This window comes from Halomonas sp. BC1 (assembly GCF_002078135.1).
GTDB lineage: Bacteria > Pseudomonadota > Gammaproteobacteria > Pseudomonadales > Halomonadaceae > Vreelandella > Vreelandella stevensii.
Genome location: NZ_LFGS01000019.1, coordinates 759,775 through 817,445 on the forward strand (window position 1 = coordinate 759,775; position 57,671 = coordinate 817,445).

48 protein-coding genes, 4 tRNA genes and 2 pseudogenes are annotated in these 57,671 nt (G+C 60.9%); 34 read left to right on the top strand and 20 right to left on the bottom strand.

The window, feature by feature from the left end:
* Positions 1–95: 95 nt before the first annotated feature.
* Entirely contained in the window at positions 96–3,191 is a 3,096-nt protein-coding gene (gene ydiJ, locus B7L72_RS17620) for a D-2-hydroxyglutarate dehydrogenase YdiJ (protein WP_081195681.1), read from the bottom strand.
* A gap of 314 nt (positions 3,192–3,505) precedes the next feature.
* Between ydiJ and serS the strand changes: the two genes are divergently transcribed.
* Positions 3,506–4,783 carry a serine--tRNA ligase gene (gene serS / locus B7L72_RS17625; protein ID WP_081195682.1) on the top strand — a complete coding sequence of 426 codons (1,278 nt, stop codon included), beginning with the start codon at positions 3,506–3,508 and terminating at the stop codon, positions 4,781–4,783.
* Here serS and B7L72_RS17630 read toward each other — a convergent pair.
* Positions 4,725–5,573 (bottom strand): SIMPL domain-containing protein, encoded by an 849-nt coding sequence (locus B7L72_RS17630; RefSeq protein WP_081195683.1) that lies wholly within the window; start codon positions 5,571–5,573, stop codon positions 4,725–4,727. The two genes, serS and B7L72_RS17630, sit on opposite strands and share 59 nt — an antisense overlap.
* Before the next feature lie 195 nt (positions 5,574–5,768).
* On the opposite strand from B7L72_RS17630, the gene B7L72_RS17635 reads away from it, so the two are divergent.
* Positions 5,769–6,881: an AI-2E family transporter gene (locus B7L72_RS17635; RefSeq protein ID WP_081195684.1), complete on the top strand. Its 1,113-nt coding sequence runs from the start codon at positions 5,769–5,771 to the stop codon at positions 6,879–6,881.
* Between the two features lie 57 nt (positions 6,882–6,938).
* On the opposite strand, the gene trxA is transcribed toward B7L72_RS17635, so the two are convergent.
* Positions 6,939–7,262 (bottom strand): thioredoxin, encoded by a 324-nt coding sequence (gene trxA, locus B7L72_RS17640; RefSeq protein WP_081138331.1) that lies wholly within the window; start codon positions 7,260–7,262, stop codon positions 6,939–6,941.
* A gap of 335 nt (positions 7,263–7,597) precedes the next feature.
* Here trxA and cysB point away from each other — a divergent pair, with 335 nt between their 5' ends.
* Positions 7,598–8,572, top strand: a complete 975-nt coding sequence (cysB, locus tag B7L72_RS17645) for an HTH-type transcriptional regulator CysB (protein ID WP_081195685.1) — start codon at positions 7,598–7,600, stop codon at positions 8,570–8,572.
* Positions 8,573–8,687: 115 nt separating this feature from the next.
* Here cysB and B7L72_RS17650 read toward each other — a convergent pair whose 3' ends face one another.
* Positions 8,688–9,308: a phosphoadenosine phosphosulfate reductase domain-containing protein gene (locus B7L72_RS17650; RefSeq protein ID WP_081195686.1), complete on the bottom strand. Its 621-nt coding sequence runs from the start codon at positions 9,306–9,308 to the stop codon at positions 8,688–8,690.
* Positions 9,309–9,441: 133 nt separating this feature from the next.
* Complete coding sequence (pabB, locus tag B7L72_RS17655; protein ID WP_081138335.1) at positions 9,442–10,800, bottom strand: aminodeoxychorismate synthase component I; 1,359 nt, start codon at positions 10,798–10,800, stop codon at positions 9,442–9,444.
* Positions 10,801–11,051: 251 nt separating this feature from the next.
* On the opposite strand from pabB, the gene B7L72_RS17660 reads away from it, so the two are divergent.
* From B7L72_RS17660 to prpF, 5 genes are all read left to right on the top strand, one after another.
* Positions 11,052–11,798, top strand: a complete 747-nt coding sequence (locus tag B7L72_RS17660; RefSeq protein ID WP_081195687.1) for a GntR family transcriptional regulator — start codon at positions 11,052–11,054, stop codon at positions 11,796–11,798.
* A 4-nt stretch (positions 11,799–11,802) separates the two neighbouring features.
* On the top strand, positions 11,803–12,705 hold the full coding sequence (prpB, locus tag B7L72_RS17665; RefSeq protein ID WP_081195688.1) for a methylisocitrate lyase: 903 nt from the start codon (positions 11,803–11,805) through the stop codon (positions 12,703–12,705).
* A gap of 57 nt (positions 12,706–12,762) precedes the next feature.
* Complete coding sequence (gene prpC, locus B7L72_RS17670; protein ID WP_081195689.1) at positions 12,763–13,890, top strand: bifunctional 2-methylcitrate synthase/citrate synthase; 1,128 nt, start codon at positions 12,763–12,765, stop codon at positions 13,888–13,890.
* Positions 13,891–13,922: 32 nt separating this feature from the next.
* Positions 13,923–16,565, top strand: coding sequence for a Fe/S-dependent 2-methylisocitrate dehydratase AcnD (acnD, locus tag B7L72_RS17675; protein WP_081195690.1), 2,643 nt, complete (start codon positions 13,923–13,925; stop codon positions 16,563–16,565).
* A gap of 92 nt (positions 16,566–16,657) precedes the next feature.
* Positions 16,658–17,836 carry a 2-methylaconitate cis-trans isomerase PrpF gene (prpF, locus tag B7L72_RS17680; RefSeq protein WP_081195691.1) on the top strand — a complete coding sequence of 393 codons (1,179 nt, stop codon included), beginning with the start codon at positions 16,658–16,660 and terminating at the stop codon, positions 17,834–17,836.
* Between the two features lie 118 nt (positions 17,837–17,954).
* Here the strand turns inward: prpF and B7L72_RS17685 are convergent, their stop codons facing one another.
* A complete protein-coding gene (locus tag B7L72_RS17685; RefSeq protein ID WP_016914360.1) occupies positions 17,955–18,239 on the bottom strand; it encodes a ComEA family DNA-binding protein in 285 nt (94 codons plus the stop codon).
* A 301-nt stretch (positions 18,240–18,540) separates the two neighbouring features.
* Here B7L72_RS17685 and pyrF point away from each other — a divergent pair, with 301 nt between their 5' ends.
* A complete protein-coding gene (gene pyrF, locus B7L72_RS17690) occupies positions 18,541–19,242 on the top strand; it encodes an orotidine-5'-phosphate decarboxylase (protein WP_081195692.1) in 702 nt (233 codons plus the stop codon).
* A 16-nt stretch (positions 19,243–19,258) separates the two neighbouring features.
* Here the strand turns inward: pyrF and lapB are convergent, their stop codons facing one another.
* The 3 genes from lapB to B7L72_RS17705 form a co-directional block, all read right to left on the bottom strand.
* Positions 19,259–20,458 (bottom strand): lipopolysaccharide assembly protein LapB, encoded by a 1,200-nt coding sequence (lapB, locus tag B7L72_RS17695; protein ID WP_081195693.1) that lies wholly within the window; start codon positions 20,456–20,458, stop codon positions 19,259–19,261.
* On the bottom strand, positions 20,459–20,764 hold the full coding sequence (locus B7L72_RS17700) for a lipopolysaccharide assembly protein LapA domain-containing protein (RefSeq protein ID WP_081138351.1): 306 nt from the start codon (positions 20,762–20,764) through the stop codon (positions 20,459–20,461).
* 99 nt (positions 20,765–20,863) lie between these two features.
* A complete protein-coding gene (locus B7L72_RS17705) occupies positions 20,864–21,217 on the bottom strand; it encodes an integration host factor subunit beta (RefSeq protein ID WP_254893852.1) in 354 nt (117 codons plus the stop codon).
* Between the two features lie 165 nt (positions 21,218–21,382).
* Between B7L72_RS17705 and B7L72_RS17710 the strand changes: the two genes are divergently transcribed.
* Both B7L72_RS17710 and B7L72_RS17715 read left to right on the top strand, forming a co-directional pair.
* Positions 21,383–21,676: an FAD assembly factor SdhE gene (locus B7L72_RS17710; protein WP_081138353.1), complete on the top strand. Its 294-nt coding sequence runs from the start codon at positions 21,383–21,385 to the stop codon at positions 21,674–21,676.
* Positions 21,636–22,034, top strand: a complete 399-nt coding sequence (locus B7L72_RS17715) for a hypothetical protein (RefSeq protein WP_232710797.1) — start codon at positions 21,636–21,638, stop codon at positions 22,032–22,034. The genes B7L72_RS17710 and B7L72_RS17715 overlap by 41 nt, the downstream gene beginning before the upstream one ends.
* On the opposite strand, the gene nadB is transcribed toward B7L72_RS17715, so the two are convergent.
* From nadB to uvrY, 7 genes are all read right to left on the bottom strand, one after another.
* Entirely contained in the window at positions 22,031–23,626 is a 1,596-nt protein-coding gene (gene nadB, locus B7L72_RS17720) for an L-aspartate oxidase (RefSeq protein WP_081195694.1), read from the bottom strand. The two genes, B7L72_RS17715 and nadB, sit on opposite strands and share 4 nt — an antisense overlap.
* Before the next feature lie 132 nt (positions 23,627–23,758).
* A tRNA-Leu gene (locus tag B7L72_RS17725) sits at positions 23,759–23,845 on the bottom strand.
* Positions 23,846–23,877: 32 nt separating this feature from the next.
* Positions 23,878–23,951, bottom strand: a tRNA-Cys gene (locus tag B7L72_RS17730).
* Positions 23,952–23,977: 26 nt separating this feature from the next.
* Positions 23,978–24,052, bottom strand: a tRNA-Gly gene (locus B7L72_RS17735).
* A gap of 82 nt (positions 24,053–24,134) precedes the next feature.
* Positions 24,135–24,683 (bottom strand): CDP-diacylglycerol--glycerol-3-phosphate 3-phosphatidyltransferase, encoded by a 549-nt coding sequence (gene pgsA / locus B7L72_RS17740; protein ID WP_081195695.1) that lies wholly within the window; start codon positions 24,681–24,683, stop codon positions 24,135–24,137.
* A 100-nt stretch (positions 24,684–24,783) separates the two neighbouring features.
* Positions 24,784–26,598, bottom strand: a complete 1,815-nt coding sequence (gene uvrC / locus B7L72_RS17745) for an excinuclease ABC subunit UvrC (RefSeq protein WP_016914351.1) — start codon at positions 26,596–26,598, stop codon at positions 24,784–24,786.
* Positions 26,599–26,644: 46 nt separating this feature from the next.
* Positions 26,645–27,295, bottom strand: a complete 651-nt coding sequence (gene uvrY, locus B7L72_RS17750; protein ID WP_016914350.1) for a UvrY/SirA/GacA family response regulator transcription factor — start codon at positions 27,293–27,295, stop codon at positions 26,645–26,647.
* Between the two features lie 173 nt (positions 27,296–27,468).
* On the opposite strand from uvrY, the gene B7L72_RS17755 reads away from it, so the two are divergent.
* Positions 27,469–27,544, top strand: a tRNA-Ala gene (locus tag B7L72_RS17755).
* Positions 27,545–27,673: 129 nt separating this feature from the next.
* Here B7L72_RS17755 and argF read toward each other — a convergent pair.
* Positions 27,674–28,593: pseudogene (gene argF, locus B7L72_RS17760) on the bottom strand (ornithine carbamoyltransferase).
* Between the two features lie 220 nt (positions 28,594–28,813).
* On the opposite strand from argF, the gene grxD reads away from it, so the two are divergent.
* The 8 genes from grxD to B7L72_RS17800 are packed head-to-tail and all read left to right on the top strand — an operon-like array spanning position 28,814 to position 34,646.
* The gene (grxD, locus tag B7L72_RS17765) at positions 28,814–29,164 is read left to right on the top strand and encodes a Grx4 family monothiol glutaredoxin (RefSeq protein WP_016914348.1); all 351 of its coding nucleotides are present in this window, start codon (positions 28,814–28,816) and stop codon (positions 29,162–29,164) included.
* A 32-nt stretch (positions 29,165–29,196) separates the two neighbouring features.
* Positions 29,197–31,104: a DNA polymerase III subunit gamma/tau gene (gene dnaX, locus B7L72_RS17770; protein ID WP_081195696.1), complete on the top strand. Its 1,908-nt coding sequence runs from the start codon at positions 29,197–29,199 to the stop codon at positions 31,102–31,104.
* Positions 31,105–31,142: 38 nt separating this feature from the next.
* Positions 31,143–31,469, top strand: a complete 327-nt coding sequence (locus tag B7L72_RS17775; RefSeq protein WP_016914346.1) for a YbaB/EbfC family nucleoid-associated protein — start codon at positions 31,143–31,145, stop codon at positions 31,467–31,469.
* A 3-nt stretch (positions 31,470–31,472) separates the two neighbouring features.
* On the top strand, positions 31,473–32,078 hold the full coding sequence (recR, locus tag B7L72_RS17780) for a recombination mediator RecR (protein WP_081138363.1): 606 nt from the start codon (positions 31,473–31,475) through the stop codon (positions 32,076–32,078).
* 51 nt (positions 32,079–32,129) lie between these two features.
* The gene (rnd, locus tag B7L72_RS17785; RefSeq protein ID WP_176212912.1) at positions 32,130–33,263 is read left to right on the top strand and encodes a ribonuclease D; all 1,134 of its coding nucleotides are present in this window, start codon (positions 32,130–32,132) and stop codon (positions 33,261–33,263) included.
* Positions 33,260–33,553 (top strand): YcgL domain-containing protein, encoded by a 294-nt coding sequence (locus B7L72_RS17790; protein WP_081195698.1) that lies wholly within the window; start codon positions 33,260–33,262, stop codon positions 33,551–33,553. Before rnd ends, B7L72_RS17790 begins: the two co-directional genes overlap by 4 nt.
* Positions 33,554–33,563: 10 nt before the next feature.
* Positions 33,564–34,145 carry an acyl carrier protein phosphodiesterase gene (locus B7L72_RS17795; protein WP_016914342.1) on the top strand — a complete coding sequence of 194 codons (582 nt, stop codon included), beginning with the start codon at positions 33,564–33,566 and terminating at the stop codon, positions 34,143–34,145.
* 42 nt (positions 34,146–34,187) lie between these two features.
* Entirely contained in the window at positions 34,188–34,646 is a 459-nt protein-coding gene (locus B7L72_RS17800; protein ID WP_016914341.1) for a YcgN family cysteine cluster protein, read from the top strand.
* Between the two features lie 59 nt (positions 34,647–34,705).
* Here the strand turns inward: B7L72_RS17800 and B7L72_RS17805 are convergent, their stop codons facing one another.
* Positions 34,706–36,808: a S9 family peptidase gene (locus B7L72_RS17805; protein WP_081195699.1), complete on the bottom strand. Its 2,103-nt coding sequence runs from the start codon at positions 36,806–36,808 to the stop codon at positions 34,706–34,708.
* A gap of 62 nt (positions 36,809–36,870) precedes the next feature.
* Here B7L72_RS17805 and B7L72_RS17810 point away from each other — a divergent pair, with 62 nt between their 5' ends.
* The 8 genes and pseudogenes from B7L72_RS17810 (at position 36,871) to B7L72_RS17845 (ending at position 47,886) form a co-directional block, all read left to right on the top strand.
* Positions 36,871–37,296 carry a hypothetical protein gene (locus B7L72_RS17810; protein WP_081195700.1) on the top strand — a complete coding sequence of 142 codons (426 nt, stop codon included), beginning with the start codon at positions 36,871–36,873 and terminating at the stop codon, positions 37,294–37,296.
* 28 nt (positions 37,297–37,324) lie between these two features.
* A pseudogene (locus tag B7L72_RS17815) lies at positions 37,325–38,109 on the top strand (class II glutamine amidotransferase).
* A 195-nt stretch (positions 38,110–38,304) separates the two neighbouring features.
* Positions 38,305–39,975, top strand: a complete 1,671-nt coding sequence (locus tag B7L72_RS17820) for an AMP-binding protein (protein WP_081195701.1) — start codon at positions 38,305–38,307, stop codon at positions 39,973–39,975.
* 94 nt (positions 39,976–40,069) lie between these two features.
* Positions 40,070–44,101 carry an ATP-dependent RNA helicase HrpA gene (gene hrpA / locus B7L72_RS17825; RefSeq protein WP_081195702.1) on the top strand — a complete coding sequence of 1,344 codons (4,032 nt, stop codon included), beginning with the start codon at positions 40,070–40,072 and terminating at the stop codon, positions 44,099–44,101.
* A gap of 11 nt (positions 44,102–44,112) precedes the next feature.
* On the top strand, positions 44,113–45,237 hold the full coding sequence (locus B7L72_RS17830) for a beta-ketoacyl-ACP synthase III (RefSeq protein ID WP_081195703.1): 1,125 nt from the start codon (positions 44,113–44,115) through the stop codon (positions 45,235–45,237).
* Between the two features lie 111 nt (positions 45,238–45,348).
* Complete coding sequence (locus B7L72_RS17835; RefSeq protein WP_081195704.1) at positions 45,349–46,179, top strand: MlaA family lipoprotein; 831 nt, start codon at positions 45,349–45,351, stop codon at positions 46,177–46,179.
* An 8-nt stretch (positions 46,180–46,187) separates the two neighbouring features.
* Complete coding sequence (locus tag B7L72_RS17840) at positions 46,188–47,381, top strand: PP2C family protein-serine/threonine phosphatase (protein WP_081195705.1); 1,194 nt, start codon at positions 46,188–46,190, stop codon at positions 47,379–47,381.
* Positions 47,371–47,886, top strand: a complete 516-nt coding sequence (locus B7L72_RS17845) for an STAS domain-containing protein (RefSeq protein ID WP_081138378.1) — start codon at positions 47,371–47,373, stop codon at positions 47,884–47,886. The genes B7L72_RS17840 and B7L72_RS17845 overlap by 11 nt, the downstream gene beginning before the upstream one ends.
* A gap of 72 nt (positions 47,887–47,958) precedes the next feature.
* Here B7L72_RS17845 and tal read toward each other — a convergent pair whose 3' ends face one another.
* A complete protein-coding gene (gene tal / locus B7L72_RS17850) occupies positions 47,959–48,897 on the bottom strand; it encodes a transaldolase (RefSeq protein ID WP_081195706.1) in 939 nt (312 codons plus the stop codon).
* Between the two features lie 25 nt (positions 48,898–48,922).
* Positions 48,923–50,578, bottom strand: coding sequence for a methyl-accepting chemotaxis protein (locus tag B7L72_RS17855; protein WP_081195707.1), 1,656 nt, complete (start codon positions 50,576–50,578; stop codon positions 48,923–48,925).
* A 162-nt stretch (positions 50,579–50,740) separates the two neighbouring features.
* Between B7L72_RS17855 and B7L72_RS17860 the strand changes: the two genes are divergently transcribed.
* The 6 genes from B7L72_RS17860 to pstB all read left to right on the top strand — a co-directional run bounded on the left by B7L72_RS17860 (position 50,741) and on the right by pstB (position 57,544).
* Positions 50,741–51,916 carry a multidrug effflux MFS transporter gene (locus B7L72_RS17860; protein WP_081195708.1) on the top strand — a complete coding sequence of 392 codons (1,176 nt, stop codon included), beginning with the start codon at positions 50,741–50,743 and terminating at the stop codon, positions 51,914–51,916.
* Positions 51,917–51,924: 8 nt separating this feature from the next.
* Positions 51,925–52,671 carry a sulfite exporter TauE/SafE family protein gene (locus B7L72_RS17865; protein WP_081138416.1) on the top strand — a complete coding sequence of 249 codons (747 nt, stop codon included), beginning with the start codon at positions 51,925–51,927 and terminating at the stop codon, positions 52,669–52,671.
* A gap of 169 nt (positions 52,672–52,840) precedes the next feature.
* Positions 52,841–53,860, top strand: coding sequence for a substrate-binding domain-containing protein (locus B7L72_RS17870; protein ID WP_081138386.1), 1,020 nt, complete (start codon positions 52,841–52,843; stop codon positions 53,858–53,860).
* 102 nt (positions 53,861–53,962) lie between these two features.
* Complete coding sequence (pstC, locus tag B7L72_RS17875; protein ID WP_026001751.1) at positions 53,963–55,342, top strand: phosphate ABC transporter permease subunit PstC; 1,380 nt, start codon at positions 53,963–53,965, stop codon at positions 55,340–55,342.
* A 6-nt stretch (positions 55,343–55,348) separates the two neighbouring features.
* Positions 55,349–56,707: a phosphate ABC transporter permease PstA gene (pstA, locus tag B7L72_RS17880; protein WP_016914325.1), complete on the top strand. Its 1,359-nt coding sequence runs from the start codon at positions 55,349–55,351 to the stop codon at positions 56,705–56,707.
* Between the two features lie 90 nt (positions 56,708–56,797).
* The gene (gene pstB, locus B7L72_RS17885; RefSeq protein ID WP_227408113.1) at positions 56,798–57,544 is read left to right on the top strand and encodes a phosphate ABC transporter ATP-binding protein PstB; all 747 of its coding nucleotides are present in this window, start codon (positions 56,798–56,800) and stop codon (positions 57,542–57,544) included.
* Positions 57,545–57,671: the final 127 nt, after the last annotated feature.

Here is a 57,671-nt window from a genome sequence, read left to right on the forward strand (position 1 = left end):
ACAGCAGGAAGAGAGCTAACGGATTAGCGGCAACCGCCGGAAAACCAAAGGGCCTGCTGGAGACAGCAGGCCCTTCGCGTTGCGGTTCGAGGCGGTTATTGGCTACGCAGGCAGTGGAGCAGCGCCTGAAGCGGATGAGCCAGCGTTTGCGCTGAGTAACGCTTCACCTGGCTACGGCACGAGTACCCGGTGGCCAGCAGCTTGCCTGCGTTCTCTTCGGCCTCTACCTGAGGCTGCCAAGACTGGGCGTAGATGGTTTTGGAGGTGGCGACGTTACGGCTTTCATGGCCGTAAGTACCCGACATGCCGCAGCAGCCCGTGGTGGCCAGCTCCAGCTGCAAGCCAAAGGCAGCAAACACCTGCTGCCACGCTTTGGGGCTGCCCGGCGCGTTGGTTTTTTCGGTGCAATGGGAAAGCAGCTTGTAGCCCGGGTCATTCAGCTTCACCGGGCTGGGATTGAGCGTGTTGACACGGGTAGCAAGCCACTCCTGCAGCATCAGCACCGTGGGCACCTGTTCGCTGCCCAGCGCTTTGACGTACTCCTGGCGATAGGTCAGCGTCATGGCTGGGTCGATGCCTACCATGGGCACGTCGAACTCGCTCAGCGCCCGCAGGCGCCTGGCCTGCTTGGCCGCGGTGCGCTCGAAGGCACCTAAAAAGCCTTGTACGTGGAGCGGCTTACCGTTGGTGGAAAACGGCATCACGAACACGCGCAGGTTCAGCCGCGACAGCAGCTCTACGACATCCATCACCAGCCTGGCTTCGAAGTGAGTCGTGAACGCGTCCTGCACGATGATCACGCTCTGCGCGCGCTGCTGTTCGGTGAGCAGGGCCAGTGACGTAGGCGTGGCTTCTGCCACCCCCCAGGCACGCAGCTGCTTTTTCACGCTGGCGCGGGAGAGCGTGGGGGAGTCGCTGATGCCGAGCCCTTTGTGCATCAGTTGGGTGACCCAGCGCTGCCCCAGGGCGGCGTTATACAGAGGGGCGATCCTGGTCAGCGCGGGCAGCATGAACTCGGTGCCCCCGATCACGTAGTCGCGCAGCGGGCGCAAATAGCGGCCGTGGTAGACCTCCAGGAACTGCGCACGGAACTGAGGCACGTGGACCTTGATAGGGCACTGGCCTGCGCAGGATTTGCACGCCAGGCAGCCTGCCATGGCATCGTACACTTCGTGGGAGTAGTCGTGGTGCTGCTGACGGCTGAGGGTGTTCATCACTCGCTTGGGAAAGCTCTTGATAAAGCCCCAGCTGCGTTCGGCCTTCTTCTTGCGCGACTCTTCGACCACGTCGATGCCTGCCTGAGACTGCAAGCGCAGCCATTCCCGGATCAGGCTGGCACGGCCTTTGGGAGAGTGTCGGCGGTCGCGGGTGGCCTTCCACGACGGGCACATGGGGTCGTCCACATCGTAGTTGTAGCAGGCGCCGTTGCCGTTGCAGTAAACCGCTGCGTCGTAAGCCTGCCAGGCGCGTTCGTCGATGGTGCGGTCCAGCTGGCCGCGCATCGTTACGCCATCCACGCGCAGCAGCTCCGGGTCGCTCTGTCTGGCGATCAGCGGGGCATTTTCAGCGGGCGAGGCGATCTTGCCAGGGTTGAGCTGGTTATGCGGGTCGAAGGCCGCCTTGATCTGCTGCAGGCAAGGGTACAGCTCACCAAAGAAGGTGGGGCCATACTCCGAACGCACGCCCTTGCCATGTTCACCCCACAGCAGCCCGCCATATTTCTGGGTCAGAGCGACCACTTCATCGGAAATCTCCCGAATCAGCGCTTGCTGCTCGGGGTCTTTCATGTCCAGTGCCGGGCGCACGTGCAGCACCCCCGCATCCACATGGCCGAACATGCCGTAGGAGAGCTGGCGAGCATCCAGCGCCGCGCGGAACTCGGCGATGAACTCGGCCAGGTGTTCCGGCGGCACGGCGGTATCTTCCACGAAGGGTAGCGGGCGCTTTTCTCCCTGCACATTGCCCAGCAGGCCCACCGAGCGCTTGCGCATGGCGTAGACTTTCTGAATTTGCGGGCGGCCTTCCGCCAGGGTGTAGCCCAGCCGCTCGACGCGGGTGTCCTGGCCAAGGTGCCGGGTGAATGCCGCCACTCGCTCGGCCAGCGTATCGGCGTCGTCGTCGTTGAACTCGATCAGGTTGATGCCCTGTATGGGCGTGCTGCCCGCCGGGAAGAACTCGGCCACGCTGTCCCAGACGAAATCTTCCATGGCCAGCTGCAGCACCGTGTCGTCCACGGTCTCGATGGAGGTAGGGCGGGCGCTACTGGCCATCAGCGCCTTGGCATCGCGCAGCGCATCCATGAAGCTGGCATAGCGAACGTTCACCAGCGTTGCGTGCTTCGGAATCGGCAGTACGTTCAGCACCGCCTCGTTCAGGAAGCCCAGCGAGCCTTCGGAGCCACACAGCAGGCTGTTCAGGTTGAGCTGGCCGTCCTCACGCAGATGGGCCAGGTCATAGCCGGTCAGGCAGCGGTTGAGCGGGGGAAACTTGGCGTCGATCAGCGCCTTCTGCTGGTCGATGATGGTGGCAGCGGTACGGTGTACTTTCCCCAGGACGCCTTCCTCGGCCAGTGCTTGCTGCTCCTCTTCCTCGCTCAGCGGGCGGCTGTGCAGGTGCTGCCCACCGAGCAGGATGGTATCCAGCGCCAGTACGTGATGGCGGGTCTTGCCGTATTCGCAGCTGCCCTGACCGCTGGCATCGGTGGAAATCATGCCACCGATGGTGGCCCGATTGGAGGTCGACAGTTCGGGGGCAAAAAATAGCCCGTGGGGTTTCAGAGCGGCGTTCAACTGGTCCTTGACCACTCCGGCCTGCACCCGCACTTGCCGTGCTTCCACGTCAATCTCGAGGATCTGGTTCATGTGGCGGGAAACGTCAACCACGATGCCGTCGGTCAGCGATTGGCCATTGGTACCGGTGCCGCCACCTCGGGGGGTCAGCACCACTTCCCGGTGGGGCAGCTCGGCAGCCAGCTTGGCCAGGCGCTCCAGGTCTTCGGCGTGCTTGGGGAAGACCGCTGCCTGGGGCAGGCGCTGATAAATCGAGTTATCGGTGGCCAGCACGGTGCGGTTGGCGTAATCCGGGGCGATTTCGCCCTCGAAACCGCAGGCGCGCAGGGCGTCGAGGAAGCGGACGTAGTGGCCCTTCAAACGTTCAGCGGGGGCCGTGCGGGTATCCAGAGATGCAATCATGGTGAATCGAGCCGTCACTGCTGGGGGCGAATAGAGGAATAGCGTACTTTACCCCAGCTACTCCAGGCGTGCATCTTGCCTGGCCGTTGGCGCTGGCGAGACCGAGAGAGATTATGGTTGCTCAGTATGGTGAGGCTTTGCACTACCTTAGCTTTAAAATGCAGCGTTTTGCTATAGCCAAACGCCTACAATCTTCATGTCCGCTTTTCCCTCGTACAATGGCCATGGCTCCCGTCCGCGCTTTTGCCTACAATGGTCGCCTTTGTCGCGCCCTGGGCGGCGCGTGTCATTGAATTCTGGCCAAGGAATACCTCATGCTCGATCCGAAACTGCTGCGCGGTGATCTGGAGACGACGGCGCAACAACTGGCCCGGCGGGGCTTCGAACTTGATACAGCGGCACTGCAGGCGCTGGAGTCGCGCCGTCGTGAGCTGCAGACTCAGACCGAGCAGCTGCAAAACGAGCGCAACATGCGTTCCAAGGCAATTGGCAAGGCCAAGGCCAACGGCGAAGACATCCAGCCGCTGCTGGATGAAGTGAGTGACCTGGGCGACCGCCTGGACAAGGCCAAGAAAGAGTTGGCTGAGGTGCAGGAGGAGTGGGACGATGCCATCAGCGGTATTCCGAACCTGCCCCATGACAGCGTGCCGGAAGGCAAGAACGAAGACGACAACGTTGAGTTGCACCGCTGGGGCACGCCCCGGGAGTTCGACTTCGAGGTGTTGGACCACGTGGACCTGGGCAAGCGTTCGGGCTATCTGGATTTCGAACTGGCAGCCAAGCTGACCGGGGCGCGGTTTGCTGTCATGCGTGGGCCGATTGCGCGTCTGCATCGTGCACTGGCCCAGTTCATGCTGGATACGCAAACCCAGCAGCATGGTTACGAAGAGTGCTATGTGCCCTACATGGTGAACCGCGATTCGCTGATGGGAACGGGGCAGCTGCCGAAATTTGGTGAAGACCTGTTCAAGCTCGACGATGAGCGAGAGTACCACTTGATTCCCACTTCCGAGGTGCCGCTGACCAACTTTGTGCGCGACGAGATCGTCGAGCTGTCGGCGCTACCCATGAAGCTGACCGCCCATACGCCGTGCTTCCGCAGTGAAGCGGGCGCTTATGGACGCGATACCCGGGGCATGATCCGTCAGCACCAGTTCGACAAGGTCGAAATGGTGCAAATCGTCGAGCCCGACAAGAGCTATGCGGCGCTGGAGGAGATGCGCGAGCATGCCGAGGCGATCCTGCAGGCTCTGGAGCTGCCTTACCGGGTCGTGACGCTCTGCACAGGGGATATGGGCTTTGGGGCAGCGAAAACCTACGACCTGGAAGTGTGGCTGCCCAGCCAGAACACCTATCGGGAAATTTCGTCGGTCTCCAACTGCGAAGACTTCCAGGCGCGTCGCATGCAGGCCCGCTACCGCCACCCGGATTCGAAAAAGCCACTGCTGCTGCATACCCTGAACGGTTCGGGGCTGGCGGTAGGGCGGTGCCTGCTGGCGGTATTGGAGAACCACCAGCAGGCGGATGGCTCGATTAGCGTGCCGGCGCCTCTTCAGCGCTATCTGGGCGGTCAGGAGCGTCTTGCCCTGTAATGGCCCACTCGACGTTCACGCCAGCATCGATGCGAATGGTGCCGGGGCGATAGTCGCTGGCTGAGCCGCTACCCACGGCGTCACTCTCGGCCCGCATGGCCATCATGCGTGGCTGGAAGATGGGCGCCTGGGTCTCTTCGATACGCTGGACATGGCCCAGCTCCACGCCAAGGGTGGTGGCCATCAGATCGGCCTTGTGACGGGCCTTCTCCAGTGCCTTGGTCAATGCTTCATCGGTGGCGGCGTCGCGGTCGTGCAGGTCAAACTGCACGCCATCCAGGGCATTGACCCCCGCGCCGATCAGCGCGTCCAGCACATCCCCCAGCTGTTCTACGTCAGCCAGTTCGACGCTGAACGGGCGTTCGAGACGCGTACGCATCAGGTTCTCCTGCTCGCCGTCGTCACTACGCGGGCCTGCCACGTACTCGGGGTAGACGTTGAGCGAGCCCGCCGTGATGGCGCGCTGCTCGATGCCCGCTTCCTCGATGGCCGCAATCAGCTCACTGGCGCGCTGCTCCAGGCGCTGCCGGGCGTCGCTCAGCTCATCGCTTCGGGTATCTTCCAGGGCAGACACGGCAGAGGTGTTTTCCCACAGGCGTGCGCTGAGCGTCGCCTTGTCGGGCTCGACTTCGACCCATGACTGCGCTTGCACGAAGACGCCAGGGGGAGGGGGGGCTGCCTGGGTGATGGGGGCGACCAACAGCGCGAGCAGGGCGCCTCCCAACACGCCATGACGAAGGCGTTTGACAGGGTGGCGCAGCCGATTGACGGAGTTGAGCTGGGTGTTCATGGAGTCACTTCCTTGCTGAGAGAGCCAATGTGTTGTGAGAGCGAATGTGGGTCATTACCCGCAGCTTTGAAGCAGAGATACACGGAAAGTTCACAGGCTAATGAGTCGTGAGGGCGTCTTTCTTAATAGGTGCACGGTTTGTGCATTGTCACGCCAGCAGCCATTATGTACGGATAACATGCTAAGGATCAGGCTATGTCGAAGTTGTCAGATGAGGATTATCGCAGTATTCCACTTAACGCTACCCTGGCGCTGGCCGCGCTGGTGGTCATCGTTGCCGGAATGAAAGTAGGTGCCGATCTGCTAGTGCCTTTGCTATTGGCGGTGTTCATTGCGGTGGTGTGCACGTCGCCAGTGCAGTGGCTGCATGGCTGGGGGCTGAGTCGGCGTACGGCAGCCATGCTGACGCTGCTGGTGCTACTGGCCTTCATTTCCCTGATTGGCCTGCTGGTGGTCAACAGCTTCGGCACTTTCGTACAAGCGCTGCCGGACATCGAGGCGCGCTTGTACGAGCATTACTGGAATTTGCTCAATACGCTGGCGTCCCATGGCTTGGCGATCAACCCGGAGCAGCTGAGCTCGGTGTTTGCCATGGAAGACGATGGCTCATGGGTTGCCATGCTGCTGGGCGAGCTGGGTTCACTGTTCATGCAGGGCACCATCGTGGCGCTGTTGGTGATCTTCATGCTGTTCGAGACGCTGCACTTTCGTGACAAGGTCTCGCGCGCCCTGGAAAACCCTGCGCCCAGCCTGAAGCGTTTCAGCGAGTTCAGCTTGACCCTGAAGCGTTATCTGGCCGTGAAAACGGCCATCAGCCTGGCTACTGGTGTTCTGGTGTGGCTTTCCTGCCTGATGGTAGGGGTCGATTTTCCGCTGCTCTGGGGGGTGTTGGCCTTTGCCCTCAACTTCATTCCCAACATTGGCTCTGCCCTGGCGGCCATTCCTCCTGTCTTGCTGCTGCTGGTGTCTCAGGATGGCGGTGTGCTGCAGGCGTTCATGCTGGCGTCGGCCTATTTGGTCATCAACTTCATTCTGGGCAATCTGGTCGAGCCGCGGGTCATGGGGCAGGCGCTGGGGCTATCCACCTTTGTGGCGTTTCTTTCCCTGGTGGTATGGGGCTGGATTTTCGGCGCGGCGGGTATGTTGCTGTCGGTGGTGCTGACCATGACGCTCAAGATTGCCTTGGACAGTCATCCACAAACGCGCTGGATGGCGCACCTGTTAGGGCCTGGCAAGCAGCGCCGTTCGACTCTTCAGCCGGGCGATGCGCGGCGGCCACCGCTGAAGCGGGATAAGCAGGAGCAGTAGGGGCAGGCGGCGAGAGGGGCAATCACCGCTGGCGAGGCCAGCGGTGATTGGAAGTGCTCAGACGTTCTGGTCGATGAACTGAGTCAGTTGCGACTTGGATTGCGCGCCGACCAGCGAAGCGACCTTGGTGCCCGATTTGAACAGCATGACCGTGGGCACGCCACGTACACCCTGCTCAGCAGCAATTTCCGGTGCATCGTCTACGTTGACGCTGACGACTTTCAGATTGTCGCCGCGCTCGGCAGCGACTTCATCGACCACAGGTGCCATGACTTTACATGGGCCGCACCAGGGGGCCCAGAATTTGAGCAGGACAGGCTGTTCGGCGTTGAGGACTTCCTGCTCAAAATTGGCGTTGGTGACATCAACATTGTTAGCCATTTGCTTCTCCCGTTTGCGTTGCTCTTGCAGTTACGTTGCCTCAAATGGAGCAACGGTCTATACGCGATTTACCAGCGCTCTTTCACCGCGCCAAGTTGCCAGATGTTAGCGGTCACGGCGGATGCTGGCAAATTCCAGATGCGTTTTGCGCTGAAATAGAAAAAATTAATGGATGCTGATAGCGCTGATTTTTTATACTATATGGGAATTATAGATCATTTTTTTATTCACAATTGTGTTCGTAGAGCGTCATGCTCCGAGCATCGGGCAGGTACGCAGTGGCAGCAGCGCGGGGCGTTTGGGGCGTTTCCCGGCATCGAACATTAGGTGAGGATATGAAGCTACAGCAACTTCGCTATATCTGGGAAGTCAATCGACATAACCTGAATGTGTCAGCAACTGCCCAGAGCCTGTTTACCTCTCAGCCAGGTGTTTCCAAGCAGATTCGCCTGCTGGAAGACGAATTGGGCGTGGAGATCTTTGCTCGCAGTGGCAAGCATCTCACGCGTGTCACCCCCGCTGGCCAGTCGATCATCGAGCTGGCCGGGCAAGTGCTCAAGCTTGCCGAAAACATCAAGCAGGTCGCCCAGGAGCACAGCGACGAGCGCCGTGGCAGTTTGGTCATCGCTACTACGCATACCCAGGCCCGCTATGCGCTGCCGCCGATCATTAGCGAGTTCACGCTCAAGTATCCTGACGTGGCGCTACACATGCAGCAGGGTACGCCCAAACAAATTGCCCAGATGGTGAGTGAAGGGCAGGCGGACTTTGCCATTGCCACCGAGTCCTTGGAGCTGTTTACCGACCTGGTGCTGCTGCCTTGCTACCGCTGGAACCGCTGCGTGCTGGTGCCCAAGGAGCACCCGCTCGCTTCGCTGGACGGGCCGCTGACCCTCGAGGCGCTGGCCGAGTATCCGCTGGTGACTTACGTCTTTGGCTTCACCGGGCGTTCGCAGCTGGACGATGCCTTCAAGGCCAAGGGGCTGACCCCTAACGTCGTGCTGACGGCCGCTGATGCCGACGTCATCAAGACCTATGTGCGCTTGGGCATGGGAGTGGGCATCGTGGCTCATATGGCGGTGGACCCTGCCCAGGATGACGATCTGGTGGCGCTGGACGCCAGCCACTTGTTTGCCAGCTCCACCACCAAGATCGGCATTCGTCGTGGCACATTCATGCGCGGCTACATGTATGACTTCCTCGCGCGGTTTGCTCCCCACCTGACTCGCGACCGAGTGGACGAAGCGCTCACGGCGGGGCCTCGCCATGAGCACGCGCTGTTCGAAGGTGTCGAACTCCCCGAATATTGAGCGAGGCCAGTGATTCAGGGTTGATAAACCAACTCACCCACCTACTCACCGCCCCGTTCACCGCTTTATGTTGTGGTGAACAGGGCGGTGAACTCGTCAGGTGGCTATATCAATATCAATGCTGCAGGTGCAGCCCACATTCGCGTTTCTCTTCCACCTTGGTGGGGTCGAAGTAGTCGAAGTTGTTGGGCAGGTCATGGGCCTGCAGGTATTCGTACATGTCCTTGGCGGTCCACTTCAGTAGCGGCGCCACTTTCAGCAGGCCGTCGCTGTTGCGGCTAACGGACTGCATCCTGGCTCGCTCGGGCGTGTCTTCGGCGCGCAGGGCAGTGAACCAGATGTCGGGCCGCATGGTGGCCAGGGCGCGCTCGAACGGCTCGATCTTTACTTCCTGAGTGAACGCCGCATGGCGCGGGTCGTCGATGCCCGGCATGGGGCCGTCCAGGGCTTCCCGGTGGGCGCGGGTGCGCTGGGGTAAAAAACTCACCAGGTTGAGGTCGAGTCGTCGAATCACGTCGTCGGCAAACCGGTAGGTAGCCTCGGTATTGTAACCGCTGTCCATCCAGACGATAGGAGTGTCCGGGCGAACCTGCGTCACCATGTGCAGGATCACGGCCTCGAAAGGGCGAAAGTTGGTGGTGCAAATAGGGCGCTCGCCCTGACGGAACGCCCACTCGATTAACCCTTGCGGGTCGTTGGCGTACTCTTGATGAATGGCTTCGAGAGCTGAGGACATGCTGCCTCCTGTTGAAAAGCGTGCGATGCCATTAGGCTACCAAAGCCCTGTGTAGTGCCCCAATACCGTTTGGTTTGGGTTTTATATTCCTTTCTGATGTAACAGTGCTTCTTTTTTATTCCAAAGCGCTGATTTATTCTAGAGCACCAATCAGATGGCGGATCTTGTCGAGGGTTTCCGTGTACTCCTCGTCTGCCTGAGAGTCGGCGACCAGTCCGCCGCCGCCCCATACACTCAGGCTACCGTGATCGGCCACCATGGTGCGAATGGCTATCGAGGTGTCCATGCTGCCACGGATGTCGATATAGCCCAGGCTTCCGCAATAGACGCTACGCTGGCAGGGTTCCAGCTCATCGATGATCTGCATGGCGCGTATCTTGGGCGCGCCGGTGATCGAGCCGCCGGGGAAGGCTGCCGTGAGCACCGAAAGCGGTGAGTGTGCGGGCGCCAACTCTCCCTGAACGACGCTAACCAGATGGTGCACGTTGGGGTAGCTTTCCAGTTGGCAAAGTTGCGGCACGCGTATCGAGCCGGGGGTGCAGACTCGCCCGAGGTCGTTTCGCAGCAGGTCGACGATCATCACATTCTCGGCCCGGTCCTTGGTGCTGTTGAGTAGCTCCTCGGCTAGCGCCTGATCTTTTGCGGGCGTTTCGCCGCGGGGCCTGGTGCCCTTGATGGGGCGGGTTTCGACGCGGCCATCACGGCACTGAATGAAGCGCTCGGGCGACAGCGACAGCACTGCCTGGCCCTGCCAGGCCATATACCCCGAGAAAGGCGTCGGTGTGGCGCGTCGCAGCTGCAGATAGGCTTGCCACTCATCCCCTTCGTAGCGGGCGGAGAAGCGCTGTGCAAGATTGATCTGGTAGCAGTCACCGGCGCGGATATAGCGCTGTACGGCCTCGAAGCGCTCGGTATATTCGGCCTGGTTGAGCTGGGCCTTGAACGGCTGTGTCAGCGTGAAAGGCTCGCCTGCTGGCGGGGCTTCTTCCAGCCAGGCCAGCACCTCTCGACGGCGCGCATCGCTGGCCACCAGCCAGGCTTGCTGGGTGACATGGTCAAAGGTGATGCACCAGTCATACAGGCCCAGGCGGGCCAGCGGCAGCTGAGTAGCGGGCGGGTGCTGGCTGGGTACTGAACAGGCCTGGCGGCCCAAGTCGTAGCTCCAGTAGCCGATCAAACCGCCCAGGAAGGGCAGTTCGCTGTCGAGGGTGGGCACGGGCAGCTGTTCCAGCAGCCACTGCTGTTGCGCTGTACTGTCACTGCCAATATGCGCCGGTAGCGTTAGCGTAGAAGAGCTGAGATGTGCTTGATGATCTGCGCAGATTTCCAGCGTGGCCAGTGGGTCGCTGCTCAGAATGTCATACCGGCCGCTGGTGGCCACGGGCCGGCCGCTGTCCAGCAGCACCGCCCCGGGCCGTTGCCGTAAGCGGGCAAAGGTGTCCAGGGGGGCGGAGAAATAGGGCAGAGCGGAGATCGTCAACGCCGTTGTCATGAAGCAAACGCCAAACCGGATAGGGCGCCACATTTTAGGGCGCTGACGTCGAGGACACCAGTCGCGATTATCGACGGGGTTCTCACGCTGACAGTAAGCGTCAGGACAATAACAGAGGGATTGTAGACATTTGGATGAGTGAGGCGGGCAGCACTGCAACGAAAGGTGAATAAAAACGCTTATTTTGCGAGGTTGACGCCAGAAAAGCGGCGGGCTACAGTCTTGTTATTCCTCAATTGTCGACAATTCCCATGACCTTACTTGTTTCCACTCCACCTCAGCCGGGCAGCGACGCCACCGACGTCGTTTCGCCAGAAGTACGCACGCTGGCCGAGCGGGTGTTTCACCAGCTGCAAAGCGCCATTGTCCGAGGGGAACTGGCGCCCGGCAGCAAAATCACCGAGCCCGGGCTTTCGAAAACCTACGGTATTTCCCGGGGGCCGCTGCGTGAGGCCATGCGGCGTCTCGAAGCGCACCGATTGATCGAGCGCGTGCCCCATGTGGGTGCCCGGGTCGTCAAGCTGTCCATGAAAGAGCTGCTGGAGCTTTTCGACGTGCGCGAGGCGCTGGAAAGCATGGCGGCGCGGCTGGCGGCTGAGCACATGTCTGCCGAGGAAATCCAGGGGCTGCGAGACGTTCTGGCGCTGCACGAAAGCCAGGGCGACCTCAAGCGCGGGGAAGCCTATTACCAGCGTGAAGGCGATCTCGATTTTCATTATCGCATCGTTCAGGGCAGTCACAACAAAATGTTGATGAACCTGCTGTGTGATGACCTCTACTACCTGGTGCGCCTCTATCGCACGCAGTTCAGCGCCAGTGGTACCCGCCCTCAGCGGGCGTTCGTGGAGCACCACCGGATTGTCGATGCCATTGAGGCCGGCGATGCCGAGCTGGCCGAGCTATTGATGCGTCGCCATGTCAGCGCGTCACGGGCGAACGTGGCAGACCGCTACGCCGCCATTCTTGAACAACAAACAACAACCGAAGACAGGAGCTGATGTCATGACTGCTTCATCCACTTCTCGCTTGAGCCCCGGTGGGCGCTTTCGTGCCGCGCTGGAAGCCCAGCGCCCGTTGCCCATCCTGGGCACCATCAATGCCTATACGGCCATGATGGCCGAACGCGTGGGGCACCAGGCCATTTACCTCTCCGGCGGCGGCGTGGCCAATGCCTCCTTCGGCCTGCCGGATCTGGGCATGACGACCATGAACGACGTGGTTGAAGACGCGCATCGTATCTGTGCTGCCACGGAGCTTCCGCTGCTGGTGGATATCGATACCGGCTGGGGCGGCGCGTTCAACATTGCGCGCACCGTGAAAGAGATGCAGCGCGCCGGAGTCGCCGCAGTGCATCTGGAAGATCAGGTCGCTCAGAAGCGCTGCGGTCATCGCCCCAACAAGGCGATCGTTTCCCAGCAGGAGATGGTGGACCGCATCAAGGCTGCGGCCGATGCCAGGCTGGATCCGGATTTCTACCTCATTGCACGCACCGATGCCTTCCAGAAAGAGGGGCTCGATGCCGCCATCGAGCGCGCCAACGCCTGTGTGGAAGCAGGGGCCGACGCCATCTTCGCCGAGGCCGTGCATACCCTCGACGACTATCGCGCCTTCTGCCAGCGCGTCAATGCGCCGATTCTGGCCAATATCACCGAGTTTGGCGCCACGCCGCTGTTCAGCCAGCAGGAGCTGGGGGACGTCGGCTGCCGGATGGTGCTCTATCCACTGTCGGCTTTCCGCGCCATGAACGCAGCGGCCCTGAAGGTTTACCAGAGCATTCTGGAGCATGGCCATCAGCGCGAGGTGGTCGACACCATGCAGACCCGCGATGAGCTGTACGACTTCTTGAATTACCACGATTTCGAACAGAAGCTCGATGCGCTGTTCGCCGAACAAAAAGACGCTTGAGTGCGCAGGCAACACATCTAATAACAGTGACAATACTGAGTACGTCAGGAGACTACCATGGCTGATAAACCGCTAGCAGGTGCAGGATTACGTGGGCAGAGTGCGGGCTCGACGGCGCTGTGTACCGTGGGTAAAACCGGTTCCGGCTTGACCTATCGCGGCTTCGACATCAAGGAGCTGGCTGAGAAGGCCAGGTTCGAAGAAGTAGCGTACCTGCTTCTCAAGGGCAAGCTGCCCAATCAGGCGGAGCTCGATCATTACATTACCAAGCTGAAAGGTCTGCGTGGGCTGCCCGAGGCCCTGAAGACGGTGCTCGAGCAGATTCCCAAGGACGCCCATCCCATGGATGTGATGCGTACCGGTGCCTCCATGCTGGGCAATCTGGAAACCGAAGAGAGCTTCGATCAGCAGCAGGACGTGGCGGATCGGCTGCTGGCGGTGCTGCCGTCGATCATCTGCTACTGGTACCGCTTCAGCCACGACGGCGTGCGCATCGACACCCAGACCGACGATGACTCGGTGGGCGGTCACTTCCTGCACATGCTGCGTGGTGAGCCCGCTTCCGAGCTGCATGCTCGGGTCATGAACGTCTCGCTGATTCTCTATGCCGAGCACGAATTCAATGCCTCCACGTTCACCGCGCGGGTGTGTGCCTCGACGCTGTCGGATATGCACTCTTGCGTCACAGGAGCGATTGGCTCCCTGCGCGGTCCGCTGCACGGTGGCGCCAACGAGGCGGCCATGGCGATGATCGAGCACTGGCGCTCACCCGACGAAGCCGAGCGGGAGATGCTCGGCATGCTGGAGCGCAAAGAGAAGATCATGGGCTTTGGCCATGCCATCTATCGTGAGTCCGACCCGCGCAATGCGATCATCAAGGAGTGGTCGAAGAAGCTGGCGGACGACGTCGGCGACACCGTGCTCTACCCGGTATCGGTACGTTGCGAAGAGGTCATGTGGCGGGAGAAGAAACTGTTCTGCAATGCCGATTTCTTCCACGCCAGCGCATACCACTTCATGGATATTCCGACCAAGCTGTTCACGCCCATCTTCGTCATGTCGCGGCTGACCGGTTGGGCCGCCCACGTGTTCGAACAGCGTGCCAATAACCGCATTATTCGCCCCAGCGCCGACTACATCGGCCCGGAGAAGAGCGAATGGGTGCCCATTGAGGCCCGTGACTAGGCGTTTGGCTCTGTGACCAAGTGAGAGGCATCATGAACACGAATTATCGCAAGCCGCTGCCGAATGTGTCGGTGGCGGGCGCACCAGTGGACTTTTTCGATACGCGCCAGGCCGTCGAGGAGATTCAGCCCGGTGCCTATGCCCAATTGCCCTATACGTCCCGGGTGCTGGCCGAGCAGCTGGTCCGGCGCTGTGATCCGGCGCTGCTGACCGACGCCCTCAAGCAGCTGATCGAGCGCAAGCAGGAGCTGGACTTTCCCTGGTACCCGGCCCGGGTGGTGTGCCACGACATCCTGGGCCAGACCGCGCTGGTCGACCTGGCCGGGCTGCGCGACGCCATCGCGGAGAAGGGCGGTGACCCTGCCAAGGTGAACCCGGTGGTGCCGACGCAGCTGATCGTCGACCATTCGCTGGCCGTGGAGCACGCCGGTTTCGAGAAGGACGCCTTCGAGAAGAATCGCCAGGTGGAAGATCGGCGTAACGACGACCGCTTTCACTTCATCAACTGGACCAAGCTGGCGTTCGAGAACGTCGACGTGATTCCTCCTGGCAACGGCATCATGCACCAGATCAACCTGGAAAAGATGTCTCCGGTGGTGCAGTGCCGCCCGGATGAGCAGGGCGTGCAGGTGGCCTACCCGGACACCTGCGTGGGCACCGACAGCCACACGCCCATGGTGGACGCGCTGGGCGTGATCTCCGTGGGGGTAGGGGGGCTGGAAGCCGAGAGCGTGATGCTGGGGCGCGCCTCCATGATGCGCTTGCCCGATATCGTGGGTGTCGAGCTGACGGGTAAGCTGCAGCCCGGTATCACTGGCACTGACATGGTGCTGGCGATTACCGAGTTTCTGCGCCGCGAGCGCGTGGTCGGCGCCTATCTGGAGTTCTTCGGGGAAGGTGCCGACGCGCTGTCGGTGGGAGATCGGGCGACCATCTCCAACATGACCCCGGAGTACGGCGCCACGGCGGCGATGTTCTATATCGACGACCAGACCATCGACTACCTCAAGCTGACCGGCCGTGACGATGAGCAGGTAGCCCTGGTGAAGGCCTACGCCCAGCATACCGGGCTCTGGGCCGACGACCTGACGCAGGTAGTCTACGAGCGCATCCTGCGTTTTGACCTGTCCAGCGTGACGCGTACCCTGGCGGGGCCTTCCAACCCGCATGCCCACCTGCCTACCACGGAGCTTGCCAAGCGCGGCATTGCCGTCGGGCTGGACAAGGCTCGGGAAGAGGAGGCCGCAGGCAGGATGCCCGATGGGGCGGTGATCATTGCGGCCATCACCAGCTGCACCAATACGTCCAATCCACGCAACATGGTGGCGGCAGGCCTGATTGCCCGAAACGCCAACCGCCTTGGCCTGACCCGCAAGCCGTGGGTCAAGACCTCGCTGGCTCCGGGGTCGAAGACGGTCAAGATGTACCTGGAAGAAGCCGAGCTGATGGGCGAGCTGGAAGCGCTGGGCTTCGGCGTGGTGGCATACGCCTGCACCACCTGCAACGGCATGTCCGGCGCATTGGAGCCGAGTATCCAGGAGGAGATCATTCGTCGCGATCTCTATGCCACGGCGGTGCTGTCGGGTAACCGCAACTTCGATGGGCGTATCCACCCTTACGCCAAACAGGCGTTTCTGGCCTCGCCGCCGTTGGTGGTGGCCTATGCCATTGCGGGCACCATCCGTTTCGATATCGAGCAGGACGTGCTGGGTCACGACGCCCAGGGCAATCCGGTCACTCTCAAGGATATCTGGCCGGAAGACAGCGAAATCGATGCCATCGTCAAGGCGTCGGTGAAGCCGGAGCAGTTCCGTGAAACCTACATTCCCATGTTCGACCTGGACAAGCGTGCCGGACCTCAGGTGAGCCCCCTCTACGAGTGGCGCCCGCAGAGCACCTATATCCGGCGGCCTCCCTATTGGGAGGGCAACATGGCCCGAGAGCGGGGGCTGAAAGGCATGCGCCCGCTGGCCATCCTGCCGGACAACATCACCACGGATCACCTGTCGCCGTCCAATGCCATCCTCATGGACAGCGCCGCTGGCGAGTATCTGCATGCCATGGGTTTGCCGGAGGAGGACTTCAACTCCTACGCCACCCATCGCGGCGACCACCTGACCGCCCAGCGGGCCACCCTGGCCAATCCCAAGCTCTTCAATGAGATGGTGCACGACGAGCAGGGCAAGGTCATGCAAGGCTCGCTGGCGCGTATCGAGCCGGAAGGCACCGTGACCCGCATGTGGGAAGCCATCGAAACCTATATGGCGCGCAAACAGCCGCTGATCATCATCGCGGGTGCCGACTATGGCCAAGGGTCGTCTCGTGACTGGGCGGCCAAGGGTGTGGCTCTGGCCGGGGTCGAAGCGATCGTGGCGGAAGGCTTCGAGCGTATCCACCGCACCAATCTGGTGGGGATGGGCGTGATGCCGCTGCAATTCGAGGAGGGCACGACCCGCAAGACGCTGGCGCTGGATGGCACCGAAATCTACGACGTGGAAGGAACCCCTGCCCCCAGGGCACAACTGACGCTGGTGATCCATCGCCAGCAGGGGGCTGTGGAGCGTGTGCCGGTGGTGTGCCGCCTGGACACCGCCGAGGAGGTCACCATCTACTCCGCCGGTGGTGTGCTGCAACGCTTTGCGCAGGATTTTCTGGAATCCAGCGCCGCTGTCTAGCCGCGTTGTCCCAGCGTAGCATCGGAAGGGAAAGCCCAACGAGTGAACATCGACGGCCTGACGCGTGTCAGGCCGTTGTCAGGAGAGTGACCATGGCGCACGCAGCGCAGATGAGTATTCCCGCCACCTACATGCGAGGTGGCACCAGCAAAGGGGTGTTTTTCACCCTCAGTGACCTGCCTCCCGCAGCGCAGCAGCCGGGTGAGGCGCGAGACAGGCTGCTGTTGCGGGTAATGGGTAGCCCCGACCCCTATGAAAAACAGATCGATGGGATGGGCGGTGCCACGTCCAGCACCAGCAAGGCGGTGATTCTCTCGAAAAGTACTTCCCCGGAGCATGATGTGGATTACCTGTTTGGGCAGGTGTCCATCGACAAGCCTTTCGTGGACTGGAGCGGTAACTGCGGCAACTTGTCTGCGGCGGTGGGCCCCTATGCCGTGGCCAATGGATTGGTCGACCCCGCGCGGGTGCCTGAAAACGGCGTCGTGGAAGTGCGCATCTGGCAGGTCAACATACAGAAAACCATCGTGGCCCAGGTGCCGATCAGCCACGGCGCCGTTCAGGAAACCGGAGACTTCGAGCTGGATGGCGTCACCTTTCCTGCTGCCGAGATTCCGGTGGCATTTTTGGATCCTGCCGACGGTGAGGGGGCGATCTTCCCCACGGGGCAACCGGTGGATGAGCTGGAGGTGCCCGGCATCGGAGTGCTCAAGGCGACGCTGATCAATGCGGGTATTCCTACCGTGTTCATCGATGCGCAAGCACTGGGTTACAGCGGCTGTGAGCTGCAAGAGGCGATCAACGGCGACCCGGATGCACTGGCCAGGTTCGAAAGAATACGTGCCTATGGGGCCGTCAAGATGGGGTTGATTGCCCATGTGGACGAGGCCGCCAGCCGTCAGCACACGCCCAAGGTGGCGTTCGTGGCACCACCGGCTGGCTATACGTCTTCCAGTGGGCAGCGGGTCGAGGCCGAGTCGATCGATCTGTTGGTCAGGGCGCTCTCCATGGGCAAGTTGCATCACGCCATGATGGGCACTGCGGCCGTGGCCATTGCCGCGGCAGCGGCCATTCAGGGGACACTGGTGAACCTGGCGGCAGGCGGCAGCGAACGGGAGTCGGTCACTTTTGGCCACCCCTCCGGCACGCTCAGGGTAGGCGCCAAGGCCAGCCTGGTGGAGGAACGCTGGCAAATCGATCAGGCGGTCATGAGTCGTAGTGCCCGGGTATTGATGGAAGGGCGAGTACGCGTGCCTGGTGATGTGCTGTAATCGACGGCAGGCACTGCTTTGACCACCCTGGTGCCCCTTGCCGAATGGTGCCCGTCACGGTATGGGCGTAAGGCTTGCCGTGACGGGCGGGGTGGTCATGATGTTGCTTGTGATGTGATTAATCCTCTACCACGACCTGGTCGCGCATCCGGTCAACGGTGGCCGGGCCGATACCGCTGACCCGTGTCAGGTCGTCAGCGCTCTCGAAAGCGCCGTTGGTTTCACGCTCCTCGATGATGGCGGCCGCCCGGCTGGGGCCAATGCCCGGCAGTTCCGCCAGCAGCTCGGCGTCGGCACTATTGACATTGATGGGGGCGATTGCCTGGGCCAGCGCGGCACTGGACAAACCCAGGCACAGTGACATCACGAGTGCGGCTACAAATCCCTTGAACGTTTTCTGCATGTGAAGTACCTCATCGGTGTTGGTTCGTCGCTCGGCTCGCCAAGAGCCAAGCCTCCTCGATCGCCAGCATGACCGAATTGCTTGCGTCCTTAGTCAACTTAATCTTTTGGCGCGCCTCGCGCTGTAAGCCATTGCCGATAGTTTTTGTAATCCGTTTGCCATGAGGGGTGTCGGTAATCGCTTACACAGCCGCGTGACGAGGGCTGTTACACTAGCAGGGTGGCAGACCGTCGCCCATTGAACGGGTTCGTGACAGACATGAACCTTTCCATTGTTGATCTAACGAGCACGGAGTAAGCGCGTGTCCACCGACTCACCTCTCATCATTGCCCTTGATTACCCTTCGCTTGACGCAGCGCTGTGCATGGCCGATCAGCTCGACCCGGCCCGTTGCCGTGTGAAGGTAGGCAAGGAGCTGTTCACACGTAGCGGCCCAGCGGTACTGGAGGCGTTGCATGGCCGGGGCTTCGAAGTGTTTCTGGATCTCAAGTTTCACGACATTCCCAACACCGCTGCCAGCGCGGTGCAGGCGGCGGCAGAGCAGGGGGTGTGGATGGTCAATGTTCATGCCTCCGGTGGGCGCAAGATGATGGAGGCTGCAGCGCAGCGATTGGCAGATCATCGTTTGAGCACGCACTTGATCGCCGTCACCGTGCTGACCAGCATGCAGGAAGACGACCTGGCCAGTGTTGGCGTGAACGGTGGGGTCGACGCCCAAGTGGCCCGCCTCGCGGCGTTAACACATGCCAGTGGCCTGGCCGGGGTAGTGTGTTCTGCCCACGAGGCGGCGTCTCTCAAGGCCGAGTATGGCGATGCTTTCCTCAAGGTGACGCCGGGAATTCGTCCCCATTTCGCCGTGGCCAATGACCAGCAGCGCATCATGACGCCTGCAGAGGCCATGCAGGCGGGTAGCACTCATCTGGTCATCGGCAGGCCGGTCACTCAGGCAGAAGACCCAATGGCGGCATTGGTCGCTATCGAAAGCGAGCTGGCGAGCGTCTGAGGCTGGAGGCGAGCGGCTATTCGCCCTGAACGCCCGTGACGGGTTTGATGGTGCCCCAGCGTCTGCAGCTGGGGCACTGCCAGCTCAGGCTGTCGCTGTTGAAGCCGCAGCGGTGGCAGCGGTGACGATGTCGGCCGGACAGCAGCTGGTCCGTGTGATGCTTGAGCAGCAGTAGCCGTGTGTCGGGAGAAGCTTTGCCTGAGAGTTTCTCGCTTTCGAGATAAAGGTCCACCAGATAGTCGAGGCCGCCCAGGCTCGGCGCTTCTCGTAACCAGGTGCCGATCCGCTCGATGGCGCTGTCGACGCCTTCTCGTTGGTGGATGAGGGCTCCCAGGGTAATCATGACGCTGGTGTAGGGGGCTTGCCCCAACAGCCGATACAGATGGTTTTCCAGGCCGTCCAGGTCATCGTTGCGGGTATAGGCGCGCTGCAAGACCGGCAGCATGGTGGGAACGTGGGCGATATCCTGTTGAGGAATTTGGTCGAGCCGCTCGATGGCCTTGGCATTGTGGCCGCTCTCCATGTCCAGCTCGGCCAGCAGAAGCGTGGCTCGGACGCAGCGCTCATCGAGCTGCAGTGCCTTTTTCAGGTGTTTGCGAGCCAATGGGCGGCTTGCCTGAGAGATCTCCTGTTCTGCCAGTTCACACAGCCAATGGGCCGCGGGGCGGCGCATGGCTGGCTGCAGCTTGATCAGGGGTTGGGCGGTCTCCAGCGCTGCATGCCAGTCGTGTTCTTTCTCCAGCAGGTCGATCAACAGTCGGCGTGCTTCCAGGCACAGTGGCTCGTTGCTTGAGTGCTCGAGAACGCTGCCCAGCAGCCGCTGGGCGCGATCATGCACGCCCAGAGCGATGAAGTCTCGCGCCAGCTCCAGTTGAACGTGTTCGTTGGTCTCTGCCGACAGGGCGGGGCGGGCCAGCAGGTTTTGATGGATGCTGACGGCCTTGTCCGCTTCACCGCGGGCGCGAAACAACTTGCCCAGGGCAATATGTGTTTCTGCCGTCTCGCTATTGATGTCGAGGGCATGAATGAAGGTGTTGATGGCTTCGTCGGGCTGCTCGTTGAGCAGATAGTTCAACCCGACGAAGTACTCTCGAGATAGATCGGGTGGGCGTGACAAAGGGGCCTGCCGCTGGCGCCTGGTCGCATGTCTGACCCCAAGCGCAAAGCCCAGCACAATGGCGGTCAACAGCACGCCCAGCAGCACGGCATCTTGCATTTATGCCAGTTCCTTGAACTCCTGGGTGCGGAGGCGGTCGAGCTCCTTGCGCTGCTGCTTGTTGTGGCGTTCGCTACGCACCAGCTTGGCTCTTAGGCGTACGTACACGCCCAGCATGGCGATCATGCCGACCACCACGCCCAGCGTTAGTGTCGCCAGCAGCCAGACCGACAGCGACACGGCAGGCAGCTCTGTCCAGATCAGATTCAAGGCAATGGCTTGCTGATTATTGACGGCAAACAGAATGCCGACCAGCAGCACTATCAGTAGAATGACGGCTAGAATTAGCCCTTTGATCCAACGCATGTGTGTTTCCTGGTTAGTGGCGTTCACGGTAGTGCTATTGTGGCTGAGTCCAAGCGTGACGTCATCCTGAAGAACGTCGCAGGGGCCGCTTGCTCAGGTTCAATAGCCTAGCGCTCGGCTGGCATCCACCTGTTCCCGGAGCTCTTTGCCGGGCTTGAAGTGGGGGACATATTTGCCGTCCAGTTCCACTGGGTCGCCCGTCTTGGGGTTTCTGCCGGTGCGTGGCTCGCGGTAGTGAAGTGAAAAACTGCCAAAGCCACGTATTTCGACCCGCCCGCCGCTGGACAAGGCATCGGTCATATCATCGAGGATGATACGCACCGCCGTTTCGACTTCCTTGGCGGACAGCTCCGGTTGACGCATCGCGATTTGTTCGATTAGTTCAGATTTGGTCATCGGTTGGCTCCCTGCAAACGTTAAAGGCCGTTCTTGCGCATGCGACCTCGACACCATCGAAATCAGCATACTTCGCCAAACGGCATAAAACAATTCAGATAAAACAAGGTACTAGCTTAGTGAGCTCAAGGCTGAGTAACAGCATAGGCGAAGCCGAGCGCTGGCGCGACCCTGTCGCTCCGGTATACTGCCTTTTCATTCCCTTTACGTGGAGAAGTGGCGTTGAACGACGATACATCCCCAGCAGCTGTGCTGCGCAAGCGGCTCTATTGGCACTCCCGGCGCGGCATGTGGGAGTTGGACTTGCTGTTGATTCCGTTTCTGGAAGCACGCTTCGAGTCACTCACCCATGAGCAGCAGCAGACCTACCAGCGGTTGATCGAAGAAGAAGACCAGGATTTGTTCGTTTGGCTAATGCACCGCGAGTGGCCGGAGGATCCGGAGCTGCGCCAAATGGTCCAAATGATCGTCGAGCATGCAGAAGCCACCGATAACACTGCCTATCGTACGCTCTAACGTGGCCAGCGGCGTTCATGCAGCATTGTTGATGGGCTGCATGGCGGTGCTGATGCTCCTCGTCAGCGCTGCTTGGATCGGGGTGGCCTTGGTGGTGGGGTTGGCGGTGTGGTGGGTCAGCCGCTGCCGTCAGCCGGCAGGAACATTGCAGCTTGTGCATACAGGGCAACACTGGGCGGCAAGCTGGTTGTTGCCTACTGGTGAACTGGGCCCCGAGCAGCCTGTGCGCTGTGACTATCTGGGGCCCTGGTTGGTGGGGCTGCGTGTCGGCAGGCAGCGTATCTGGATATGGCCTGACAGTCTGCCTGCCGCAGAGCAGCGCCAGCTGCGCCGCTGCCTGCACCGTCCTGGTCGTTAGCGCCTGGCGTTGGGCAGGTCGTCCAGCGTCAGTCGCGAAGGTTGGCTGTCTGGCTGGGCCGAGGGCCAATCGGTGGAGTAATGCAGGCCGCGTGACTCATGACGCTGTAAGGCTGCCAGCGTCGTCAACTGTGCCAGCGCCAGTGCCTGGCCTAGCTGAAGGCTGTCGGGGTGCCGCCGCTCAGGATCCAGCGCTTTCAGATTCAGCACCATGTTCTCCAACGCTGCATAGGCGGTGTTCAGGCCCTGCTGACTACGCACAATGGAAACATGCTGGCTCATCACGCTACGCATGGCGTTGCGCAGCTCGTCCAGGGCGTTCCGGTCTACCATAGTGCGCGCATCAATGGGTCTGTTAGCCAGCGCTTCAGGTAGTTGGCAGGTCGCTGGCTGCGGCTGGTCGAGCAGGTGCAGGGCGCAGCTGCGGGCGTAGACCAGACACTCCAGCAGAGAGTTGCTGGCCATGCGGTTGGCGCCGTGCAAGCCGGTATAGGCGGACTCGCCGATGGCGTAAAGGTTTGCCACGTCGGTCGCGCCTGCGCTGTTGGTGGCAATGCCGCCGCAGCTGTAGTGAGCGGCGGGCACCACGGGAATGGGTTCCCGGGTGATGTCGATGCCCCGTGATGCGCAGTGGGCCAGGATGGTCGGGAAGTGGTGGCGTAGGTTGGTGTCGCCCAGATGGCGGACGTCCAGCCAGACGTGCCCCAGCGTACCCTGCTGAATGTTGGCATCGATGGCGCGGGCCACAATGTCCCGAGGGGCCAGTTCGGCACGCGCATCCAGCGCCAGCATGAAGCGCTCTCCCGCTTCGTTGAGCAGGTGGCCACCTTCTCCACGCACGGCCTCGCTGATCAGAAACGCAGGGCCGTCAGGATCGAACAGGCAGGTGGGGTGAAACTGCTGGAACTCCAGATTGCACAGGGTTGCGCCCAGCTCGGCAGCCATCATCATACCTTCACCGCTGCTGGGGGCGGGGGTCGTCGTATGGCGATACAGGCCGCTGGCGCCGCCCGTTGCCAGTACCGTATGCGTAGCCAGCAGGTGGTGAAGATTGCCGCCGCTATCGATGCCCAGTGCGCCCAGGCAGTGGCCAGAGGCGTTCTGGAGCAGGTGTAGAATGGTCAGGTCGCTGCGCTGGGTGATGTTGGGGTGGGCAGTGACCTTGTCCAGCAGCGTATCGACCACGGCGCGGCCTGTGGCATCGTCGGCATGAATGATGCGTCTTGCGTTATGGCCGCCCTCTCGGGTGAGGTGGAAGCGGTAGCGGGCGCTGGGGTCCGGGTCTGGGGTAAACGGCACACCGTTGTCGATGAGCCACTGAATGGCCTGGGGGCCGTGGTCGACCGTAAAGCGTACGGCCGCTTCATCGCACAGGCCGTCCCCGGCAATGAGCGTGTCCTGGACATGGTCTTCGAGCTGGTCGTCGGGTGACAGGACGGCAGCAATCCCGCCCTGGGCCCAGCGGCTGGCCCCTTTGTCGTCCTGGGCGGGGCGCACCAGCAGCACCGATCGTTGGTCGGCCACTTCCAGTGCCAGCGTGAGGCCGGCGACGCCGCCACCAATAATGACGATGTCGGATGTTGACGTGCTCATTGGCCCCGCTCCTCCATGACTAACAAGTGCAAGTGGATGGCTAGCATCAAAAAGAACAGATGATAGGCGATGGCCAGACACAAAAAAAGCCGCGTCGATCAGATGATCTCGCAGCGTCGTTGTCTTGCATATTGGTGCCCGGAGCCGGACTTGAACCGGCACGGAGTTACCTCCGAGAGATTTTAAGTCTCTTGCGTCTACCAATTTCGCCATCCGGGCAGTGTGTCGAAAAAAATCGATACACTGGGAAATGGAGGCTGGAGTCGGAATCGAACCGGCGTACACGGAGTTGCAGTCCGCTGCATAACCACTCTGCCATCCAGCCTGACAAGTCATTGGATTGAACCAAATTGGAGCGGGAAAGGAGATTCGAACTCCCGACCCTCGCCTTGGCAAGGCGATGCTCTACCACTGAGCTATTCCCGCTTGACTCGAGGGCGAATTATACGCATCGCCCAGCGATTGTCAATCAATTCGTTAAGTGCTTAAAAAAGCGAGCTTAGCCCGATTACATCGAGCGGCTAAGGTGCGGCCATGCCGCGCGCAGGTACTGAATCATGGACCACAAGGTCAGGGTCGCCGCGGCATACAGGATGGCCACGCCCAGCATGGCCATCTCATGGCCTGGCGGAAACGCAAGCAGTACCAGAATGGCGACCATCTGCAGCGTGGTCTTGAGCTTACCGATCCACGATACGGCCACCATGCCGCGTTTGCCCATTTCGGCCATCCACTCCCGGAGGGCCGAAATGACGATTTCCCGGCCGATGATGACCAGCGCGGGAAGCGTCAGGGCCACGGAGTCGAAGCGTTCGATGAGCAACGCCAGCGCCACGGCCACCATCAGCTTATCGGCCACCGGGTCCAGGAACGCGCCAAACGGTGTCGATTGGTTCCAGCGGCGGGCAAGATAGCCGTCCAGCCAGTCCGTCACCGATGCCAGGGCAAACAGCCCGGCCGCCATCGGCATGCTCCAGCCAAAGGGCAGGTAGAAAAGCACTACCAGAAGTGGGATGAACGCGATTCGTGCCAGTGTCAGTATGTTGGGTATATTCATCGCAGGGCGCGATCCTTGCCGGAGAATCATGAAAGTCGGAGTGTAATGTGCCCGGTCATTCTATCCCCCTTGGCGCATTGCATCCATGTTAACCACCGCTTTATCCGTTCAGAGTGACATAAATCGTCTCTGCCAGGGCGGCGCTGATGCCCGGCACCCGAGTGAGTTCGTCACGGCTGGCCTTTTGCACGCCCTGCAGGCCGCCAAAAAACTTGAGCAATTCGCGGCGCCGCTTGGGGCCGATGCCGGGAATATCCTGCAGGGTGGACGTGCGCCGCGCCTTGTCACGCGCTGCGCGATGCCCGGCGATGGCGAAGCGGTGCGACTCATCACGAATATGCTGAACGAGGTGCAGGGCAGGTGACGCGGGCTCCAGTACCAGCGGGTTGTCGCTGCTTTCCAGAAACAGGGTTTCGAGCCCAGCCTTGCGCGTGGTGCCCTTGGCGACGCCCAGCAGCACGATCCCTGTTACCTGCAGGTCGGTCAGCACTTGCCGTGCCATGTTCAGTTGCCCCTTGCCACCATCCACGATCAGCACGTCAGGTGCAATGGCTTCGCCGCTTTTTACGCGCTTGAGGCGTCGCGTGAGCGCCTGCTGCATGGCGGCGTAGTCATCGCCTGCGGCCACGCCTTCGATGCGAAAGTGGCGGTAGTCGCTCTTGCGTGGCCCCTGATGGTCGAACACCACGCAGGAAGCCACGGTGGCTTCGCCCTGGCTGTGGCTGATGTCGAAACACTCCAGACGCTCCGGCAGTGAGGGTAGCCCCAGCGCTTGCTGCAGTGACGTGAAGCGTTCGGTGAGCTGCGTGGTGTTGGCCAACTGCGAGGCGAGCTGCTGCTCGGCATTGGTCATGGCCAGGTGCTGCCACTGGGCACGATGACCGCGTACCTGGTGGGTCACGCGGACTTTTTTGCCTGCCTGTTGGGCAAGCGCGTCGGCAATCAGCGCGCTGTCTTCCAGCGGGAGATTGGTGATCACTTCGCTGGGCACGCTATGGGGCTGGCCGAAATAGTATTGGCTGACCACTTCGGTCAGCAGTGCCTCAGGGGGGAGGTCAAGGTCGTTTTTGGGGGTGTGATGCCGCGCGCCCAGCAGGCGCCCATCGCGGACGCTGAGGATGGAAATGCCCAGTGCGCCGGGGCGTTGAGCCAGCGCAAAAATATCTGCATCGCCGCTCTCGTTATCGACGAACTGGCGCTGCTGCATTTGACGCAGCTGCTGGATCTGGTCACGCAGGCGGGCGGCTTCTTCAAAATCGAGCGCCCGGCTCGCCGCCTCCATTTCTGCGGTGAGTAGCTGCGTGACGTGTTCGCTCTTGCCTTCCAGACACATGACCGCATGGTCGACATCCCGCTGATACTCTGGCTGTGAGATGTAGTCCACGCAGGGGGCGCTACAGCGTTCGATCTGGTACTGCAGGCACGGACGGGAGCGATGGGCGAAGACGCTATCTTCACAGTTGCGGATACGAAAGATTTTCTGCATCAGGGTCAGGCTCTCCCTGACCGCGCCGCTGCTGGGGTAGGGGCCGAGGTATTTGCCGTCACCACGCCGTTGCCGGGCGCGCTTGTACTCCAGAGCGGGGTAGGGGTGGCGGTCGGTCACGAATACGAAAGGATAGGATTTGTCGTCCCGCAGCAGGATATTGTAGGGCGGGCGTAGTTCCTTGATCAGCGTCTGTTCCAGCAGTAACGCTTCGGTTTCGCTGCGCGTGACGGTGATCTGAATATCGGCAATGCGCGAGACCATGGCCTGGGTCTTGGCATTGAGTTGGCCGCGGAAATAGCTGGCCAGGCGTGCCTTGAGGCGTTTGGCCTTGCCGACGTAGAGCGTGTTCTGCTGTTCGTCGAGCATTTTATAGACGCCGGGAGAGGCGCTGACGGAGCTGAGGAACTGCTTGGCATCAAAGGGCATGGCGAATCAACGGCGCTTCTCATGGGCAGAAGCAGCGATGGTAGGTCTATCCCAGGATGGCGTCAAAGCCCTCCACCAGCCCGTGGCGCAGAGCTAGGTGCGTCAACTCTACGTCGGTAGCCACTTGTAGCTTGTCAAACAGGCGGTAGCGGTAGGTATTGACGGTTTTAGGGCTCAGGTGCAAACGGTCCGAGATGTCCTGTACGCGCTGGCAGTTGACGATCATCAGCGCGATTTGCAGTTCGCGATGCGAGAGGTGGCTAAAAGGATTGTCTTCATCGTCGAAGTGAGAGAGGGCCAGCCGCTGGGCGATTTCCTGGCTGACATAGCGGCGTCCGTGAAACACCTGGCGGATGGCCTCGGTCATTTCCGTGGCGTCGGCGCCCTTGCTGAGAAAGCCGGATGCGCCTGCTTCGAGCATGCGCCGCAGTACGCTATCTTCAAGGTGTGCCGTGAGGATAATGACTTTTACGTCCGAGAGCGTGCGATTGATGCGTCGGGTGGCTTCTAGGCCGCCGATGCCCGGCATGCGAATATCCATCAGCACGATGTCGGGCTTCAATTGTCGGCTTTGCGTCACTGAGGTTTCGCCATCATCCACTTCACCCACAATCTTGATATCGCTCTCTTCGTTCAGCAGGTGGGCGATACTGGTTCTCACCAGGTGGTGATCATCGGCAATTAAAACGTTGATCAAGGGACTGGCTCCTGCAGGTAATCATCGTGAACTAGGGCGATACGCACGCTGCGTGGGTATAGAGTGCCACAGCTCTTGGCAAAGGAGAATTAGTCAATGCTTGTTCACTTTATTTCTTGACCTCACGCAAGTGCTGGAGTAATATTCGCACCGCTGCCGCAATGGCAGCGTGTGGGGCCTTAGCTCAGCTGGGAGAGCGCAACACTGGCAGTGTTGAGGTCAGCGGTTCGATCCCGCTAGGCTCCACCAAAATTTCGAAGCGCTGCGTATCTTACGCGGCGTTTTTTTGTTGCGTGTTTCATATGGCGGTATGGCTGCTTGCCATCCAGCTCTTGCGCTGCCGATGCCCGCTCACAGGGTGAGCAGGCATTGTCGTCACTAGGCGTCTACCTTGCCCAGCAGCAGAAACTCGATCAAGGCTTTTTGTGCGTGCAGACGGTTGCCTGCCTCTTGCCAGACCACGGCGCGGGGGTCGTCGAGCAGCGTATGGCTGATCTCTTCGCCGCGATGTGCTGGCAGGCAGTGCAAGAACAGGACGTCCGCGTGAGCGCTATCGAGCATCGCTTCGGTTACCTGGAAGCCCGCGAAATCGGCTTCTCGCTTCGCTTGCTCCTGCTCCTGGCCCATGGAGGCCCAGACGTCGGTAGTGATCAGGTCAGCGCCTTGAGCGGCTTGCTGTGGGTCGCGCAACAGAGTGATGCAGTCGCCGGCGGCTTGCATGATGTCGTCGCGGGGCTCGTAGCCTTCCGGGCAGCAAATTCTCAAGCGGAAACCGAACTGGCGGGCAGCATTGATCCACGAGTGGCACATGTTGTTGCCATCGCCGATCCATACGGCGGTCTTGCCCTTGACGCTGCCGCGCAGCTCGGTCCAGGTCATGACGTCTGCCAGCAATTGGCAGGGGTGGTAGTCGTCGCTGAGGGCATTGATGACCGGCACGCTGCTGGCGCTGGCGTACGCTTCCAGCCCTGCATGGGAGAAGGTGCGGATCATCACTGCATCGACCATTTCAGCCAGCACGCGGGCGGTGTCTTCGATGGGCTCGCCGCGGCCCAGTTGGGTGTCGCGGGGAGACAAAACAGGGCGTGGCCACCAAACTGGGCCATGCCGGTCTCGAAGGAAACACGGGTTCGCGTGGAGGACTTCTCGAAAATCATCGCCAGAGTGCGGTTGGGCAGCGGCGTGTAAACCGGTCCGTTGGCCTTGAGATCCGTCTTGATCTTGATGGCGCGCTGAATCAGATAGTCCAGCTCTTCAGGGGTCAAATCCAGCAGGGTAAGGAAATGGCGTGTCGCCATGGTGACGTCTCTCCGCGCAAAAACACCATCCTAGCGAGGCCGCAGGGGATGCGCAACGCAAGCGGCATGCGTAGAATATCCGCCACGCAATAGGACCGAGTCGTTTGCTCAGGTATTGACCTGCAGGATCAAGACTGACGATGACCCGGTCGCAGGGTTAAAGCCAGTGGCCGAATTGCGTACACTGGAAGAGACCATATCTTTTATCGAGGAGCATCCCATGAGCACCACGGCTGACAATATCCAGCGTCAAATCACTGAAAACCCGATTCTCATCTACATGAAAGGCACGCCTCAGTTGCCGCAGTGTGGTTTCTCTGCGCAGACGGTTCAGGCGCTGATGAGCTGCGGTGAGCGTTTTGCTTTCGTCAACGTGCTGGACAATCCCGATATTCGTGCCGAACTGCCTAAAATTGCCAACTGGCCTACCTTCCCACAGCTGTGGGTAGAAGGGGAGCTGGTCGGCGGATGCGATATCGTGATGGAAATGCACCAGAGTGGCGAACTCGAGAAGTTGATCAAGCAAGCTGCCCAGCGTGCAGGCGCTGCTGAAAACGGCACCGACGCCTAACCCAAGAACAGCGCCCAAGGAAGTTTTGCTCCATGAGCTATCAGGTTCTGGCCCGTAAATGGCGGCCACGCACATTCCACGAGCTTGTGGGGCAGGCCCATGTCCAGCGCGCCCTGGTCAATGCTCTTGACCAGGGGCGTTTGCACCACGCGTACCTGTTCACCGGCACGCGTGGCGTCGGCAAGACCACCCTGGCACGGATATTGGCCAAGTGCCTGAACTGCACCGCCAATGGGCGTGGTGACGAGGGCGTCACGTCGACCCCTTGTGGCCAGTGCCCCAGCTGTGAGGCGATTGATCAGGGGCGCTTCGTCGACCTGATCGAAGTCGATGCCGCGTCGCGAACCAAGGTCGAAGATACCCGCGAGCTGCTGGACAACGTTCAGTACGCGCCTACCCAGGGGCGTTACAAGGTGTATCTGATCGACGAGGTGCACATGTTGTCGACCAGCAGCTTCAATGCGCTGCTGAAGACACTGGAAGAACCCCCGCCCCACGTCAAGTTTCTGCTGGCGACCACTGACCCGCAAAAATTGCCTGCCACCGTGCTCTCCCGGTGCTTGCAGTTCACTCTGAAGCACATGCCACCTGAGCGGGTGGTCGAACACCTCAGCTTCGTGCTGGGTAAAGAAGGCGTCGAGTACGATGAGAGTGCGCTTTGGTTGCTGGGCAAGGCTGCGGCGGGCTCGATGCGCGATGCCATGAGTCTGACCGATCAAGCCATTGCTTTTGGTCAGGGGGCGGTACGCCATGGCGATGTTGCGGCCATGCTGGGTACGCTGGATCACCGTCACGTACTGGCGCTGGTAGAGGCGCTGGCGAACGTGGACGTTCAACAGCTGCTGCAGGAGGTCGCTCAGCTCGCCGAGCAGGGGCCGGACTTTGCCGCCGTGCTGGATGAGCTGACCGCCATTTTGCACCGGCTGGCCGTTGCCCAGATGCTGCCCGATGCAGTGGATAACAGCCACGGTGATCGCACCCAGATTCAGCAGCTGGCTGGGCGCTTTACCGCCGAAGACCTGCAGCTTTACTACCAGATCGGCATCCAGGGGCGGGGTGACATGGCGCATGCCCCTGACCTGCGCAGCGCGCTGGAAATGACGCTGTTGAGGATGCTGGCGTTTCGCCCGCAAGGGGTTCCAAAACCGCCCACGGTGCCGCTGCCGCTGCGTCGTGAACCGGCGGTGGACCCGGCTGCTCAGCCCCCGGCCGTTGAGCCCGAGGTAAAAAAGCCTGAGCCTGCGCCGTCCGCTGCGCAGGCTGCACCGCCGCAAACGCCTGTTGAGCGGGTATCTGCTGAGCCGCCCCAAAACGCACCAGAGAGTCGCTCACCAGAGAGTCGCTCTGCTGTGGCGCAGCCGACAGAGGAGCCGCCCCCCTGGTCGCTTGACGAAGTGAATCAGGCCGCCATGCTCGCGCCAGAGCCAGAGCCAGAGCCAGAGCCAGAGCCAGAGCCAGAGCCAGAGCCAGAGCCAGAGCCAGAGCCAGCGCCAATACACCCGCATCCCCAGGCTACGCCGTCGGCATCCCCCTCGTCGGCAGGCCCGCTGGATCATGCCGGATGGCTGGAATGCTTTGATGCGCTGGGCCTCGGAGGGTTGACCCGCAACCTCGCGGCACACTGCCAGGTGGAAAGCGATGATGGCGCCACGCTGGTGCTGCGCCTGGACCCATCGCAGTCGGCCATGCAGGCTGAGGTGCACAACCAGCGCATCGAACGCGCGTTGACCGGGATTGGTCTGCCCAAAAAAGTACGCTTTGAGGTGGCAGCGCTGGACGCGGGTATCGAAACTCCACGGCAGCAGGAAGAGCGTCTTCAACAAGAGCGGCATGCCGAAGCGGTTGATCTACTTTATCGTGACCCCAATATTGAGAAGTTACGTCACGCTTTTGGGGCTACGCTGATTGAGTCGACGGTAAAACCCGCATCGCACTCTTGACCCCATCACTTCAGTCATATCACTCAGGAGATCACCGCATGTTCAAAGGCGGAATGGGCAACATCATGAAGCAAGCCCAGGAAATGCAGGAAAAAATGCAGCGCGCTCAGGAAGAGGTCGCCAAGGCAGAAGTGCATGGTGAGGCGGGCGCTGGCATGGTGAAGGTCGTCATGAACGGCCGCCACGATGTGATCAGCGTGGCCATCGACCAAAGCGTCATGGAGGAAGACAAGGAGTTGCTGGAAGACCTGCTGGCCGCGGCCGTCAACGACGCTGTGCGCAAGGTAGAAGCCAACTCGAAAGCCAGAATGGAAGAGGCAACGGCGGGCCTTAACCTTCCGCCCGGCTTCAAGATGCCGTTCTGATCCATGCGCTTTTCCCCCCTCGTAGAGCAGTTGATGGATGCGTTTCGCGTGCTGCCCGGCGTTGGGCCCAAGACGGCCCAGCGCATGGCGATGCACCTTCTGGAACGTGAGCGCCCCGGCGGGCAGCGGCTTGCCGAGGTGATCCTGCGTGCCATCGAAGACGTGGGTTATTGCCAGCACTGCCGCACCCTCACCGAGGCCGACATATGCGCCTTGTGCGAGAGCCCGCGCCGCGACGACAGCTTGCTGTGCGTGGTCGAATCGCCAGCGGATCAGCTCGCCATCGAAGAGGCGGGCGGCTTTCAGGGTCGCTACTTCGTGCTGCATGGTCATCTTTCACCGCTGGACGGTGTAGGCCCTGATGCCTTGGGCTTGGCGCTGCTGGAAAGCCGAGTGGCCGAAGGGCACATTCGCGAGATCGTGCTGGCCACCAACCCCACGGTAGAAGGCGAGGCGACGGCGCACTACATCGCCGCCCAGCTTGCCCAGTACGGCGTGGCGTTTTCTCGTCTTGCTTACGGTGTGCCCATGGGGGGGGAACTCGAGTATGTGGATGGTGGCACTCTGAGCCGTGCCTTTAACGGTCGTCAGCCTTTTGCTAGCGATTAAGTCGGATAAAACGCAAGCGCCAAGGCGGTTGTGACAACCTGGAAACTCGAATTGTCCTCTTCAACCTCCTCCTTGTACCAATGGATCGACAGCGCCGAGGCGCTGGATGCCGCCTGCCAGCAGGTGGCCAGCGCAGAGGTCATTGCACTGGATACCGAGTTCTTTCGTGAGAACACCTTCTTTCCCGTGCCTGCGCTCATTCAGTTTGCCGGGGGTGAAACCGCCTATCTGGTAGACCCCCTGGTGACGCCCTGTACGCCCGCTTTCAAGGCTCTGTTGCAGAGTCGGGTTCCCAAGCTGCTGCATGCCTGCAGCGAAGACCTCGAGGTGTTTCAGCACTGGGCGGGAACGCTGCCGACGCCGCTGATCGACACCCAAGTGGCGCAAGCCTTTCTGGGCGAGAATCCGGGAATGGGGTATCAGAAGCTGGTAGAGCACTGGATAGGTGACACGCTGCCCAAGGAAGAGACTCGCTCCAACTGGTTGGAGCGGCCTTTGACCGCGTCGCAGTGTGAATATGCCGCGCTGGACGTGACCTACCTGCTGCAGGTCTGGAAGCGTCAGGCCGCCCAATTGTCCGAGCTTGGGCGGCTTGGCTGGGTCGAGGAAGAGTGTGCAGCACTCATCGAGCAGGCAGGTCGTGACGAAGAGAGCGATGGCCAGTGGTATACCCGTCAGCGTCAGCTGTGGCGTCTGGCACCACGCCAGTTGGAAGCGTATCGGCTGATGACCATCTGGCGGGAAGGGGAGACCCGGCGGCGTGACCTGCCGCGCAACTGGCTGGTCAGCGACAAGCTGTTGTTTGCCGTGGCCGAAAAAATGCCCGGTAATCGCTATGAGCTGGCAGAGGTGGAGGGCGTCAAGCCCACGCTGGTCAAGAAGGAGGGTGATGCCCTGCTAGGCTGGGTGAAGCAGGCGCAACACTGCCCTGAAAGCGCCTTGCCTGCTCGCTGGCCTGACCCCATGCAACCGCCTTTCAAGCGCCGCTTCAAGGCCATCAAGCAGGTCGTGGCAGAAAAGGCTGCGGCCCTGGGGATTGCGCCGGAAATGCTGCTTCGTCGTCGTGATATCGAAGCGCTGGTCATGCAGGCCATGGCCGGCGAGCCGCTCGATGAGCTGCACGGTTGGCGCGGAGTCTGTCTGGGTCAGGACCTTCAACGAGCCTTAGAGGAAACGTCGGAATGAGCGAGAAGTTACTTTGCGAGATTTTTAGAAGCTCACGAAAAGAAGAGATGTACCTTTACGTGGACAAGCGCAAGGGCCTGGTAGACGTGCCCGAGGCCTTGATGGCGACTTTCGGCAAGCCCGTCCCGGTGCTGACCATGATCCTGACCGAGGAGAAGTCATTGGCACGCGTGGCCGCCCGCGATGTCATGGCGGCCATTGAAGAGCAGGGGTTCTACCTGCAGATGCCCCCCGCCAAGGAGCCGTACCTGCTGGACCTGCATCGCGCTGAATCTGCCTGCCGCTCGTGATGATGCCAGAATGAATTTTCTGGCCCATGCCTGGTTGGCACGCCCCGGCAACGATGGTTTTCTCTACGGCAACCTGATTGCCGATGGGGTCAAGGGCAGAGACCTTTCCGGCTGGCCGACCAGCGTGGCCGACGGCATTCGCCATCACCGCCGTGTGGATGCCTGGGTGGATCAGCACCCCCGGGTGCTGGCTGCCCGTCATCGGGCTCCCAGGCAACAGCGCCGCTATGCCGGTATTGCCCTCGATCTGGTGTGGGACCACTTCATTGCCCAGCAGCAGGCGGGTGAACGGCAGCATCAGCTCATCGAGCGCTGTTACCAGCTACTGTCGGCCAGGCCTGCTCCCCAACGGCTGGCCAGCATGATGCCCGTGCTGGTCGAACAGGACTGGTTGCGCCGCTACGCCGACTTCGACTTTACTTGTCAGGCGGTGGCAGGCATCGGCAGGCGTTTGACAGGCCCGAATCGTTTGGCCGAGCTGGTCCCCTGGCTATACGATGATTACGCCCTTCTTGAGGCTGACTTCAGCGTGCTGTGGCGCGAGTGTCAGGCGCACTTGACCAGCAGCGGCAACGACACCAGCGCCCGTTGATCGGCGTGGGCGATCACGCACCTACCCGAAAGAGAACCGAACATGGAAACCACATTGCGTGAGCGCTTCTGGGAGCGCTATCCGCTGGAGGAGTTGACCGCGCCAGAGTGGGAAGCGCTCTGCGATGGCTGTGGCCAGTGCTGCCTGTTGAAGCTGCATGACGATGACACTCAGGAATTGGCTATTCTGAACGTTGCTTGTCGGCTGTTGGATCTACACAGCTGCCAATGCAGTGATTACGAGAATCGCTTTGCCAGCGTGCCGGACTGCACGCAGCTGACGCCAGCGCTGGTAAAAGAGTTTACCTGGCTGCCGCATACTTGTGGCTACCGTCGGGTGGCCGAAGGGCGCAAGTTGGCGGGTTGGCATCCGCTGTTGAGCAACGACGCCGAGCGAGTGCATCGTAAGGGAGTGAGCGTCAGAGGCTTTGCGGTATCACAGGATGAGGTGCCGGAACGGCATCTCGAAGAGCATATCATTGCGGTCATTCCCATGTCCTGACCGCCAACCGAAACGCAATGCGCTGCCATCCATGGCAGGACCATCGCCGCTGGCTCATTTTATTCAGGCATTGTCACGAGACCCAACGCCCATAGAATGAAGGCATCCTGGCGTGCCGCGTCGCGCCAGGCCTTGAATCTGCCGGAGGCGCCGCCGTGGCCGCTGGTCATGTCGGTGTGCAGCAGAATCGGGGCGCTTCCCTGCTGAGCCTGGGTCACGCGAGCATAGAACTTGGCGGGCTCCCAATAGCTGACCCGGGTATCGAACCAGCTGCCCTCGATCCATAGCGCCGGGTAGCGCTGAGGGCGAATATTATCCACGGGAGAGTAGCCAGCGATCCGCTCGCGGACGTCGTTGCTCTCAGGGTTGCCCCATTCGCTGTACTCGGCGGTGGTCAACGGCAGCTCGGGATTCTGCATGGTGCGCAGTACATCCAGAAAGGGCACGTCGAGCACGGCAGCGCAGAACGCCTCTGGTGCCCGGTTCAGGCAGGTACCCACCAGCAGCCCGCCCGCGCTGGCACCGCAGGCGACGATCCGTTCAGGCTGGCTGACCTGCTCGGACACCAGTACCTCGCGGGCAGCCAGGAAATCATGAAAGCTGTTTTCCTTGTTGGCCATCTTGCCTGTCAGGTACCACGGTTCGCCGCGCTCGCCGCCGCCGCGTACGTGGGCCACGGCAAAGGCCACGCCGCGCTCCAGGAGCTCCAGCCTGGCAATCGAAAACCAGGGGTCGAGCGCTTCGCCATAGGCGCCGTAGCCATATAGCAGCGTCGGCAGAGGCTGCCCGGCCAGATCGGCACGCATGACCACGGAAACGGGCACCTGTTCACCGTCGTGGCTGGTGGCCCAGATCCGTCGGCTGACCAGTTGTTCGGGGGAGAGGCTGCCGTGTACCGGTACTTGCTTGAGGAGCGTGCGCTCACCGCTGTCCAGGTTCAGCGCAAACCAGCGGGGCGGGTGAGTAAAAGACTCTTCCCGCAAGTGGAGCGTGCGGGCATCGAAGTGGGGCATGTCCTCCAGAAGCTGCGAGGCAGGCGTGTTGGGTAGCGCCAGGTAGTGATCTTCGATAAGCGTATGGCCATCTTCGGCCAGGCTCAGTTGCCTCAACCGCACCTGAGCTTCCTGATGGCTGCGTTCGGCCACGATCAGCCCCCAGGCGAACGCATCGACTCCTTCCAGCGTGGCGTCCTCCCGCGGGGGCAGCAGGCTTTGCCAGCCCGTATCTTCCGGTGTGTCGGCACGTACATCCAGGGCAAAGTGTGGCCCTGACTGATTGTGGAGCCGATAGAAAGCCCCCGGCCGATGGTCGATGCTGACCTCCACGCCACTCGTGCGCCCATGCAGGCATACTGGGCTCGCGGCGGGTTGGTGGGCGGGCAGGGCGTGGACCTCCGTGGTATCTTTCGAGCCGCTCTCGATGATCAGCCATTGACGCGAGCGGGTCTTGCCAACGCCCAGCCAGAACTCCGGGTCGTCTTCACGCAGGATCAGTGTCGGCGCGCTAGCCTGAGTGTCGGTGTCGACCTGGGCGTCACTATGGAGCCCTACCCACAGTCGCCACAGGCTATCGGGGCGTTGGGTATCATCAAAGCGGGTAAACAGCAGCGTCGCGCCCTGGGGGGTCTGGTCCTCTGCCCAGCACACCGACGGCCCGATGTCTTCGAGCAGCTGGCGGGGAGTGCCGTTGGGCAACGCTTTCAGCCAGAGGGTGTAGCGCTCATCCCCTTGGGTGTCTTCGGTCCAGGCCAGCCACTGTTCGTCGGGGGAGAGGGCCATGTCCCCCATATCGTAGAACGGCTGCCCTGCTGCGCGCTCGCGCACATCCAGAAAGCACTCGCTACGCTGGGGCTGGCCGTTGGGATGGCGCCACCAGCAGGGGTAGTCGTCGTCGGCTCTCGTTTCGCTCCAGCAGGTGAAGTGATCCAATACCGTGGCCAGGCTTTTGACCGCCAGCTCGCGCCGTGCCAAGTGTGAATGGTAGAGGGCGTCGGCCAGCGGCGCCAAAGGGCGAAACCAGTCGGCATGCTGCTGATTGGCGTCGGCCAAAAAAGCTTGAACGTCTGGTGCGTCACGGGATTCCAACCAGTGCCATTCAGGGTCATCGGCGCGATAATAGCGTGCTACGGGCGAGCCTTCGTACATACCAGGCTGTGCTTTCATAAATTGACAGGTACCATAACGGGAAATCAACGTCGGGTGCTTCCACCCACATGAGGGGTATTATGCTGTTTGCTGACTCAATGTCACTGCTGTGGCTAAGTTATTACGGGCTCTCGCTGCTGGTCATGATGGCCATTTACTTTGCGCTGGCCTGGTTACCGCGTCTGCCCCGGCTGGCCATCACCTGGGCCGTGGCGGGCATCATGTGGATGCCGGCCAATTACCGCTTGCCGCTGGTGGAAGAGGGCGAGTTCTATACGGGCTGGGCGCCCTCGGCCATGGTAGCGGCGATGGGCTTTTTCGAACATGGCGTGAGCGGTTTACGCGGCGGTTTGCTGTGGGCATTGCTGGGTATGGCGCTGGGCGCTTGCGTGGGCATCGTAGTGTGGTGGTGGCGCCGTCCGATGCCGGTCGAAGAAGCCCCAGCGCGGCGTCAGCGCGCCGAAGAGCCACAGCCTGTTCGCCGCCGTGAGCCGGTGATTCGTTGAACTCCCAAGCGGCCAGGGAGGCGTTGTCATGTGTGAGTTGATGGGTATGAGCGCCAATGTACCCACGGATATCTGCTTCAGCTTCTCGGGGTTTCTGTACCGAGGCGGCGGCACGGGGCCCCACCGCGATGGCTGGGGCATTGCGTTCTATGAAGAGGGCGGCTATCGAGAGTTTCGCGATCCTCACCCTTCCGTGGATTCGCCCATCGCGCGGCTGATATGCGACTACCCGATCAAGTCCCATGTGGTCATCAGCCATATCCGCCAGGCCAACGTGGGGGCGTTCGGCTGGCCAATACGCACCCTTTTACCCGTGAGATGTGGGGGCGGCCCTGGTGCTACGCCCATAACGGGCAACTGAGTGACTGGCAGCAGCTTCCGCTGGGGCTCTACACCCCCGTGGGCAGTACCGACAGTGAGCATGCTTTTTGCTGGCTGATGGGCGAGCTGCGCCAGCGCTTCCCCACGCCCCCTGAGTCTCCTGACGTGCTCTGGGAAACCCTGCACGCGCTGTGTGAAAAGCTGCGCGGGCTGGGGGTGTTCAATCTGCTGCTCTCGGACGGTGTTTATCTGTATAGCTACTGCTCTACCAAGCTGGCGCACATCACCCGACGGGCACCGTTTGGGCAGGCGGAGCTGTCGGATGCCGAGATGACGGTGAATTTCGTCGAGCACACCACGCCCAACGATATCGTTTCGGTGGTGGCCACCGAGCCCCTGACCCACAACGAAGCCTGGCAGCGCATGGCGCCGGGTGAACTGCTGGTATGGCATGGGGGAGAAATCCGTGCCCGCTACGGTCCAACATCCTGACTATGCTAAAGAGATAGCATGACATGGAGCCTGGCGAGGCTGGAAGGGCTTTAAGCTAAAGTTGAAGCGCAAGTTTCAATCGTTCGTTTTACAGTCTGCCGGACGTCGTATATGGTTGGCGTTCAGGACTCACTTGATAGCCTTGCCACAATAACAAGGTCGGTACAGCATCGACACGGATAGCGGAGATTCCCCATGAGCGAACACGCCAGCAACCTCATTTTACGCGGCCCAGCGCTTGAAGGGTTGGAGCAGTACGACTCGGTCACTGATGTATTCCACTCGGCAGTCAAGCGCTTTGCCCAGAAGCCTGCCTTTACCTGTATGGGCAAGACGCTCAGCTTTGCCGACCTGGACCGCTTGTCAGCGGACTTCGTCGCCTGGCTGCAGCATGAAACCGATCTGGAGCCGGGGGATCGAATCGCCATCCAGCTCCCCAACGTACTGCAGTTCCCGGTGGCCGTCTTTGGCGCGCTGCGTGCTGGTCTGGTGGTGGTGAATACCAACCCGCTCTACACCGAGCGTGAAATGGCTCACCAGTTCAAGGACTCCAATGCCAAGGCCATCCTGATTCTGGCCAATATGGCCGACAAGCTCGAGAAGGTGCTGGACAAGACCGACATCAAGCACGTGCTGGTCACCCAGCTGGGGGATTTGCACGACGTGCCCAAGCGTTGGCTGATCAATGCCGTAGTCAAGCACGTCAAGAAAATGGTGCCCGCCTACTCGCTGCCCAGCGCGGTTGGCTTTCGCGATGCCCTGAAGAAGGGCGCTTCGCTTACCCATCGCCCGGTAAACCGCACCCAGGAAGATCTGGCCGCGCTGCAGTACACCGGTGGCACCACGGGCATGCCCAAAGGGGCAATGCTGACCCACCGCAACCTGGTGGCCAACATGCTGCAGGCACGCTCGGCCATTGGCGAGAATCTGACCGATGGTGAAGAGCTGGTCATTGCGCCGCTGCCGGTGTACCACATCTACACGTTTACCGTTAACTGCCTGTTCCTGATGGAAACCGGCAACCACTCGCTGCTGATTACCAATCCGCGTGACTTGCCAGCCTTCGTCAAGGAATTGAAAGGGCTGCCGTTCACCGGTTTCATTGGTTTGAACACGCTGTTCAATGCCCTGTGCAACCGTGATGATTTCCGCCAGCTCGACTTCTCGAAACTCAAGCTGACCATTTCCGGTGGTATGGCCTTGACCAAGGCAGCCGCTCAGCGCTGGGAAGAGATCACCGGCTGCCCGATTGCCGAGGGCTACGGGCTGACAGAAACCTCTCCCATCGTCAGCTTCAACCCCAACGACGCCATTCAACTGGGCACCATCGGCAAACCCGTGGCAGGTACGGCGGTGAAGGTGGTGGACAGCGAGGGCAACGACGTGCCGTTCGGTGAGCCAGGGGAGCTGTGCGTGCAAGGGCCTCAAGTCATGAAAGGCTACTGGCAGCGTGAAGACGAAACGCGTAACTCCATCGATGAGCAGGGCTGGTTCCACACCGGTGATATCGCCGTTCTTCAAGATGATGGCTATATCAAGATCGTCGATCGCAAAAAGGACATGATTCTGGTGTCCGGTTTCAACGTCTATCCCAACGAAGTGGAAGACGTCGTGGCCGCGCATCCCGACGTGCTGGAAGTGGCTGCCGTCGGGGTGGCCGATGAAAACTCCGGCGAAGCCATCAAGCTCTTCGTCGTGTCGAAAAACAGTCAGCTGGATGCCGAGACGCTGCGCGCCTGGTGCAAAAAGGAGCTGACCGCCTACAAGGTACCCAAGTACGTCGAGTTCCGTGATGAGCTGCCCAAGACTAATGTGGGTAAAGTGTTGCGTCGCCAGCTGCGCGACCAGGAAACCAACCAAGCCTGATACATTGCCATATTGGCTGGCGTTAGGCGTCACGTGATTGAAAGCGGTACAATGGTCGGCCCACTCCATGAGTGGGCCGACGTTTTATTCTGAGATGGAAACCGAGCCTAACGTGACCACCGACACGCACTCTTCTCGCACTGAATCCCCGCAAGATCCTGCTGCTTCGCTGGCGGTACTCGACGCATCGCTGGGTGATGTCATGCTACGCGACCGTGAGCGCTTGGCCCGGCGTGTGTCGGGCTTGAATCGACGCCAGCGTGACAACAAGCCGATTGACCGTGGTGTCAACGAGCTGCGCCGCGACATGGCAAAGGCCACGCAGTTGCTGGCCCAGCGGGAAGCCCTGCGTGTCACTCTGAACTACCCCGGCGAGCTGCCCGTCGTCGAGCGCCGCGAGGATATTCTGGCGGCCATTCAGGAGCACCAGGTAGTGGTCGTGGCCGGTGAAACCGGCTCGGGTAAAACCACCCAGTTGCCCAAGATGTGTCTGGAGCTGGGGCGCGGACGCCAGGGCCTGATTGGCCACACCCAGCCGCGCAGACTGGCGGCGCGCAGCGTGGCAGCCAGGCTTGCCGATGAGCTGGAGGTGGCACTGGGTGAGCAGGTGGGCTATCAGGTACGGTTCAATGACCAGAGCACGCCCACGACGCTGGTCAAACTGATGACCGACGGGATTCTGCTGGCCGAAACTCAGCATGACCCGCTGCTGTTGCGCTATGACACCCTGATCATCGATGAAGCCCACGAGCGCAGCCTCAATATCGATTTTCTGCTGGGCTACCTGAAGCGTTTGCTGCCGAAACGCCCGGACCTGAAGGTGATCATCACCTCCGCCACCATCGACGTCGAGCGCTTTTCGGCCCACTTCGGCACGCCTGACGCGCCGGCTCCGGTGGTGGAAGTCTCGGGCCGTACCTACCCGGTGGATGTCCTTTATCGCCCGCTGGTGCGCAGCGAAGAGGACGAGGAAGACCGCACGCTGCAAGAGGGTATTCTTCATGCCGTGCAGGAGATCGAGGCCATCGAGCGCCAGAAAGGCTGGCTCCACGGCCCCCGGGACGTGCTGGTGTTTCTGCCCGGTGAGCGTGACATTCGGGAAACCGCCGATACGCTGCGCCGTGCCGACCTGAAAGGCACCGACATTTTGCCGCTCTATGCGCGGCTGTCCAACGAAGAGCAAAATCGCGTGTTCGCCCCCCATCGCGGGCGACGTATCGTGCTGGCCACCAACGTGGCGGAAACCTCGCTGACCGTACCGGGAATTCGCTATGTCATCGACCCGGGCCTGGTGCGTATCAGCCGCTACAGCTACCGTGCCAAGATCCAGCGGCTGCCCATCGAGCCCGTCAGCCAGGCCAGCGCCAACCAGCGCAAGGGGCGCTGTGGCCGGGTGGCCGAAGGGGTATGCATTCGGCTGTACGATGAAGACGACTTTCTGGCTCGCCCGGCGTTTACCGACCCCGAAATTCAGCGCACCAACCTGGCGTCGGTGATTCTGTCCATGCTGGCGCTGAAGCTAGGGCACATCGAAGACTTTCCGTTTGTCGACCCGCCTGACGGCCGCTTCATCAAGGATGGTTTCCGGCTGCTGTTCGAGCTGGGTGCGGTGGACGACAAGCACCAGTTGAGCCCGCTGGGCCGTAAGCTGGCCAAACTGCCCATCGACCCAAGGCTGGCGCGCATGGTGCTGGCAGGGGCCGAACGGGGCAGCCTGCGCGACGTGCTGGTGGTGGTCTCGGCGCTGGCCATCCAGGACCCGCGAGAGCGGCCTGCCGACAAGCGTCAGGCGGCCGACCAGGCGCATCAGCGCTGGCACGACCCGGATTCCGACTTCGTCGCTTTGCTCAACCTATGGCACGGCATCGAGAATGCTCGCGAGGCGCTCTCGGGCAATCAGCTGCGCCGTTGGTGTCGCGAGCACTACATCAACTATCTGCGCATGCGCGAGTGGCACGATACGTTCCGCCAACTGCGTCAGCTGCTGCGTGACATGGATATCGAGGTGCCGCCACCGCTGCCTCGCGATGAAGACGAAAGCGAAGAGCAGGCCAGGCAGGCGCGGCGTAAAACCTCTGGCAAGCTGCACCAGGCGCTGCTGTCGGGTCTGTTGTCCAATTTGGGAACGCTGCTGGAGAACCGCGAATACCTGGGCGCTCGCAACCGCAAATTCATGATTCATCCCGGCTCCGGGTTGGCCAGGAAGAGCCCCAAGTGGGTCATGGCCTTCGAGCTGATCGAAACCACCAAGCTGTTTGCCCGTACCGTGGCCAAAATCGACCCGCAGTGGATCGAGCCGCAGGCGCAGCATCTGGTCAAAAGCAGCTACAGCGAACCCCACTGGGAAATGAAGCGCGCCCAGGTGGTGGCGTTCGAGCAGGTGACCCTGTTTGGCCTGCCTATCGTTGCCCGGCGCCGGGTGCACTATGGCCCCATTGCGCCCCAGGAGTCGCGGGAGCTGTTTATTCGTCGTGCGCTGGTCGAGGGCGAATTCCAGACCCGAGGCGCGTTCTTTGCCCATAATCGGGCGTTGATCGAAGAGGTCGAGGCGCTGGAAGATCGTGCCAGGCGCCGCGACATACTGGTGGACGAAGAGAGCCTGTTTGCTTTCTACGACGAGCGCATCCCGGCGGACATCGTCAATGGCAAGGGCTTCGAACACTGGCGCAAGCAGGCCGAGCAGCAACAGCCTGAGCTTCTGAAGTTCGACCTCGAGGCGCTCAAGGCCCGTGATGCCCACGACGTGACCCAGGCGCAGTACCCGGACCACCTCACCCTGGCGGGCGTGGCCTATCCGGTGAGCTATCACTTCGACCCGGATGCCGAGGACGATGGTGTCACCCTTACCGTGCCCGCGGCGATGCTGCCGCAGCTGCCTGCCCATGCCCTCGACTGGCTGGTGCCGGGCCTGTTGCGCGAGAAGTGTATTGCGCTGCTCAAGTCGCTGCCCAAAAGCCTGCGCCGCCAGGTGGTGCCTATCCCCGATTGGGTCGATGCCGCCCTGGAAACGCTGGTGCCGGACGAGCGCCCCTTGACCGAGGCGCTTGGCGAGTTCATCCGGCGGCGTACCGGCACGCGGGTTCACCCCGACGACTGGCGTCTCGATCTGCTGCCGCCACACCTGCGCATGAATGTGCGGGTGGTCGATCATAGGGGCAAGACCCTGGGGCAAGGGCGTGATGTACGTGCCCTGGAGCGGCGCTTCGAGGAAGCCGCCAGTGCCGGCGCCCAGGCGCTGGCCGAGCAGGCCAGCCAGGCACCCATGCTGGAAGAGCTGCCCGCATCGCCGCTACCTGAATCTCGTGTCACCAGCCAGGCGGGCATTCGCGTGGAAGCCTACCCGGCCTTGGTCGCTGAGGGCGGGCACTTCAAGGTCAGCCTGTTCGATCATCCCGCCAAGGCGCAGTTTGCGCATCAGGAAGGGGTGGCGCGGCTGGCCATTGCCAAGCTGCCCGAGCAGGTCAAAGCCATCAAACGGCTGCCTGGGGTCGAGAAGTGCGCGCTGCTGTTCGCCAAGGTAGGCAGCAAGCAGGCGCTGGTCGAGGATTTGCTGCTGGCGGTGTTTACACAGGTCGTGGCACAGCATCCGCTACCGCGTTCTGCCGGTGAGCTGGCCGAGCGACTGGCAAAGACCCAGCCTCAACTGGTGGCCCATGCCGAGACCGTGCTGGGGCGTGTCGAAGAGGCACTGAAAGGCCATCTTGCCGTCAGCAAGATTCTGAAAGGGAAACTTAATTTTGCACTGGCGCTGGTCTACAGCGATGTCAGTGCGCAGATGCAGCGGCTGGTTTACCCAGGCTTCATCCGTGATGCGGACGAGTGGCTCACGGAGTATCCACGCTACATGGAAGCCGCCTTGATTCGATTGGAAAAGGCCGCCCGAGAGCGGGGCAGGGACCAAATGCTGATGCAGGATGTCCAAGCCCTCGAAGCGCGCTTTGACGCACGGCGCAAAAGCGAGCGCCGTGGTGCGGCCGAAGACCCGACGCTGGTAGCGTTCGGTTGGTGGATACAGGAATTGAGAGTGTCGCTGTTTGCGCAGCAGTTGGGCACGCACATGCCGGTATCGGCAAAACGCCTGGAGAAGCGTTGGGAAGAGATCACCCGCGGGCAAGGCATTCAATGAAGGAGGTTGGCATGACACAGGCAGTGATTACCGGAACAGGACTCTATACGCCGGAACACGCGGTCGATAATGCAGCGCTGGTCGCTGCCTTCAATGCATGGGTAGATCGCGAGAACGCGCGCCATGCCGAGGCCATTGCCCAGGGTGAGCGGGCAGCGCTGGCCTATTCGAGCACCGAGTTCATCGAGAAGGCCTCGGGTATCAAGAGCCGTTACGTGCTCGATGCCGCCGGGATTCTTGACCCTGAGCGAATGCGGCCTAAACTGCCACAACGTGACAACGACGAGCCGTCGATTCAGTGTGAGATGGCGACCGAAGCTGCGCGTCAGGCATTGGCGGCAGCCAGGGTATCGGCGGCGGATATTGAGCTGGTCATCGTGGCCTGCTCGAACCTGGAGCGCGCCTACCCGGCCGTGGCCGTGGAAGTGCAGCAAGCGCTGGGCACGTCGGGCTACGGCTTTGACATGAACGTGGCGTGCAGCTCCGCCACGTTTGCGCTGGAGACCGCGGCCAATGCGATTGCGGCAGGGCGGGTGAAACGTGCGCTGATCGTCAATCCCGAGATCTGCTCGGCACACCTGAACTTCACAGACCGTGACAGCCACTTTATTTTCGGCGATGCTTGTACTGCTATGGTACTGGAAAGCAGTGAGGTGGCCGTGGCCAAGGAGCGTTATGCGATTCTGGGTACGCGCCTGGTCACTCAGTTTTCCAACGCCATTCGTAACAATGCCGGTTTTCTCAATCGAGTCACCGACAGCGACCCGCTGGCCCTGGACAAGCTGTTCGTGCAAGAGGGACGGCGAGTGTTCAAGGAAGTCTGCCCGCTGGTGGCCAGGCTGATCACCGAGCACCTGGCCTCCCTGGAATTGAGCGGTGAGGACCTTTCGCGGATGTGGTTACACCAGGCCAATCGCCATATGAACGACCTGATTGCCCGTAAGGTGTTGGGCCAGGAGCCCGATGTGTCGCAGGCGCCGATCATCCTGGACCGCTACGCCAATACCAGCTCGGCGGGGTCCATCATCGCTTTCCACCTGCATCGCGAGAACCTGGCGGAAGGCGATATTGGGGTGATCTGTTCGTTTGGTGCAGGGTACAGCGCGGGTAGCGTGATCCTTCGCCGAGAAGGCTAAGTACTTGTGATAAGTACTTGTGATAAGTACGTCGTGAAAACCACGTCAGCGGCGAAGCGTTGGCGTTGTACACTTTGAAGATGCGTTGATGATGTGAAAAGAGGAAACCCCATGCTGAGGTTGTTTGCCACGCAAGACACGGCTCCCGGAACGTGGCGCCCCTGGCTCCCCGTTCTGTTGCTGGCCACGTTGGCCGTGGGGGGATGTGCCAGCACGTCTCCCCAGGAGCGCGACGGCGAGCGCGAAGAGGGTGCCGTTGAGCAGTCAGCGCATCCAGAAGACCCTTGGGAAGGCTTCAATCGGCGAGTATTCGCTTTCAATGACGTGCTCGATCGCTACGCGCTGAAGCCTGTGGCCACGGGGTACAAAACCGTCACCCCTCAGCCGGTGCAGACTGGCGTAGGTAATTTCTTCTCCAACCTGGGAGAAATCCGCACGGCCATTAACAGTTTGCTGCAAGGCAAGCCTGCCAATGCGGGGCTGGCCACGTCGCGCTTTCTGATCAACTCCACGGTGGGTATCGGGGGGCTGTTGGATTATGCGACGCATATGGAGATCACCGCCGAGCGTGAAGATTTCGGCCAGACCCTGGCCGTCTGGGGCTGGGAAGATTCACGTTATCTGGTGCTGCCGCTGCTGGGGCCGCGTACCCTGCGAGATGCGTCGGGGTTCCCGCTGGATATCGCGGCGCACCCCATCACCTACATGGACGATCACCAGCTGCGCGCAGGCCTGACCGCGCTGGATATCGTGCACTTGCGGGCAGGCCTGCTGGATCAGGAGTCACTGATCCGGGGGGATCGCTACCGATTCATTCGCGATGCTTACTTGCAGCGTCGACAGTTCGAGATCAACGATGGTGAGCTGGGCGACGATCCCTTTGCCATGGACGATTTCGAGTTCGACGATAGCGACTTTGGTGACGACGACTTCGCCGACTGAGGCTAGACATGGATCACGCAAAGCAGTTGATCGCGGTAATCGATGAACCCGGTAGCGAGCGTGATGCGCTGGCCGAGGCGATTACCTGTGACGGGATGTGGGTGTTTGCCGCAGACAATATCGATCATCTGCCGGTGGGCACCGCGCTGATTGTCGCCCATGCCAGAGCGGTGCCCAGGCAGCAGTGGTCGCAACTGGCCCATCGCCTGCCCGCACTGGTCGTGAGTGATACCCGTCAGGATGCGGATTTGATCAAGGCAATCGACGCTGGATTGGTGGATTACATCGTCCACCCGCTCAGGCATGCCGAACTGCTGCGCAGGATGATTCGCAAGGCCATCGAGCTGCATCAACTGGCCCAGGAGCGTGACCGTGACCGACAACGGCTGGCGGAGCTGAACGAAAGCCTGGAAACCCATTTGGCCCTGCTGAGAATGGATCAGCAGAGTGGCGGGCATATTCAGCGCCGTCTGCTGCCGCCAAGGCCCAAGGTGATCAGCGGCGTCTATTACGATTACTGGTTTGCGCCGTCGCTCTATTTGTCGGGCGATTTTCTCGACTATCAGCGTTACAACGAGCGCTTTAGCGTGTTCTATTTTGCCGATGTGTCCGGCCACGGGGCCTCCTCGGCCTTCGTGACCGTGCTGCTGAAGTATCTCTGTAACCGCTGGCTGAACGAGTGGGATGGTCAGGACCCCCAAGCGCTGCCGCCCCGCTGGTTGTCGGCCCTGAACCGTGAACTTCAGGATACCGACATCGGCAAACACGCCACTTTATTTGTCGCTGTTATTGACCATGAGGAAAAGACTCTGCACTATTCGCTCGGCGCCCAGCTTCCCATGCCATTATTGGTGGCGGATGGAAACCTGACGCGTTTGGCGGGAGAAGGAATGCCGGTAGGCCTTTTCCCTGATGTGGAGTATCCTTCGCTTAGCTGTCCGCTGCCAGCCGACTTCCAGTTGTGGCTGTGTTCAGATGGTGTATTGGAATGCTTGCCGGGTAAGACGCTCGACACGCGGCTCACGGAACTTGAGCAACTAGTAAGCGAAAGTGTCACGCTTGAGCAGCTGCGAGACCGGCTAGCCAACACCAACTCGCTCCTGAGTGGAGACGACGAGGACGATGAGGCGAACCAGGACCGCGATGCTTTACCCGATGACCTGACAATCATGATGGTGAGCGGATTTGGTCATGCTGATTGAAGAAGGCCGCATCAAGGCGGCGTTCGATTCTGGTGTTTTTGTTCTAAAGCTGTGTGGTGATGTAAGACTCACACTCTGCGCCACACTCGATACCCAGGCACAACGTCTCGCGGAAACGCCGGGCCTGCGTGCGGTGATGATTGACCTGCGCGAGGCGACGAACGTCGACTCGACGGCGCTGGGCTTTCTCGCCAAGGTGGCCATGGCCGTCAAAGGCCGTCTGGAGCAGCCGCCTACCATCATTGCGGATAATCCGGATGTCCGGCAGATGCTGGATGTGATGGGGTTTGCGCGCTTCTTTACGCTGATGTCGGCACCGCTGCAGCAGTCGGCACCGCTGGAGACGGTATTGGAAGAGCTGCCCGAGGAGCCCGCCGACGAAGAGGGGCTGCGCGGCCGCATTCTGGAAGCACATCGTATCCTGATGCACATGAACGAGCATAACCGCGAGCAGTTTCAGCCGCTGGTGGAGATGCTGGAAGCCCAAGGGGCTCCTGCAAAATAAAGCCCTCTGGTCAGTGATGCGCCAGAGGGCTGTTCACAGACGCCTGGTGAGCAGGCGTGCAAAAGTCGCAGCCTAGCCCTTTCTTAGCGTGCTCAGCAGTTCTTCCAGCTTGCGCTGGTCAGCCATGAACTTACGAATACCTTCGGCCAGCTTATCGGTGGCCATCTCGTCTTCGTTCATTGCCCAGCGAAAATCGGCTTGTGCCAGGGCTTCTTGCGGTGAGCTGCTGGCGCCGAGGGGGCTGAGTTGGCGGGGCAGGTCGGCTTCGATCTCGTCCAGCTCCTTGAGCAGGGCAGGGGAGATGGTCAGGCGGTCGCAGCCTGCCAGCGCCTGGATCTCACCGATGTTACGAAAGCTGGCACCCATCACGATGGTGGGGTAGCCGTGGCCTTTGTAGTACTCGTAAATCCCTTTGACCGACTGTACGCCCGGGTCCTGTGCGCCGCTGAAGTCGGCATCAGGCTGGCGCGCCTTGTGCCAATCCAGAATCCGCCCCACGAAAGGCGAGATCAGCGTGACGCCAGCATCGGCGCAGGCTTGGGCCTGGGCAAAGCCGAACAGCAGGGTCAGGTTGGTACGAATCCCGTCGCGCTCCAGCTGGTGCGCGGCCTGAATACCTTCCCAGGTCGAGGCCATCTTGATCAGAATACGCTCGGGGCCCACGCCGTACTCGGCATAACGCTCGATCAGCGAGTGGGCCTTGGCGATGGTCGCTTCCTTGTCGAAAGAGAGACGCGCGCTGACCTCGGTGGATACATAACCGGGAACCAGCTTGCTGATTTCGCTACCGATATCCACTGCCACCCGATCGACCGCGTCATCCAGGTCGGTGCTCTCCTTGGCGATACTGGCCAGGCGAGCGCGGCGCTCTTCCTGCTGGGCCGCCTGAAGAATCAGCGAAGGGTTGGTGGTGGCGTCCTCGGGCTGGAAGCGACGAATGGCTTCCAGATCCCCGGTATCGGCCACCACGGTGGTCATCTCTTTCAATTGGCTTAATAGGCTAGTGGCCATGCAGTGCTCCTTGTATGAGTCATGGTTACTCTAACAAGGCTGGCTCGCGTTGAGTATGCTTGATCGGTGACGATGATGAAGAATCCGCTGCTCGCCACTGATAGCCGACGGCCTGCGGCCGTTGGCTGATCCTGAACCGGGCCGCCTGCTCCCGCATGCCTTCGGCAGCCGACTCCAGCGACATGGCGTCCTGTGCGGTGGCATCCACTTGAAGCGCATTGGCCTGGGTTACCTGGGTCTGCTCCTGCAGGGTCTCGTTGATCTCTTCGATGTTCTGGTGCTGCAGGTGGGCGGCTTCGGCAATATCGGTAATCAATCGGTGAGTCGTGGAGATCGAGCCGACCATCTCCTCGAACTGCTGGTTGGCATCTCGGGAAAGCTGGTTGCCGCGCTCGATACTGGTATTGGAAGAGGCCAGCAGGCTGCGAATCTGAGTGGCAGCTTCTGCGCTGCGGGTGGCCAGTGAACGCACTTCAGCGGCCACCACGGCAAAGCCACGACCCTGTTCGCCCGCACGGGCCGCTTCCACCGACGCGTTGAGGGCCAGCAGGTTCGTCTGGAACGAAATGCCATTGATGACGTTGACGATGTCGTTGACCTGCTTGGCGTTCGCATCGATCTCTTCCATGGTCGACAGAAAGGCTTCCATGGTGTGGTGGCTCTGCTGAGCTTGTGTCGTGGCGTGTTCGGTCAGTTCCTTGGCCTTCAGGGCATGCTCGGCGGTGTGGGCCACGCTATCGGTCAGGGCATGTACGTTGGTGGCCGTGTTGTCCAGTGAGGTGGTTTGCTGATGGGTGCGCGTGGCCAGGTCCTCGTTACCCAGAGCCAGCCGCTGAGCACTCTGGAACACGTGCTGGCTGTTGTCATGCAGTTGCTTGACGGTCTCGATCAGGGAGTTTTGCATGACCCCCAGGGCCGCATAGAGCTGGCCGATTTCGTTGTTGCCACGGGCCGGAACCTCGGCACTGAGATCTCCTTCGGCCATATGACGAAAGTGGCCGATCAAGTGGCGGATGGGCTGTAGCAACTGGAAGTGGCCCAGCCAGATCAAGGCGCCCATCAGGGTCAGGGAGACCGCCATGCCCAGCGCCAGCCCAGCGGCCACCATACCTGCGCGCTGCTCGGCGTCCTGCATCAGGCTGACACCCTGCTGATCGGCTACCTGGTAAAACGCCCGAGCATGGCCTGCCAGGGCCTCGCTATGATCCATGGCTTCCAGGGTGATTTGCCGATAGCCGCTGCGGTCACCGGTGGTAATGGCGTTGCGCTGGGCATCCATACTGGCCAGCAATTGGTTGGCGCGCTCACCAATGGCGTCGCGCAACGCTGAATAGGTGCTGTCCTGAGTGGCCTGCAGGAAGCTTTCAAGCGCCTGGGACATCTCGTTCAATTCATACTCGACGGCTTCCAGCGCCGCAATGGGGTCACCGAGCGACGGACGCAATTGGCGCTCCAGGGCACGGTCCATGCGATTGAGACCTTCCAGGCTGGCAATGTGCAGCCGATTCAGCGAGGAGGCTTGCTGAACATTGACCTGCTCCAGCGAAGCCAGGTCACGCTGGCTCTGCTGCATGATATGCCAGGCCAGTGCGGCGAACATCAGCAGGCAGCCTGCCATCAATAGCAGTGCGGCCAGGCTCAGGTTGCGTAGCGAAATGTTTTCCAGCTTTTTGAGTATCATCGTGGCCCTCAGGACAGCGTCATTTGAATCATGACGGGCAGCTTAATGGGCAAATGTTTCAGTTCTGAGTGGGCGATGCGCGATCCTGGGGTTGAGTGTATGATTAGCGTCCTATCTAAGTGGCCAGCGAGCGGCCAACCAGCGTAGCTTTCGAGGAGATGTATGGAACTCAATCCGCGTCGCGTAGCGCTATTGGTGGCGGCCAATACGGCGTTGGCCCCTTTTGCAATAGACGCCTACCTGCCTGCCATGGGAGTGCTGGCGGAAAGTATCGGTGCCAGCATTCACCATACCGAGCTTTCCATCAGTATGTTTCTGTTCGGCTTTGCGCTGGGGCAGCTCTGTTTTGGCCCGCTGTCGGACCGCATGGGGCGCAAACCTGTGCTGCTCAGCGGGCTGGTGGTCTTCATACTGGCCAGCTTGATGATCACCACCGCCGATAGCCTGGCATCCTTGCTGGCATGGCGGTTCGTGCAGGCGCTGGGCGGGGGAGCCTGCGTGGTCAATTCGGCGGCCATCGTACGGGATTGTTTCAGCGGGCGTGAGGCTGCCAGGGTGATGTCCACCATGGCCATGATCATGATGCTGGCGCCGCTGGTGGCGCCGGCGGTCGGGAGCCTGCTGCTGTATATCGCCGGCTGGTGGCTGATCTTTGTATTTCTGGCGGTCTATGCAGGCTTTTTGCTCTGGCTGCTGGGAACACGCCTGCCTGAAACCCGCGCCCCGGGCCTGCCTGTTGCCACTCCTCGTCAGGTGCTGGGTAACTACGCCAGCGTGCTGCGTCACCGGGAAGGGATGGGGTACATTTGCGCCGTGGCAGCCTCGTTTGCGGGCCTCTTCGCGTTCGTAACGGCCTCACCCTTTCTTTATCTGGAGTATTTCTCCCTCTCTCCGGGCGTTTACCCGCTGGTGTTTGGGGTCAACGTGGTCATGATTGCGCTCTCCAATCGGCTGAATATCCATCTTCTGCGCAAGCGCACGCCCCAGCAGAACCTGCGCTTTGGCTTGACGGTGCAGCTATGTGCCGCGCTGGCACTGGTGGCCGCAACGGCCTTCGATCTGGCCACGCTACCGGTCGTGGTGGCGCTGGTGATGCTGTTTACCGGCATGATTGGGCTGATCACGCCCAACGCCATCTCGTCGCTGTTGGATCATTTCGGCCATATCAGCGCCACGGCCACGGCGCTGCTGGGAGGCATTCAGTTCAGCTGTGGCGCGCTGGCGGGTGTGCTGGTGGGCCTCTTCCAGGTAGAGCACCTCTGGCCGATGGTGCTGACCATGCTGGGCGCGGCGCTGCTGGGTAATATCGGGGTGAGAAAGCTCACCCAGGCGGTCTAGGCGTGGCGATGCTCGAATGGCTGGCGCTCACCATGGAGCTCTCTTTGGGAATTTCTCTGGCAACATGGCTGGCCTGTGCCGGGGTGCTGCTGCTGGGGGCTTTCGTACAGCGTGCCACGGGGTTTGGCCTGGCGGTCGTCGGGGCACCGCTGCTGCTGATGCTGGAGCCACGGCTGGTGCCGGTGGTGCTGGTGCTGTTCGGTTTTACGGTCTCGCTGATGATGGTGCGCCGCTATTGGCACGAAGTGCATCTGCGCGAGATTAGCGTGGCACTGGTGGGGCGGCTGCCGGGTAACGGGCTGGGCATCTGGCTGCTGCTGGCGGCGCCCATGGCCGTGCTGGAAACGCTGATTGCCGCCATCGTGCTGTTTGCGGTCGGCGTGACGCTGTGCCGTTTTCATTTGCCGGTGAATCGCGTCACACTGTTCGTGGCCGGTGTACTGTCGGGCATCTTCGGCACCGTGGCTGCCATTGGTGGGCCGCCCATCGTGCTGTTGATGCACGGCTTTTCGCCGGATCGCATGCGCGGCAATCTGGCGGCCTTCTTCGTCATCACCTCGCTGCTGACCCTGGCGACGCTGGCGCTGGCGGGGCAGCTCAGCATCTGGCATTTCAAGCTGGCGCTGACGTTTCTGCCTGCCGTGTTGATCGGTAATGCGTTGGCCGATGCGGTCGCCCATCGGCTGGATAAAGTACTGCTACAGCGCTGTTCATTGGCCCTGTGTACGCTGGCGGCGCTGGGTTTGCTGCTGTGATAGGGCCCCAGGCCAACGCTTCGTTAACACTCCTCGCTAAAAAAATTATCGCTGTCATATTTCTGCAATCGTCGCTGTGCAAACTCCTCGGTGTGAAAGGCCAATCGCCAACATTGCCGAACGGCTCAAATCGAATAGCCCAGGCATGAAACTAGAAGGGGACACGACGATGAAAGTAACGAAAAAGACACTGGGTGTTGTAGTTGCTGCCGCTCTTGCTACCGGCGTATCAACGGCTGCTACTGCCCGTGACACCGTGCAAATCGCTGGTTCTTCGACGGTACTGCCGTTTGCCAGCATTGTTGCTGAAGAGTTCGGTAACACTTATTCCCAGTTCAACACTCCGGTCGTCGGTTCTGGTGGCTCCGGTGGCGGCCTGCGCCAGTTCTGTCAGGGCGTTGGTGAGAACACCATCGACATCGCCAACTCTTCTCGTGCCATCCGCAGTGGCGAAGTAGCCAACTGTAACGAAAACGGCGTCAACGACATCCTCGAAGTGATGTTCGGCTACGACGGTATCGTGTTTGCATCGCGTATCGACCGTGACGAGTTCGCTCTGACGCCTGAGCACGTGTTCAAGGCCGCTGCCGCTCAAGTCACTCAGGATGGTCAGCTGGTCGACAACCCCTACACCCGCTGGAACGAAATCGACAGCAGCCTGCCCGACCAGGAAATCGTGCTGGTGATTCCGGCTTCCAACCACGGCACCCGTGAAGTATTCGAAGAGAAAGTCATCCACGCTGGCTGTGAAAGCGACGCCAACGTAGAAGGCGATGCCTGTGACTCGCTGCGTGGCGATGGCCGTATCGTCGAAATCGCCGGTGACTATACCGAGACGCTGGCTCGTCTGGATGCCCAGGCAGATGCCGTTGGTGTCTTCGGTCTGAGCTTCTACGACCAGAACCGTGACCGTCTGCAAGTGGCCACGGTGGATGGCGTGACGCCCAGCCTGGAAACCATCGGTTCTGGCGAATACCCCGTTTCTCGTCCGCTGTTCTTCTACGTGAAGGGCGAGCACCTGGACGTGATCCCGGGCCTGGCCGAGTACACCGAGTTCTTCCTGAACGACATGATTTCTGGCTACGGCAGTCCGCTGGAAGACGCTGGTCTGATCCCAATGAGCGAAGAAGAGCGTGCTGAAGCACTGGCTCAATTCGAAGCCCGTACCGTGGTAAGCGTTGAAGAGTAAGACTGCCGCCATCGCTTAACAGCGATGATCAGGTAGGCATTGCGCCAGCATCATGGAAATGGTGCTGGCGCTTAAACGTAGGAAATCATGGGCGGAGAGAGAATGAGTAACATTGCCTTGATAGCCACGCTACTCGTGATAATGGCCTTGGCTTACCACTTGGGGTTAACACGCAGTCGCGCGGTTGCGGCAGAGCACGATGTCAGAATGCATTCGCGCCCCGGTTATTATGGAGCGTTGGTGGCCCTGTGGTGTGGGCTGCCAGCGCTTGCCCTATTTATATTGTGGTCGCTGTTGGCACCACAGTTGATTGATATGCTGGTCGTTCAGCAACTGCCCCCCGAGCTGGTGGCAGGCATGAGCGAACGTGAAATGAACACCTTGTTGCGGCGTATCACCGCGCTGGCCAACGAGCGTAACGTGGCCGGAGGGGGAAGCGCCGAGGAGTTGGCCGCGGCCGCACACATGGCGCGCCTGCAGACTTTCCAGAACACCACGCTGATCGCGCTGATGGCCGTGGTGGCCGTGGTGGGGCTGGTGTTTGCCCGGCGGCGTATTTCCCCTCAGTGGCGGGCGCGTAATCATGTCGAGCGCGTGATCTCCATTGCGCTGGCTTCCTGCTCCGCCATCGCGATTTTCACCACGGTGGGTATCGTGCTGTCGATGCTCGGTGAGGCGCTGAAGTTCTTCAGCTTCATCAGCCCGGCAGAGTTCTTCCTGGGTACGACCTGGAACCCCCGTTTCAGCACGTCGGGCACCGATGCGCAGGGGGAGTTTGGCCTGCTGCCGCTGCTGTGGGGCACCATGATGGTGAGTATCATTGCCTTGCTGGTGGCGATCCCCGTGGGGCTGATGACGGCGATTTACATGGCCGAATACGCGCCCCCCTGGCTGCGTAACGTGGCCAAGCCGATCATCGAAATTCTAGCCGGTATCCCGACCATCGTGTACGGCTTCTTTGCCCTGATCGTCATTGGGCCTTTTCTTTCCAGCCTGGGCGATATGGTCGGTATCAATATTCGCGCCACCAGCGCGCTCACCGCGGGCCTGGTGATGGGCATCATGATCATTCCGTTCGTGTCGTCACTCTCTGACGACATTATTACTCAGGTGCCCAAGTCACTGCGCGATGGTGCGCTGGGGCTGGGGGCAACCAAGTCCGAGACCATTCGCCAGGTGGTATTGCCTGCGGCGCTGCCGGGTATCGTTGGTGCCTTTCTGCTGGCGGCCAGCCGCGCCATCGGTGAAACCATGATCGTGGTATTGGCGGCCGGTAATAACCCGGTACTGCACGGTAATCCGTTCGAGGCGGTATCGACCATCACCGTGACCATCGTTAACCAGTTGACCGGGGACATGGATTTTGCCAGCCCACAGTCGCTGGTGGCCTTTGCTCTGGGCTTGACGCTGTTCGTCATTACCCTGGGCCTGAACGTCATCGCACTGGTTGTGGTGCGTAAATACCGCCAGCAATACGAGTAAGCGACCATGTCTATTACGATTGAGCAGCGCCGTCAGCATCGCCTGACCACGATCGAAAACTCGCTGGCAAGACGTCATCGTCAGGAAAAGCGTTTTCGCTTTGCCGGGTTGGCCGCCGTCGTGACCGGCCTGACCCTGGTCGCCATTCTGTTCATCAGTATTCTGATGCGCGGTGTGCCGGCGTTTTGGCAAGCGACGCTCTACCCGGAGGTGTACTTCGACCCCGAAGTGATCCAGCTGGAAGAGAAGCCGGTGCGCGCCAGCGGTGAAAGCCAGTCGGCGTTCAACGAACGTTATTCCGCGTGGCTGACCCAGGCAGGACTGGTCAACTGGCAGTCATTGATCGACCGCGCCATGGAAGAGGCGCTGGGGGTCGAGGTCGAGCCTCAACAGCTACGTGATCTGCGTGCCCTGGTGACCTCGGGTGAGCGCTTTGCACTGCGTGAGAAGTTCATCAAGGATCCTTCCTTGCTGGGCCAGACCGTGGAAGTGAAAATGCTCGCGGCGGCCAACGTCGACGTCTGGATCAAGGGCAATATCGACCGCTCGCTGCCGGATGCGCGTCAGCAGTTGAGTGCCCAGACCCGGGAATGGGCCGACCGCCTTTACGATGAGAACGTCATCCGTAACTCCTTCAGTACGTCGCTGTTCCTGAATACCGACTCGCGCAGCTCGCCTGCGTCGGCGGGCCTGGCAGGGGCCTTCATGGGGTCGCTGTTCATGATGCTGATCGTGATCACGCTTTCGGTCCCCATTGGTGTAGCCAGCGCCATCTACCTGGAAGAGTTCGCGCCCAAGAACCGTTTGACCGATCTCATCGAGATCAATATCAACAATCTGGCAGCCGTGCCTTCCATCGTGTTCGGCTTGCTGGGGGCTTCCATCTTCATAGGCTATCTGGGCATGCCGCTGTCGGCGCCGCTGGTGGGCGGCCTGGTGCTGACGCTGATGACCCTGCCGACCATCATCATCGCTACCAGGGCATCGCTGCGCTCGATTCCGCCCTCCATTCGCCAGGCGGCGTTGGGGATCGGCGCATCGAAAGTGCAGACGGTCTTCCACCATGTATTGCCCTTGGCACTGCCGGGTATCCTGACGGGCTCCATTCTGGGCGTTGCCCAGGCGCTGGGCGAGACGGCACCGCTGCTGCTCATCGGCATGAATGCGTTCGTGTCCAACGTGCCCAGCACGCCATTGGAGCAGTCGGCTGCGCTACCGGTACAGATCTATCTATGGCAGGGTAACGAGCTGCGCAATTTCTTCGAGGCGCGTACGTCAGCGGCCATCATTGTACTGCTGGGGTTGATGCTGAGCCTGAACGCACTGGCAATCTGGCTGCGTAAAAAATTCGAGACGAGGTGGTAAGTGAATACTTCAACAGAGCCCAAGACATCCCCATTGGTGAGCGTAGGCGCTGGCGAGAGCCGCACCAGTAAAGCCACCGACAAGGTCAAGATGAGCGCCCAGGACGTCAAGGTCTTTTACGGTGCCAGTCAGGCGATCAATGGTATCAGCCTGGATGTGTACGAAAACGAAGTGCTGGCATTCATCGGGCCTTCTGGCTGCGGTAAGTCGACCTTTCTGCGCTGCTTGAACCGCATGAACGACACCATCGACATCTGTCGGGTCGAGGGCAAGATCACCTTGGATGACAAGGATATCTATGCCCCGGATCGCGATGTGGTACTGCTGCGTGCCCAGGTAGGCATCGTGTTTCAGAAGCCCAATCCGTTTCCCAAGTCGATTTATGAAAACATCGCCTATGGCCCGCGTCTGCACGGTCTGGCAAAGCGCAAGGCCGAGCTGGACGACATCGTCGAGAGCAGCCTGCGCCGTGCCGGGCTCTGGGAAGAGGTCAAGGATCGACTGGATCAGCCGGGCACCGGGTTGTCGGGTGGCCAGCAGCAGCGCCTGTGCATTGCCCGCACCGTGGCCGTCAGCCCGGACATCATCCTGATGGATGAGCCGTGCTCGGCCCTCGACCCCATCGCGACGGCCAAGGTGGAGCAGCTGATCGATGAGCTCAGCGAGAGCTATACCATCGTCATGGTGACCCACAACATGCAGCAGGCCGCACGCGTGGCTGACCGTACGGCGTTCTTCCACATGGGGGATCTGGTGGAGGTGGACACCACCGACCAGATCTTCACCAACCCGCAAGACCAGCGTACCCACGATTACATCACGGGGCGTTTCGGGTGATCACGCCGTACTGATCACGGGTTACCCGCAGGGGGCGTGGCCGCCTGCGGGTTCGATGGCTGGTTTTTTTTGATTTTTCATATATGATTTTTCATATATTGACGGTTCACTTGGCTCTGGAGATTCA

Coding starts and splice junctions, on each gene's coding strand:
- B7L72_RS17790 (WP_081195698.1), top strand. CDS start 33,260: ATGAGCGAGAAGTTACTTTGCGAGATTTTTAGAAGCTCACGAAAAGAA.
- B7L72_RS17865 (WP_081138416.1), top strand. CDS start 51,925: ATGCTCGAATGGCTGGCGCTCACCATGGAGCTCTCTTTGGGAATTTCT.
- B7L72_RS17835 (WP_081195704.1), top strand. CDS start 45,349: ATGCTGAGGTTGTTTGCCACGCAAGACACGGCTCCCGGAACGTGGCGC.
- prpC (WP_081195689.1), top strand. CDS start 12,763: ATGGCTGATAAACCGCTAGCAGGTGCAGGATTACGTGGGCAGAGTGCG.
- trxA (WP_081138331.1), bottom strand. CDS start 7,262: ATGGCTAACAATGTTGATGTCACCAACGCCAATTTTGAGCAGGAAGTC.
- acnD (WP_081195690.1), top strand. CDS start 13,923: ATGAACACGAATTATCGCAAGCCGCTGCCGAATGTGTCGGTGGCGGGC.
- B7L72_RS17685 (WP_016914360.1), bottom strand. CDS start 18,239: ATGCAGAAAACGTTCAAGGGATTTGTAGCCGCACTCGTGATGTCACTG.
- lapB (WP_081195693.1), bottom strand. CDS start 20,458: ATGCAAGATGCCGTGCTGCTGGGCGTGCTGTTGACCGCCATTGTGCTG.
- grxD (WP_016914348.1), top strand. CDS start 28,814: ATGAGCACCACGGCTGACAATATCCAGCGTCAAATCACTGAAAACCCG.
- B7L72_RS17830 (WP_081195703.1), top strand. CDS start 44,113: ATGACACAGGCAGTGATTACCGGAACAGGACTCTATACGCCGGAACAC.
- recR (WP_081138363.1), top strand. CDS start 31,473: ATGCGCTTTTCCCCCCTCGTAGAGCAGTTGATGGATGCGTTTCGCGTG.
- pabB (WP_081138335.1), bottom strand. CDS start 10,800: ATGACAACGGCGTTGACGATCTCCGCTCTGCCCTATTTCTCCGCCCCC.
- B7L72_RS17705 (WP_254893852.1), bottom strand. CDS start 21,217: ATGGTGTCGAGGTCGCATGCGCAAGAACGGCCTTTAACGTTTGCAGGG.
- B7L72_RS17795 (WP_016914342.1), top strand. CDS start 33,564: ATGAATTTTCTGGCCCATGCCTGGTTGGCACGCCCCGGCAACGATGGT.
- B7L72_RS17630 (WP_081195683.1), bottom strand. CDS start 5,573: ATGAACACCCAGCTCAACTCCGTCAATCGGCTGCGCCACCCTGTCAAA.
- nadB (WP_081195694.1), bottom strand. CDS start 23,626: ATGAGCACGTCAACATCCGACATCGTCATTATTGGTGGCGGCGTCGCC.
- B7L72_RS17660 (WP_081195687.1), top strand. CDS start 11,052: ATGACCTTACTTGTTTCCACTCCACCTCAGCCGGGCAGCGACGCCACC.
- pgsA (WP_081195695.1), bottom strand. CDS start 24,683: ATGAATATACCCAACATACTGACACTGGCACGAATCGCGTTCATCCCA.
- B7L72_RS17805 (WP_081195699.1), bottom strand. CDS start 36,808: ATGAAAGCACAGCCTGGTATGTACGAAGGCTCGCCCGTAGCACGCTAT.
- B7L72_RS17855 (WP_081195707.1), bottom strand. CDS start 50,578: ATGATACTCAAAAAGCTGGAAAACATTTCGCTACGCAACCTGAGCCTG.
- pstC (WP_026001751.1), top strand. CDS start 53,963: ATGAGTAACATTGCCTTGATAGCCACGCTACTCGTGATAATGGCCTTG.
- dnaX (WP_081195696.1), top strand. CDS start 29,197: ATGAGCTATCAGGTTCTGGCCCGTAAATGGCGGCCACGCACATTCCAC.
- prpF (WP_081195691.1), top strand. CDS start 16,658: ATGGCGCACGCAGCGCAGATGAGTATTCCCGCCACCTACATGCGAGGT.
- cysB (WP_081195685.1), top strand. CDS start 7,598: ATGAAGCTACAGCAACTTCGCTATATCTGGGAAGTCAATCGACATAAC.
- B7L72_RS17715 (WP_232710797.1), top strand. CDS start 21,636: ATGCAGAAGCCACCGATAACACTGCCTATCGTACGCTCTAACGTGGCC.
- hrpA (WP_081195702.1), top strand. CDS start 40,070: ATGGAAACCGAGCCTAACGTGACCACCGACACGCACTCTTCTCGCACT.
- B7L72_RS17810 (WP_081195700.1), top strand. CDS start 36,871: ATGCTGTTTGCTGACTCAATGTCACTGCTGTGGCTAAGTTATTACGGG.
- B7L72_RS17700 (WP_081138351.1), bottom strand. CDS start 20,764: ATGCGTTGGATCAAAGGGCTAATTCTAGCCGTCATTCTACTGATAGTG.
- B7L72_RS17775 (WP_016914346.1), top strand. CDS start 31,143: ATGTTCAAAGGCGGAATGGGCAACATCATGAAGCAAGCCCAGGAAATG.
- B7L72_RS17860 (WP_081195708.1), top strand. CDS start 50,741: ATGGAACTCAATCCGCGTCGCGTAGCGCTATTGGTGGCGGCCAATACG.
- pstA (WP_016914325.1), top strand. CDS start 55,349: ATGTCTATTACGATTGAGCAGCGCCGTCAGCATCGCCTGACCACGATC.
- ydiJ (WP_081195681.1), bottom strand. CDS start 3,191: ATGATTGCATCTCTGGATACCCGCACGGCCCCCGCTGAACGTTTGAAG.
- B7L72_RS17845 (WP_081138378.1), top strand. CDS start 47,371: ATGCTGATTGAAGAAGGCCGCATCAAGGCGGCGTTCGATTCTGGTGTT.
- serS (WP_081195682.1), top strand. CDS start 3,506: ATGCTCGATCCGAAACTGCTGCGCGGTGATCTGGAGACGACGGCGCAA.
- pstB (WP_227408113.1), top strand. CDS start 56,798: ATGAGCGCCCAGGACGTCAAGGTCTTTTACGGTGCCAGTCAGGCGATC.
- B7L72_RS17800 (WP_016914341.1), top strand. CDS start 34,188: ATGGAAACCACATTGCGTGAGCGCTTCTGGGAGCGCTATCCGCTGGAG.
- B7L72_RS17870 (WP_081138386.1), top strand. CDS start 52,841: ATGAAAGTAACGAAAAAGACACTGGGTGTTGTAGTTGCTGCCGCTCTT.
- B7L72_RS17635 (WP_081195684.1), top strand. CDS start 5,769: ATGTCGAAGTTGTCAGATGAGGATTATCGCAGTATTCCACTTAACGCT.
- prpB (WP_081195688.1), top strand. CDS start 11,803: ATGACTGCTTCATCCACTTCTCGCTTGAGCCCCGGTGGGCGCTTTCGT.
- B7L72_RS17650 (WP_081195686.1), bottom strand. CDS start 9,308: ATGTCCTCAGCTCTCGAAGCCATTCATCAAGAGTACGCCAACGACCCG.
- uvrC (WP_016914351.1), bottom strand. CDS start 26,598: ATGCCCTTTGATGCCAAGCAGTTCCTCAGCTCCGTCAGCGCCTCTCCC.
- B7L72_RS17820 (WP_081195701.1), top strand. CDS start 38,305: ATGAGCGAACACGCCAGCAACCTCATTTTACGCGGCCCAGCGCTTGAA.
- B7L72_RS17840 (WP_081195705.1), top strand. CDS start 46,188: ATGGATCACGCAAAGCAGTTGATCGCGGTAATCGATGAACCCGGTAGC.
- tal (WP_081195706.1), bottom strand. CDS start 48,897: ATGGCCACTAGCCTATTAAGCCAATTGAAAGAGATGACCACCGTGGTG.